The organism is Paenibacillus sp. 1-18 (genome assembly GCF_000520755.1).
Lineage (GTDB): Bacteria > Bacillota > Bacilli > Paenibacillales > Paenibacillaceae > Paenibacillus > Paenibacillus brasilensis.
This window is the reverse complement of record NZ_ASSB01000213.1, coordinates 1-57,671: the sequence shown is the minus strand read 5'-3', so window position 1 is coordinate 57,671 and position 57,671 is coordinate 1. Positions and strand designations below refer to the sequence as shown.

Sequence of the window (57,671 nt, the reverse complement as noted above, 5' to 3'; positions counted from 1 at the left end):
TGCGTGTTACGCTGAACACGTTATATGACCGCTATCAAAAGCCGCTGTTCATCGTGGAAAATGGCTTGGGTGCGTATGATAAGGTGGAAGCAGACGGCTCTGTGCATGACACCTATCGCATTGATTACTTGCGTCAGCATATTGCCCAAATGAAGTGATCTGATCGGTTATACGAGCTGGGGGCCTATCGACCTTGTAAGTATGTCTACTTCCGAGATGTCCAAGCGCTACGGATTTATTTATGTCGATCTGGACGATGACGGTAACGGAACGCTCAAGCGCTCCAAAAAAGACTCCTTTAACTGGTACAAAAATGTAATTGCAACCAATGGTGAAGAACTGTAAATTACATCTCAGAGGTCTTCACAAATTTTTCACTTGTAATAATCTGAAAGTTTTCTGTATAATAAAAAACAATTTCATATGTCTGGTTGATGTTTGCGGGAGATGGAACGAAAGTTCCGACCGAAGGGGCAAAACTCTCAGGTGCTTGGCTGATTACAGCAAGCGGGACCGTAAACGGACAGAACTCTGGAGAGACCCTTAATTGGGCGCCGAAGGTGCACCGCAGAGAACATCTGCTTAAACTCTCAGGCAAAAGGACAGAGACGCGAATAACCTGTGACAGGGAGTGCCCTATTTTTTTATAGCTATTTTAAGCTATGTAGTGGCCCAGAACCTGCACAAAAGGGTTTTATTTCTTCGTGCCTTTAACCTCTCCAGGAGTCGAATCAGCGGATTTGACTCTTTTTTGTTTTTTAATATGCTGGAGGAGCGGGTTGAGATGAATTTGGTACATGTGTTAGAAACGATTAGCAGTTGGATATGGGGGGCGCCTCTCATTATTCTCGTGATGGGAACGGGGTTGTGGCTGACCATACGTTTAAAATTGCTGCAGGTATTTCGCCTGCCTTTGGCGATCAAGCTGATTGGCAAGGCCCCCAATGAAGGCAGCGGGGATGTAAGCAGCTTTGCGGCCCTGAGCACAGCGCTTGCGGCTACAGTTGGCACAGGAAGTATTGTCGGCGTAGCGACTGCTATTAAGCTGGGCGGACCGGGTGCTTTGTTCTGGATGGTCGTTGCTGCCTTTTTCGGGATGGCGACGAAATATGCGGAAGGTGTGCTTGCGGTAAAATACCGGGTGAAGGACCGGAATGGACAATTTTCCGGTGGCCCGATGTATTATATTGAAAATGGTCTGGGACGCCGCTTTAAACCGCTGGCGATGCTGTTTGCCTTTTCGGGTATGCTGGTGGCGTTATTCGGCATTGGAACGTTTCCACAGGTCAAAGCCATTGTATCCTCGACCGAAAACAGCTTTGGCGTTCCGCCAATTGCAACAGCGCTGATTATTGCCACCCTTACAGCACTGGTTACGATTGGAGGGCTCAAAAGCATTGCCAAGGTATCGACCAAGGTCGTTCCCTTTAAAACGGGCCTGTACGTGCTGATTTGTATCATCGTACTGATTCGGTTTGCTGACCAGCTTCCCGCCGCAATCGCGCTTGTACTGCACTCCGCATTTTCGACCACGTCTGCGACGGGGGGATTTGCCGGGGCCACGATTATGCTGGCGATGCGCAGTGGGGTAGCCAGAGGTATTTTTGCCAATGAGGCGGGGCTGGGAAGCGCGCCGATTGCAGCCGCAGCTGCCAAAACCAAATGGCCTGCGGAGCAAGGACTGATCTCTATGACAGGTGTGTTTATTGACACCATGGTTATTTGTCTAATGACCGGGCTGACGCTACTGGTTAGTGGTGTGTGGAGCGGTCCTACCGATGCGGGTCTGATGACTCAGCAGGCATTTTCCAGCGCATTTCCGCTGGGTGCAGAATTGCTTACGATCATTCTGATTATGTTCGCGTTCACGACCATGCTTGGCTGGAATTACTACGGGGAACGCTGTGTTGAATATTTGCTTGGCGTCAAATGGATTAAGCCATACCGATATCTGTTCATCGCACTGGTTGCCGGAGGCGCGTTCATCAAGCTGGATGCCATCTGGCTGCTGGCAGATATCTTTAACGCGATGATGGCCTTTCCGAACCTGATTGCACTGCTTGGCTTGTCAGGCATTGTAGTTGCAGAAACCCGAACCTATATGGACTCCCTGTATCCTAATAAGAAAAAGGGTAATCTTGCAGGTGCCAGTGTAGCGGCTATCCAGGTAGAAGAAACAGGACAAGCGGCTAATTTATAAAAATTGAAAGCCATAACATTCAAATGATATGCTCCCCATATAGTAGACAGGTGAAATAATAAAAACCTGTTACTGTATGGGGAGCATTTTTATGGAACAAAAGAAGTTTACGGCATTCGAGAAATTAACGATTCTTCAAGAAATTAAACAGGGATTTATCGGAGTGAAGGCTGCGGCACGAAAGTTTGGAGTAACCAAAAACTCTATAGGGAAATGGCGGCGACGGTATGAGTTGTATGGTTACGAGGGTCTGGAAGTCCGCACTCATAACCGAACGTATTCTCCAGAGCTTAAACACCAAGCCGTGAAGGATGTTCTTGAGGGAGGATTGTCACAAAACCAAGTCGTCTACAAGTACAGGATTGCAAGCCAAACTCAACTCGCGAATTAAGAAGTATAATGGTCATAGCAACAGCTTTACAGCTGACTCAGGGGGAAGCAAGCCTATGACCAAAGGACGCGCAACGACATGGCAGGAACGGATCGACATTGTGCTGTACTGCCTTGCCAATGGACAAGATTACACAAAGGCAGCGAACCATTTCCGGGTGTCTTACCAACAAGTCTACAGTTGGGTGAAGAAGTACCAGGCAGACGGAGAAGCGGCCCTGCAGGACGGCAGAGGACGCAACAAGGCACCGGAAGAACTCACAGATGCAGATCTCTACAAACTGGCTATGAAGAAGTTGGAGTACGAGAATGAACGACTCCGTGCGGAGAACGCTTTTTTAAAAAAGTTAGAGGAACTCGAAAGGAGGCGACATTAAGTTCGATTCGTCAGGAGAACCTCTACCTGGCTATTCAGGCGGTTCAGAAAGAGGAAGCCTGCTCTATTCAGCTGTTGTGTGATATTACAGGGATTTCGCGGTCCAGTTATTACAAATGGACGAACCGCAACTCCAGTTACCGTGAGACTGAAAACAAGGAGCTCACACAGGCTATGCTCCATTTGTACAAGAAGGTGGAACGCATTTTCGGGTATCGCCAATTGACTCTGCATTTGCGCAGACAGATGAACAAACCCATTAACGCCAAGCGGGTGTACCGTCTGATGAGGCTCCAGGGCATTCAGTCGGTCATCCGCAGGAAGAGAAAGAAGTACGCAGGCTCTACACCTCAACACGTTACAGAGAATGTGCTGAACCGTAACTTTGAGGCAGAAGCTCCAAACCAAAAATGGGTCACGGATGTGACGGAATTCAAATACGGGAGCGGAAAGAAGGCGTATTTAAGCGCCATATTAGACCTGCATGACAAGTCGATTGTATCCTACGTGTTGGGCCATTCCAATAATAACGCACTGGTCTTTGAAACGTTGGAGCTTGCCTTAAAGGCTGCGCCGGAGAGTCACTCCCTGCTCCACAGCGACCGTGGGTTTCAATACACCTCGCTCGATTTTAAGAAGATGCTGGATAAGGCTAAAATGAAACAAAGTATGTCACGAGTAGGCTGCTGTATCGATAACGGACCGATGGAGTCCTTCTGGGGAACATTGAAATGTGAGAAGTATTACCTGCATACTTACCAAACCTTTGAGGAACTCCAAAGGGATATTGATGCGTATATTTATTTTTATAATAATGAACGGTTGCAGGCTAAACTAAACGGCCTCAGTCCCATCGAGTTCAGGACTAAGGCCGCTTAAAACACTTTTATTATTTATACTGTCTACTTGACGGGGTGCAGTTCACTTTTCTTTGAAAGTACCGTCAAAGCATGTCTCATGGATTCAAGTGAATTTAATCCTTGACCGCTCCGGCGGCAAGGTCGGAAATAAACTGGCGGCTGATGAACAGGAAAAGCAAAATAAGCGGCAGTACAGCAAGCAGGGTGCCGGCAATGACCATCGCGTAATCTGTATTGTAAATCCCGTTTAGCTGGGATAGTGCAATCTGAAGCGTGAATTTCCGCTCATCTGTTAATACGATTAACGGCCATAAGTAATCATTCCAGGCTCCAATAAAGGTGAATGCGCCGAGAAAAGCAAACGCAGGACGAAGAATGGGGAGCGCAACATGCCAATACAGCCGAAAAAAGCTGCATCCGTCTATACGCCCAGCATCCAGCAGCTCCTTTGGAATGGATTCTTCTGCATATTGACGAATCCAGAAAATGCCGAAGGCATTGACCATGCCCGGGATAATAAGCGCTTTGAATGTACCTACCCAGCCAAAGGTGGCCATGACAAAGGAGGGTACGAGTGAAAGCTGGGAAGGGACCATCATCGTGCCCAGCAGGAGGATAAACAACCCCTTTTTGCCGGGGAAATCAAACTTGGCGAATGCAAAACCGGCCAGCGAATCGAAAAACAGAACGAGCAGGGTAACGGAACTGGCTACAAAAAGGGTATTCAAAAAGGCTCCGGCAAAATCAATCTGCTGCAACACTCTCATTACATTATTCCAGAATTGGTCCCCGAACCACAGCTGTGGTGGGAAACGATAGATGTCTGAGGTTGTACGGGTCGCCATGACGATAAGCCAGTAAAACGGAAACATCGACAATACCATTCCTGTCAATAGCCCGGCATATAAAATCATGGATTTTACACGTGCCTGCATCATGCTGTAAAACCTCCTTCCCGTCGTTATTTTTTACCTTGAACGAGCTTCCAGTTAAGGATGGAGAAGAGGGAGATGATGAGGAACATGCCCCATCCAACGGCCGCACCATATCCAAAATAGTTGTTAATGAACGACTCGTGGTACAGGTACAGCACAATGGTCATACCGCTTGCTCCGGCACCGCCGTCATTGCCAACCAGTACCTGTGGCTCGGTGAACAGCTGCATACCACCGATGGTGGACGTAATCACCGTAAACAAAATGACCGGGCGCAGCATGGGGATGGTGATACGGAAAAAAGCCTGCGCTCCGGTTGCTCCATCTATTTTGGCGGCCTCATATAGTACATGCGGAATGCTCTGGAGCCCGGCCAGATAAATGATCGCGTTATAGCCCATCCATCCTTCCGCCGTTTGCACTCCCGTCCCAGCCGCATTGGGAAAACTATGTGAATGTGTGGACCAGCGGCAATATCGGGCAGTATTTTTTTAATAGTGCATGGATTACCGTAATATCCGTGGCGCTGACGGTGCTGCTGGCCAGCTTTGTGACGTTTGCCATTACACGTATGCGCTGGAAAGGCAGCCGGGTGGTCCTTGGACTCTTTATGGTCGGACTCATGATTCCGGTCCATGCAACCTTGATTCCGCTGTTCAGTATGTTCCTTAAGCTGCATCTGACAGACACGCCGCTGTCCATCATCCTGTCGTATGTCGCTTTTAACCTGCCCACAACGATGATGATCCTGCTGGGATTCTATTACGCTTTGCCCCGTGAAGTGGAAGAAGCGGCTGTTATGGACGGCTGCACTGTCAACCGGATGTTTTTCCGGATTGTGCTGCCCATGACGACTCCGGTTATGGCGACGACATCCATTATTAACATGATCTATAACTGGAATGAGTTTATTTTCGTCAATACGTTCATCAGCTCGGACGAAAACAAAACATTAACCGTTGGCGTTCAGAACTTTATTGGACAATATACGACCGACTGGGGAGCGATCGGAGCTACGCTGATGATCAGCATTTTGCCCATTTTGCTTGTGTTCCTCATCATGAGTGAGCGGATTGTGGAAGGGATTGCAGCCGGGTCGGTTAAGGGGTAAAGAGCCAAAGTGTAAAGGGTAGACGGTAAAGGCAAAAGGCTATCGGGATACAAATTTACCTGCTGGATTTGAAGAGCACCTCCTAGTGTGACATTGGAACAAACCTCTTGGATTGTCCGATGTATGCTAGGGGGTGCATTTTTATGTGAGTCTATATAAGTTGAACGAAAGAAGATAGCAACAAAGTCGAACGCATAGGCGGTCAATGATAGCATGAGGATGTTTCATGATTTCATCTATAAACTGCCCAACACGCAGACGGATTTCGGCAACGGTGGAATAGAACACATTATTGATAACACTCGATTTAAGCCATTTCCAGAGTCCTTCCACGATGTTCAACTGAGGACTGTACGGCGGCAGAAACACCAGTTCAAGCCGACCTTTCTGTTCTTCCAGAAAAGGTTGCAGCAGCTTCGCATGATGAATTCAGGCGTTGTCTAATACGATGACGATGCTTCCCGCAGGATAAGCAGAAAGAACCTTCTGAAGAAATGTCAAAAAGGTTTCGGCGGTATATTGTTCGTTCGTCTTCCTGCCAAATGATTCGTCCCGTCTCATAGTCAACCGTCGCGAGTAACTTGACCCCGCGATGCTTTCCCGTGGTTGGAATGATTCGTTGCTTCCCGCGAAGAAACCAGGTTTTCTGAATCGCTTGATAGTCCCGAATCATGGATTCATCCTCGAATCAAAGTCCTTGAGTAATTCGATTACCATTTTAGTGTTAATCTAGCTACTAATATTTAGCTTACCTAAAATCCCCTTGCTCTTCGCTAATTGGAGTGCTTGTGGATTGCTTGGTACAGGGACAGCACTCAATTCCAATAGTTCCTGCCTTTTGTACCTCATGCCCCACCCGTTCGTGGCACACTTACTTTCCCAATAAAACTAACTGATGTAGCTTTATAAAACCGCCGCTGTATAACGGGCAGGATAGTAGAATAAACAAAGGAATTTATTCAAAACTTGTTTTGATGATATTGGAGCCACTTGGAGACAAGTCAGGTTAAGTCTCTAGGTATTTATCACGTGAGGAGTGATTTAAGGGATTCAAAATTGCATTTCATCCAAAAGCTATCTATATAAAGCCAAAAGGTTGTATCATGTTTATGATAGAACTTTAAAATAAAGGTAATGGAACGGGGATGCATCATTTATGTATAGAGTGGCTATTTGCGATGATGAGGAAAAACACAGAGAGTTTGTTAAAAGCATTCTAATTACATTGTCGATAAAGACAAATGTTGAATTTGTAATCGAATCATTCGGCTCGGGAGAGCAGTTGGTATCTTATTATGAGCGCCATGAAATTCCATTCCATATTTTAATTTTGGACATTGAAATGGGTGGAATGAACGGAATTCAAACAGCCCGAACAATAAGAGGGTTAAATAACCTGGATGAACAAATTATTTTTCTGACAAGTTACCCAAAATATATGGTGGAAAGTTTTGACGTCATGACATTCCAGTACTTGATAAAACCCATTGCACCTTCGATCTTCGAGGAGAAAATCATCAAGCTACACCAATACTTTCAAGCACTTGATAAAAAATATATGATTATCAAGTCAGGCTATGAAGAATTCGTATTAAAATATGATGAACTCATTAGTATTGAAGCTGCCAAAAGCTTAACCATAAAAAGCAAGCTGCATTTTACGACCACGAATCAAACCTATGAAAGCAAAGGCATCATTTCTGATTATGCTCTGGCCTTAAAGGACTGTAACTTCATACAAATCCATCGTTCCATTATTATTAATCTGCTTCATGTGAAGAAATTTGCTAGCGGAGTGGTTCTCATGTCCAATGGGAAGGAATTGCCTATAGGTCGTTCTAAAATTAAAGAGGTTAAAGATACTTACACCAAATTTATGATTATGAAGGTCGATTGATATGATTCAAAATAATTTGATTGTCTTTTGCATTATACTTCTGATGGGTGTGCAAGTTAATTTTTTCTTCAATTCGGTATTTGATAAATCAGCTAAAAAACAAAACCGATCCATTTACTTCATTATCTTTGGGTTGCTCGATTACCTATATCTAGTTATATCAACCTCTCTTATTTTATCTTCGATGCTATCTCTTCTTGTGATATTTAGTTTTGCGCAATCTTATACAGTAGAATTTAAAACGAAGTTTACTTTTTCTATACTTTACTGTGTTTTAGGATCTCTTTGTAATTTTATATCGCTATATTTATTTTATTCCCTAGATTTAGTAGACTTTAGCGTTAACTCTATAAATGAACAAGATCAAATAGCCAATACGAAAGTTATTTTACTCTGTTCCATGATCATGTTTGCGATCATTCAGATCATACGACTACTTGCAAAACGTAGAAGTTTCTCTTTGGATAATCGTTACTACGCATTATTCTTGGTTATTCCTGTTGTGAGTATATACCAGCTGTGTATTCTAACTTATAAGGACGTTTATTCTTTCATTTCCGTCATTGGATTTCTTTTCTTAAACGTTATAATTTTCTATATTTTTGATAATATCGTTGATAAATTTCAATTTATGCATGAGAATTCGCAATTGAAACATCAAATGGACTATCAAGATGCGAATTACGAAAAAACAGTTCACAGCTTCAAATCGATTAAACGAATCATTCATGATACAAACCAACAGCTTTTGTATATCGAAGAATGTATTAAGCGAAATGAGTTAGAAGCGGCAATGGAACATATCAAGACTACATTAAATAAGGTGGAAGGAGCCTATCATCGCGTTAACTCGGGGAATCTGGTTATAGATGCCCTTGTCACAAATACGCTTAATATTGGACAAGCCAATGGCATAAGAATAGATACGAAGATTAACTTATATTCACAGGAAGTAAATATTGACCGTTATGACTTATGTGTAGCTCTAGGAAATTTGCTAGATAACGCAATTGAAGCTTCTAAACGAGTAAAAATCGCTGAAGATAGGTACATTCTAATCAAAATATATTCTACCGAGTCTACCCTTCTCATTCATATCTTGAATCATATGGAGAATGAAGTTGTCTATTTGCACAGCCAAAAACCTAACGCGGAATTTCATGGTATTGGATTAACAAACATAGCTAGAATCTGTGAAAAGTACGGTGGCCATATGACCATTGAAACGAAACATAAAGAATTTAATAATATGGTCGTACTTCCATATTAAATCAACAATCCTTAGACAACATGTTGTTTAGGGATTGTTTTTTTCGTTTCAGGGTGATTTTTATTCTAGCAGCCTTTTTCCTTGTATGATCATTTCAGCAAGAACAATCCAGCAAGAATTACATGGAGGAATTAATAATGAAGAAGATGGTTTCTGTATTCATGACCGCTATACTTATTGCAATACCGGTCACCCCTGCTTTTGCTCTAACGAATCCTGATACTGTAAAAGAAAAGGCACAAGAGCAGGCTTCGAAGATCGTATCCGATTATGGTGCTAGTGGATTGCAATATGTAATTAGGGATCATGGATCCATTGTCTTATCAGGCAGTGCTGGTGTAAACGATAAAGCGACCAAGAGTCCGATCACCAAAGACACGATGTTTGGAATCGGCTCGGTAAGTAAAACGTACGTGTCTGCTGCAACGATGATGCTGGCTGATTCTAAAAAAATTGATATTGATAAGCCACTAACCACGTATATCAAGGACTTTAAAATGGCAGATAAACGATATAAAAAGATTACGCCACGTATGTTGATGAATCATTCTTCAGGAATTTACGGTAGTCACTATGGGAATAGTTTTTTGTTTGATGATAATGATACGAAAAATCATGATGAATTATTGGTAAGATTACAATCAGAAAACTTAAAGTCAAACCCCGGCGAGTTTTCGGTATATTGCAATAATGGTTTTCAGCTGCTTGAAATATTGATTGAACGAGTAAGCGGTTTAAGTTATAGCGAATTTCTTGAAACCTATATTACCAAGCCTCTACATTTAACCTCTACCAAAACACCACTTCATTCATTTGATAGAGACAGGCTCATAAAAACTTATTTTCCTGGGTTGAATCAAGCTTTACCCGTTGAGAATACCAATGTTATAGGGACAGGAGGCCTTTACTCCACGGCTGAAGAAGTAACTGAATTCGCTGAAGTATTAATCGGGAATCGAACGGATATTTTATCTGAGAAGTCAGCAAAGGCTATGCAAAGTCATGAGTATAGAAAAGGCGTGTGGGTTTCTGAAGAAACAAACTCGGTTAACTATGGTCTTGGTTGGGATGCTGTCCGCTTAGCACCGTTTAGTGATTACGGAATAACAGCATTATTTAAAGGTGGAGATACGATTATGTATCACGCTGCTTTGGTTACCTTACCCGAACATGATATTACGATTGCTGTGCTTTCGTCGGGAGGTAGTGGTTTCTATAATAGTTTAGCTGCATCCAATATTTTATTGGAATATCTAAGAGCCAAAGGCATCATTAAAGAAATTCTACCTGAAAAAACATTTGAACCTCCAGTGAAAGTGGACATGCCATCCGATATGCTTGCATACTCTGGGTTATACGGTAGTGTAGGTAAAACGGTAAAACTGGAGATAAAGAACGGGGAGATTCATTTACCTGATCTAGCATTAGGAGGGTTACCGCCGCAAAAATATGTATATACCGGCAATGGACAGTTCAAAAACAACGATGGGAATGCAACTATAAGCTTTGACCGAGCGAAGAATGGAAAAACCTATTTAAAACTTAACGCTTATATAAATTATCCAGGATTAGGTCAATCGTTTTCGGCATCCTATGAATTTCAAAAGTTAGATTCCAATCCACTAGAACAGTCAATGAAAAAGGTATGGGAACTTAGAAATGGAAAAATCTACTACGCTTTAGACGAAAAGATCACTTCATTGCTGTATCTAAACAAAGCGCTTGTGACCAAAAATATATCCGTTGATATCAGCCATGGATACGCATCAGGCACTAAAATTGTTGACAAGAATAAAGCAGTAAATGTAATTCAGATTCCTATTTCGAATGGAAGAGACGCTTTTGATTTGAATTTCTATAATGAGAACCATAAAGAGTATTTAAAGATCGATGGACAATCCTATATCAGAGAAGATGCTATTCCAACCATTAATGATGGGAAAGGTTCATTATGCATCATACCATCGGATGGTAAGGCTAGATGGTATAAAATCGATGCAAAATCAGCTAACCGAGTCATGAACGTTGAGACTCCGGTAAGCGGCGGATTCGCCGTTTATGACAAGAATGGAATGGTTGTGAACTTTTCAAAGGCAACTAACAATCATTCGGTAGTACTGCCTGAAGGTGGGATGATCGTTTTTGGTGGGAATGTGGGTGATGTATTTAAAATTAATTTGAAGAATAGATAGATTTAAGCATAAAAGTCCGCATACCAGCGGACTTTTTGATTTAAGGTTATAAGTTCTGGTCCAATGCTCGGGATAATCATCCCAAAATTTCCCTTGTTTATAAGGATACCAAACATTCCACTTCTTTTACGAGTCGATAAAGTTGAACGATCGATTTGAGGGGTAAATTAGAAGATAGGATTTCCAAGCAGGGCGTGATTCAAAATACATCTGTTAATAAACAATCGTGTTTTATATGAGCATTTTGCAAAAAACCAATAAGCGACTTCCAATAAACAATATATAGATCGAAATGGTCTAATTCGCCTATATATTGCACTGCACTTTGGAGCGCCTGGAATCGAATTTTGCAAAATCCTTGTATATTAATATTGTCAGCTTCATTAAGCTAACGGGTTCGTTAGTTCAACATAAACAGCGTCAAACAAAGACTTTATTTTAAAGTCTTTGTTTGACGGAAAATTGTCACTATCGTCTTAATCTGCTGATATAACTACTATCAAACACTATTTTTTTCTGATTAAGGTTGCTCACCCTGAAACGGACATAGCTACACGAATACTAGAATGGTTAAAAAACTTTGCTATAGAAAATAGAATTTATCATATTCGCATAGGGATTAATGAAACTGAAGCCGTTCAAACATTTGCTCAAGATCACGAATTTTTACTGTCACAAGAAACAAAAACCTGGAATCTACAACTACAGAAAAAACAATGATAAGTAAGGAATTTTACGGGCAAAATAAATTACAAGTGGATTTGATATTTTTAATGATTAATATCTTAGATTGACCGAAGGTGCTAGCGCAAGCACCCTGGCATTAACCAGATGCAGCATTCCCGATATAGAGGAATAATTAATTTGAGAGGAGGTCTATTGGATGTTCAAAGTGATTTCGAAAAATTCAAACATTTATACTGGTAATATTGCTTCACCAGATCACCAGGTTATTGCTAAGGATTACTATCAAGTTGGGAACATACTTTCTCGTTTCAATGTCATTTACATCTATGGACATGACGAAATGTTTTTGCCTCGCAGCCAGGTAAAAGGTTGGTTTGAAATATAAGAGATTTCATGACGAACTGAAGCTACTTGAGATAATTAATAGAGATGGTCATACATGACTGTCTCTTTGTAGTTTACCAGGAGGATGACTAATCGAATAAAAAGAAAATACAGCACGTGATAAACCTGTGAAGAGCCGAACCTGTCCGGGTATAGTAACTGGAGGGATTAGCTCAGCTTATTGAATTTGGAGGGGCTAAAGGGCTTAGGTAAGGTTTACGCGTGCCTACGACCATGGAAGAAATGGCGATTTGGATACCCCACGGCACATTCAGCCATTGAATCCTGGGTAATCCGGAGAACTGCAAAATGTAATTAAGAAATCCAAAATTGTTGGCAAACAAGGCACCGAAAATGATGGCGACAGCTACAATCGACGTCACATTCGGCAGGAAAAATCCGACTCGCCATAAGGTGCGCATTTTCACAAAAGGAGCATACAGCAGGAAGGCAACGATGAGTGCAAAAAATAGCATCGGAATGGTTGAGTACACCCAGATCACAAAAGTATTGCCTACAGCCTGCCAAAATTCGTTATCTGTCACAAGGTAGCGGAAGTTGCCCCAGCCGTTATAGGTCATGTTTCCGATCCCATCCCATTTATGAAACGCCAGGTATAATGAAAAGCCGATCGGGAACAAGCTGAAAATGCCAAACAGCAGATAAAATGGCGAGATCGCGGCATACACGGCACGGTGCTTCCAGATTTCTCTCAGCATATGGTCCACACGCCTTTTTTTAATTTTGTTTATCGCTGTAATTCCCGTTCGATTCGTTGCATCGTTTCTGTCCATAATGTATTCGGATCAGCATTTTGCTTGGCGAGACGGCGGGTGACAATGCCATGGATAACAGGGTAGCGCTCCCCAAAATAGCTGCTGTTCACGTTACGTGCGGAGGCAGAAAATATCATTCCTGTAGCCTGCCCTCCAAAGAAAGGCTCAGGTGTCTCCATCGCAGGATTATCATAAACGTCGGGGGTAGACGGGAAGAGGCCGATTTTTTGGTAGGCTTCCAGTTGATGCTCCGGCTTTTGCAGCCAGATCAGGACTTCAAAGGCTTCTTTAGGATGCTTGCTGGATTTGAGGATAGAAATGAAAGAGCCACCCAGATTACCGTCCCCTCCAGGAGCACGGGCGACTCTCCATTTGCCTGTATCCGGTGCGGCCTCCGTGAGGACCTGCTTCATCCAGATTGCCCCTACAAAAGAGGCGATTTTACCGTTATTGACTGAAGCGTTCCATTCGGGAGTCCAGCCGTCAGCATTGGCGAGCAGGTGCTTCCTGTGGAAATCCACAGCGGTTTTCCAGCCGAGGCAGATGTCAGGAGATTGATTGCCGATGTAGCTTCCATCTGGCTTGAAGTAAAGGCTTGTATGTTGAGCAAGCACTTAATTGTAAACGTTTACAATATTGTCGGCTAAAACGAGCGGCTTCCAAGCTTCTGCTGAAGCTGTTCCCCGGCCGCCATGTATTCGTCCCACGTACGGATGGAGGCACTGACCTCTTCAGGATCACTAGGCAAGCCGGCCTGTTCAAACAGATCACTGCGATAGAAGAGAGCGGTAGGGCCTGTGTCCATAGGAAATGCAATCATTTTTCCATCAGGCATGATGCCCTGATTCCATTTCCATTCCAAATATTGATCCTTTAAGCGGTCTGCCCCGAGCTCCCTTAAATCATAAAAACGATCCGCACTGGGGAACAGCTCGACCATCCAGTCATTTAGAGCTACAATGTCCGGTTCACCGGAACGAGCTGCGAGCGTTGTCTTCAGCTTCGCTTTGAAGTCACCGCCTATTTTTTGAGTTTTTAATTCAATATTGGGAAACTGCTTTTCGGCCCGGGCGAGTAATTCATCGTCGATAGAACGGTTCCAGTACCACAATGTAAGCGTTATCCTTTTTCTGTTTGACAATTCCTCAGGGGGTTGATTTCCAGAGAACAGGGACCCGCTACAGCCACTAATCATAGTGAGGAAAGCAAGGCATAACACCAGCCATCGTACTGTTTTCACGTTATTTCCCTCCTTGCTGTCTGAGATAATCTGCCTGCTGAACTAATTATAAATGGTTTAGCTCCATCATATGAAGCTATTACCATTTATGTACATTGTCTTAACCAGATAAATCGTCAATGCTGAGCAATATCTTGGAAAAATCTAATGATGAATTCGAAGAACGATTTCTCTATATCGGTGTGCAGTTCCCCAGGAGGATAGGACAGATAGATTGTTCGCATACATCGAGGCTCCCTGATTGAAAGCAGCTTGATGTCTTCGGTCACGACGTTCCTCCACAGGATAGAAGGAATAAAGGAGATGCCAAGTCCGGTTTGAATCAACCCTCTTACCGTAGCCGGATCATCACTTTCAAAGACGATGTTCGGTTCAAAAGGGATATGAGTAAAAAAGCGGTCCGTTGTTTTCCTAAGCGAATTACCAGGTGTAAGGCTGATAAACTTCTCATGCTCCAGATCTTTCAGGAATACGGTGTCCTGAACGCTCAGAGGATGAGATTTTGGTACGCCAATCAAAATTTCCTCCTCCAGCAGGATCGCATGCTCGTTGTCCGCCAACTCTTCGGACGTAATCGCAAAATCGTACGCCAGTCCTTTCTTCATCATCGCAGGGTGCTGGGTCAGATTGAATCTAATTTGCGGATAGAGATCGCGAAACTTACCGACAAGGCTCGGCAATAGCATAGAGCCGACGGCGATGTATAACGTAATGACCTCTACCTTTTCGTTCTTCATTTCTTTGACTTCGGATATGCCTTGCTCTAGCGCTGAGAGCGACTGGTTCACTCTTTTCAGGAACTTCTTGCCATATTCATTCAGCACGATATGTTTTCCTTCGCGGTCGAATAGCTGCACACCCAATTCCGTCTCCAGGTTTCTAATCATTTTACTTAAGGCAGGCTGTGAGATAAACAACTCGTTCGCGGCACGTGTGACATGCTCATACTTCGAGGTCACTTGAAAATACTTAAGCTGCAAATAATCCATAGTGAAGTAATCCCCTTTATAACCATTAGGTTATCAATCATATGTGAATATATATATTTTACAGGTATTTGTTCAGTTCTTACAATTAACAATGTAAAGAAGATGAATCCGCAAAAGGTGGTGAGATTCTGAACATTGTTTTTACATTTCCCGGTCAGGGGTCACAGGTTCCTGGAATGCTCCAAGATGTACCCGAGTATGTGAAAAAGGTAACAAGCATCATCGGAACTGAACTGCGTGACGATGAGGTGGCTATGGGATCAACGGTCTGGATTCAGACAGCACTCTTTGTTAAGGAGACTGCAATAGCCTGCCAGTTGATTGAGCAGGGTATCCGGCCCCAATTTGTGGCAGGGCATTCCATTGGTGCATTTCCTGCGGCGGTCATCGCGGGAGTTCTCTCGTTCGAGGATGCGCTTCGGATCGTATGGCTTCGTGCCCGGTTGATAGAAGAAGCCTTCCCTGAAGGCTATGGAATGGGTGTGATTATGGGGCTTACGAAGGCAGAGGTTCAACAAGCCGTGATTCTCTCCCATAGCGAGGCGACGCCAGTCTACCTCTCGAATATAAACGCAGAGCAGCAAATCATCGTATCCGGATCATTGGCAGGGTTAAATAAAGCATTTATGCATGTGAAAGAGCTTGGGACCGCTAAAACGGCGCTTCTGAAGGTTCCGATTCCTTCACACTCCCTGATGTCAGAGGTAGCCAATAAGCTATTGCTGAAAATACACACTTTTTCTTTGCGGGACGCTCAAATACCCTATTTGGTGAATCATACGGGTAGAAAGACGACAGCCAAGGAAAAAATTGCGGAGGACCTTGCCCTAAACGTAGCATATCCCGTCCGGTGGATGGATATGGCGGCTGTCTGCGTCGAATCGGGAGCTGACTGTTTCATCGAGATGCCGCCGGGTCATACTCTTTCCAGACTTGTCAAGCAAGCCCACAAGGATACCCGGCAAATTGATTGAAGAGATACCCTTTTTGTGAATCTGAACTTACTTACATCAACCGCTGTATTTCATCTTTCAACGTTTCAGACCGAGTACCGAAAATAACCTGCACTACACCGTTGCCAAGCCTGATGATTCCCGACGCTCCAAGCTGCTTGAGGGCTTGGTCGTTTATAGCATGGTCGTCTTTGACTATCAGTCGCAGCCGTGTAATACATGCATCAATGCTTTGGATATTGTCCGAGCCGCCAAGCTGGGCCAGTATTTTCCCTGCATCGTTCGCTTGGCCGTCAGATAGGACTTCTGGCTTTTCAATGGATATGGATTGGTTTGTATCCGAAAGGAGGCTGTTTTCTACGTCGTCTTCACGTCCAGAGGTTTTGAGATTGAATTTGATAATGATAAACCGGAACAGGAAATAATATACGACGGCAAAAGCTAGACCGACTGCAATCATTCGCAGCGGGTGGGTGGATAGCTTCATGTTGACCAAATAGTCGATGAGTCCTGCTGAAAAAGAAAAGCCGAGCTTGACATCCAGCAGGTACATGATCAGGCCACTCAAACCTGTAAGCAGCGCATGGATGCCATAAAGCAACGGTGCAACGAACATAAAGGAAAATTCAAGGGGCTCGGTAATTCCGGTCAAAAAAGATGCGAGCGCAGATCCAATGAAAATAGAAGCGACCGCTTTACGCTTTTCAGGTTTGGCCGTATGGATGAATGCGAGAGCGGCTGCCGGGAGAGCAAACATCATAATAGGGAAGAAGCCGGACATGAATAGGCCAGCTGATTTATCGCCTGCAAAGAAACGGGTCAGGTCACCATGAACAACCTCGCCAGCTGCATTCGTATAGTTACCAATCTGAAACCACGCGATTGAGTTTAGTATATGATGCAGACCGAGCGGGATCAGCAGTCGATTGGCAATCATGAACACCATCGACCCTATTCCGCCGAAGCCAACGATCCAGTTGCCGAAGGTCGCAATCGCATCTTGTATCGGGCTCCAGATCATACCGAGCAGAACAGCTAAAATCATGGTGGTGAAGGCGGTAATCATGGGGACGAAACGTTTGCCGGAGAAGAAGCCGAGCCAATCCGGAAGCTGGATGTTATGGTACTTTTTGAACAGATAAGCGGACCAGCCACCGATAAAAATGCCGCCGAGCACCCCCATATCCAGCTTAACGTCATCGGGGATATACGCGAAAATGCCCGGTACTGCCGCCAAAATACGGGTCAGCACCATATAGGCGATGACTGCAGATAGTGCGGCTACAGCATCCCCTGCCAGACCGATCGCAACACCGATGGCAAAGATTAATGCCAGGTTGCCGAAAATGGCCCCGGCGCCTTCGTTCAAAAAAGGAGTGACATAATGATTCAAAAAGCCACCTACCACAGAGCCAAGCGGAATATCCGTCTCATAGTTGATCAGAGCCAGCCCCTGCAAAATTCCCGCCGCGGGTAGCGTGGCTACCGGAAGCATTAACGACTTTCCGATTTTTTGCAATAATTTCAGCATAACCTTCTTCCCTTCATCATTCAGTTTGGGAACAACATGTTCTCTCTGAAATATGTGCCGACAACAAAAAAGAACCGCTATGCTGCCCATTTTTTTACATCATAAAGTGGAGCATCTGACATGGTCAACGATTATTTTGAACCATATAACAACGTAAATTCGTAGTTGACATCGCTTACATTCTTATATAATATCAAATTTAAGTTAATAATCGTGACGGAGACAAGAGAGCCACGCAGACATCCTATGCTAAAGCACGGGAGCGGTTTGTGATGGCTTTTCTTTTTTTGTTGTGCGCGATGAAAGCGATTAAAATTGGGTGGTCTATTGAGGAGGTAGGTTATATGTCGCCATGCGTAGCCGAATTTATAGGGACGATGATTCTGATTGTTCTGGGTGGCGGAGTGTGCGCAGCGGTATCCCTGAAAAAATCATTTGCCCACGCTTCCGGCTGGATTGTCATCGGAATGGGGTGGGGACTCGCGGTTGCTATTGCAGTGTACGCGGTAGGTCAAATCAGCGGAGCGCATTTGAATCCGGCAGTGACACTGGCGTTGGCATTTCAGGGTGTCTTTCCATGGCAAGACGTTCTCGGGTATATTGTGGCTCAGATTCTTGGTGCCATGGCGGGTGCTGTGGTTGTGGTTTTACATTATTGGCCCCATTGGAAAGAGACAGAGGACGCAGCAACCAAACTCAGTGTATTTGCCACAGGGCCGGCTGTGGATCATCCATTCGCCAACGTGCTGAGTGAACTGATAGGTACTTTCATTTTTGTTCTTGCTTTGCAGGCGCTTGGTGCCAATTCATTTACAGAGGGCCTGAAGCCGCTAATTGTGGGTTTTCTGGTAGTGAGTATTGGTTTATCGCTTGGCGGAACGACGGGTTATGCGATTAATCCGGCGAGGGATTTTGGCCCGCGGCTTGTACATTATTTACTACCGATTCCCGGCAAGGGAGCATCCAATTGGAAATACGCCTGGGTACCAATGGTAGGACCGCTGTTGGGAGGCTCCTTCGGAGGGCTGTTTTACCAGGCAGTGTTTAAAGGATATCTAAGTCCGGCTTTCTGGATTATGTTAGGCATCATTGTGATTGTGCTGCTGGTTACCTTCCGTTTCAGTCGTACTTACAAAAGCCATAAAGTCAACAAGCTTACAGTATAAAATCAATAGATTTACAGGGGAGAGATGAACAATGGGAAAATATATTTTGTCACTGGACCAAGGAACGACAAGCTCAAGAGCGATTTTGTTCAATCGCGAAGGGGATGTGGTGTACTCGGCTCAACGGGAATTTCCACAATATTTTCCCAAACCCGGCTGGGTAGAGCAGAATGCAAATGAAATCTGGAGCTCCATTCTGGGAGTCATTGCCTCCTGTCTTTCCGAATCCGGTGTAAAAGCAAACCAAATTGCCGCCATCGGTATTACCAATCAGCGAGAATCGGTAGCCGTGTGGGATAAAAATACGGGATTACCTGTGTACAACGTGCTCGTATGGCAGTCGCGCCAAACCTCGGACATCTGTGAGGAATTGAAGCAGCAAGGACATGAGGAGCTGTTTCACAGCAAAACGGGGCTATTGATCGATCCGTATTTTTCCGGTACCAAAGTGAAGTGGATACTGGACCATGTGGAGGGTGCGAGAGAAAAGGCGGAGCGGGGCGACTTGTTATTCGGCACGATTGATTCGTGGCTGATCTGGAAGCTTTCCGGTGGAGCGGCACATGTGACGGACTACTCCAATGCAGCTCGGACGCTGATGTACAACATTTATGAGCTAAAGTGGGACGAAGAGCTGCTCGACATTCTCGGTGTGCCCAAAATCATGCTGCCAGAGGTGAGACCTTCCTCTGAGGTATATGCGCACACGGTGGATTATCATTTCTTTGGTCAGAATATACCGATTGCCGGTGTAGCGGGTGACCAGCAGGCAGCCTTGTTCGGCCAGGCTTGTTACGAAAAAGGGATGATCAAAAACACTTACGGCACTGGCTGCTTTATGCTAATGAATACGGGGGATCAGCCTGTGGAATCCAAGCATGGTCTCATTACGACCATCGCATGGGGGCTGGAGGAAGGCAAGGTGCAGTATGCGCTGGAGGGGAGCGTATTTGTAGCAGGCTCTGCGATCCAGTGGCTGCGCGACGGTCTGCGCATGTTCCGGGAAGCGAAGGATAGTGAGCCCTATGCGGCCCGTGTATCATCTACAGAAGGGGTGTATCTTGTACCTGCTTTTGTCGGACTGGGCAGTCCTTACTGGGATAGCGAAGTGCGTGGAGCGATGTTTGGACTGACACGTGGAACTACAAAGGAGCATTTTATCCGTGCTACATTGGAGTCGCTTGCTTATCAGACCAAGGATGTGCTTACAGCAATGGAGATTGATTCCGGTATTTCAGTTAAAATGCTGCGGGTGGATGGAGGAGCTGTGCTGAACAATTTTCTGATGCAATTCCAAAGTGATATTTTGGATGCTACGGTGGAGCGGCCTGTTATTCATGAGACGACGGCACTGGGTGCCGCATGTCTGGCAGGTTTGGCTATTGGGTACTGGAAGAGTATGGATGAGCTTCGCAAGCGTGTAAGGGCAGAGCGTTCATTTATTCCTACTATGGATGAGACAACGCGAGCCAGCCTGTATGAAGGCTGGAAAAAGGCCGTGAGCGCGGCGATGGCCTACAAATAGCTTATCCGACTAAAATACAAAATGCCCCGCAAGATAGATACTTTCAGAAAAAGTGTCCATCTTGCGGGGCACAATTATGTCTGGGGGTTAAGGTGTATACTAGCCCTTAACCATCGTATGGTTCCAATTTTGCCGGGCTCCGCAGGAGCTGCGAATGACCAGCTCGGGTTCTACTTTAATACATTTCGTCTCCATTTGCTTATTCATCAGGTCAAACAGCACCATAGCGGCCAGGCGGCCTATTTTTTGTTTGTCTTGTTTTACAGTGGTCAGTGGAGGATCGGTGTAACGACAGGCCTCTATATCATCACATCCCACCACAGCAATATCCTCGGGCACCCTCAAGCCGCTTTCCTTGAAAGCCCGGATGGCACCAAAAGCAAGCAGGTCAGTAGCCGCGAAAATAGCTTTTGGTAAATCTCCTTGCTGTATCCACGCCTTTGCTATCTGGTATCCATCTTCTGCCGCATAGTCCTTGGCATACAAGATCCATTCGGGTCTGACATCAAGACTAAACCGTTTTAGTGAAGTGATAAAGGCTTCTTCTCGCTCTTTAATCACCAGAGATGGGCGTTCAATGCCTATAAAACCCATATCGCGGTAGCCATTCATGTAAAAATGCTCAACAACCTTCATCGAGATTTTCTGATTGTCGGACATAATGTAGCAGGAGCTGGCTCCGGTTAATTCAATGTCGATACCGATGCAGGGGATGGGGCTGGCATCGAGATCAAAAACGCTTTTTTCCACTTCATCTCCTGCAATAATAATACACCCGTCCACTGAAAAATATTTCGAACGAGCCAAATAGTCCTCTCCATTATCCAGAAATTTTTCATTTGAGAAAAACAGCAGATCGTAACCGAGCAAGCCAATCTGTTTTTTGAAGACATTAATGATATCTACAAAAAAAGGATGACTAAAATCGACATTCAGCTTGCCAGCGAATATAACGCCTACCAAATTTGATTTTTTGGTAGCCAGCGTTTTAGCCGAGGAGGAGGGTCTATAGCCTGTTTCCTCCATTATTTTAAGCACCCTCTGCCGGGTTTCCTCACTGATATCTGTGTAATTGTTTATGATTTTTGAAACGGTTGCTACCGAAACGCCTGCCATACTAGCTATTGTTTTTATATTCATGAAATCCTCCGAGACTAAACCAGTTTAGTTGAATTGACTTTGTATTCTGAATTTAATAATTACTCGTATTCTATGCTACCTTATAGAGGAGAGTCAACACTGCTATTTAAGTTATAGTTTTATATATTTTGGGAAAATAAGGTTAACTTAGTAGCGGTTCATGTTTTTTTGATATTTCATAAATCTCTATTTACAAATACAGGTCATTCGTTACATAATAATAAACGTAAATAACGAAACTGCTTTCGTAATGCGGAAATACATTTATTCTAAGATTATGTGGGGGGGATTCTGCAATGCTAAAAAAGAGTTTTTTATTACTTATTGTAACCGCTTTAATTGTGGTGTTGGCTGCTTGCGGTAAAGGTAACAATGCTGTACAAAACGGGAATAAAAAGGTCACTTTGAAGATTATTCATTGGCAGCAGGAGAATATTAATAACTATATAAAGGAATTTAATAAAAAGTTTGAAGAGAAGTATCCAGATGTTCAGGTGGAGTATACGACGGTACCTGCTGACTCAACGTATGACCAACTGATGCAAACGCGTATGAATGCTGGTTCATCCGGTGATGCAGACATTATTCCTCTGAAATTCAGCTTCGTAGGAGCTCCGCAGGAGTGGTCAAAGGGAGCAGCTGATCCAATGTGGAAGCAATGGATTGACGGAGGACTAATAGCCGATCTGTCGGATCAAGCCTTTATCAAATACTATAATCCTACAGATGTCAAAAATGCCATGACCTATAAAGACAAGGTATACGGAGTAAATATGGGTAAGGTGGCGCTGACAGGTTTGTTCTACAACAAGGAAATTTTTAAAAAATATAATCTTGCTGTACCCACAACTTGGGATGAGCTGGTAAATGTTATGAAGGTACTCAAGGCTAACGGTGTGGAACCGATTGGCTTCGGCGGTAAGGATGTATGGCCTATTAACCTTGCTGTCCAAGGGCTTCAATCCTCTATTCATGATGATCAGCTGGAATATATCAAAGGGCTGTGGACCGGGAAGACGAAGCTGACAGACCCTTCCCAGCTTGAGGTGCTGGAAAAAACACAAATTTTGATGAACAATGCCATTGGTGGATTTATGGGGATTGACTATGGAACCTTGCCAAGTTTGTTTGCTACAGGACGTGTAGCTATGATTGCGGATGGCACCTGGGATGCAACTACGATCCAGACAGCCAATCCAGAGCTGAAATTTGGTTATTTCCCAATTCTGGGCAGCAATGATCCCGCCAAAAATAAAAATCTTGCAGGCAAGTACGATATGACATGGATGGTATTGGAAAAGTCGCCAAACAAGGATTATGCGATCAAATGGCTTGAAATGCTCTCTGAAAAGCAAAACTACACCGATTTCGTGAACGCTGCCGGATTTTTGCCAACACAGCCTGATGTGAAGATAAGTAGTGAATTTGTGAATGAAATCCAGCCTTCGCTGGAAAACTTCAAGCTCTCTTGGGATCAGTTGTTTATCAATCGCAAAAATGTTGGACAGTACATTAAAGATTCCAGCGTACATGCGGAATTTCTCGCGCCTACCGGTCCGTTAAAGACGCCTTTGGAGCTTGCCCAAAAATCGCAGGCGGACTGGGATGCAGCAGCCCCTAAATAAATCAACGGGCTTTACATGAGCTCAGATCGGCATCTGTAAAGTCTTCATAATAATGTAAAAAGGTGTGAGGCCCATGTATCCTTTCGGAAAGGGCGCGGCCCGGTTAATGCCCTATCTTTTGCTGAGTATTCCGGTGCTGCTCTATTTGCTTCTTGGCTTTGGTCCTTCAATGGTAACCGTATTGTTTTCCTTTACAAATGCTTCGGGAGTTCCGGGACAAACATGGAATTTTGTCGGATTTGAGAATTATATGACCTTTTTTACCTCCTCCGATTCAGGAGATCGGATTGCTTCCATGGGTCGTTCCTTATATTTTGCTACAGCGGTGGTTGTGATTCAAAATGCAGTAGGACTGTTCATGGCCATCATTATTAATAAAAAGCTCAAAGGTGATGTGTTTTACCGCGCTGTATTTTTCCTGCCTGTCGTGCTTGGAGTAACGGTATCCGGCCTGATCTGGCAGCTGATTGCCAATCCGCTTGGCGGTCCTGCACAAGCCTTGATGAACTTTTTTGGAACCAGCTCCAACTTCTTTGGCGATTACAATATTGCATTTGAACTGATTATTTTTGTGCAAGTCTGGATGTACATGGGTTACTCGATGACTATTTTCTTGGCCGGACTCCAATCCATTCCCAATGATTTATATGAAGCAGGGTATATGGACGGCGCTTCCGGGTGGAAAGCGTTCAAAAATATTACCTTTCCGATGATTGCGCCGTCCTTCACCGTCAATATGCTGCTGTCCATTATCGGAGCCTTGCAAACCTTTGACATTATTTATGTGCTGACAGGTGGTAAATTCAACACGACGACACTTGCGTTTGATGTGTATGCAACAGCCTTCGGCACGGGGACGTCGGATTACGGCCTTGCTTCTGCAGTAGCCATGATCCAGTTCTTGTTCGTATTTACAGTGTCGATGATTGCTCTGTATTATTTGCGCAGAAGAGAGGTGGAAATGTAATGAGCAGTAATAAAGGAACAAAACTACTGAGCTATATCATCGTACTGCTCATGCTTTCGTTATATTTATTCCCGCTTTTCTACCTCTTTAATGTATCAATGAAGACTCAAAGTGAGTATCTGATTGACCCTGTAGCTATAGCCAAAAGTCTGCGCTTTGAGAATTTCATGGGCGCTTGGGAAAAAGGGAACTTCTCTCAGTACATGTGGAACAGTATTTTGTATACGGGAGTATCTACGTTGTTAACGCTGGTGATATCCGTGTTTGCGGCTTTCCCGCTGGCGCGGGGATATGTTAAGTTCAGCACCTTTTTTTATGTGTTTTTCCTGATATCCATGTATCTTCCGAACCCGCTGATCCCGCAATTTGCTCTCATTAATAGTCTGGGACTTTACAATACGCAGCTTGGTTTTATTTTGCTGAAAACTACGGGTACCGGCATTGCCTTTCTGATGTTTGTGGGATACATCAAGTCTGTATCCCGAGAGCTGGATGAAGCGGCTGCAATGGACGGGTGCGGATATTCACGCTATTTGTTTACGATTCTTGTACCGCTGATGAAACCGGTGCTAGCGACAGGTATCATTTTGACAGCAATTGGGGCGTGGAACGATATTATAGGTCCTACCATTTATTTATCTGATCCCGCGTATCAGCCGGTAACCAAGGGATTGTTCTCTTTCTATGGACAATACATGAATAACTGGCCGCTGCTCGCTTGCGGTATTCTGATTGTTACACTACCGCTGGTTATTTTGTATATTTTCCTCCAGCGCTTTATTGTCGGCGGTGCAATGGCCGGAGCTGTGAAGTCTTGATTTCTGAAAGGATGGTACCGAGTATGAGTGAGAATGCCTTCTTATTTCCAGCCACGTTTATGTGGGGAACCTCGACCTCTTCTTATCAAATCGAAGGTGGTGCAGCTGAGGAAGGAAGAACACCTTCCATTTGGGATACCTTCTGTCAAGTACCCGGGAAGGTGATGGGCGGTGACTGCGGAGATATAGCTTGTGACCATTTTCACCGCTTTAAGGAAGATGTGCAATTAATGAAGCAGCTGGGCTTTGTACATTACCGTTTTTCCGTGGCCTGGCCGCGCATTATTCCCGCACCCGGCATGGTTAACGAACAGGGCCTGCTTTTCTATGAGCGCCTGCTGGATGAGATTGAGGCGGCCGGGCTAATTCCGATGCTGACGCTGTATCATTGGGATCTTCCGCAGTGGATCGAGGACGAGGGTGGATGGACGAATCGCGGGATTATCCAGCATTTTATAACGTATGCGTCTGTAATCATGGATCGGTTTGGACAGCGTATAAGCTGGTGGAATACGATAAATGAGCCGTACTGTGCCTCTATTTTGGGCTATGGTACAGGAGAGCATGCCCCTGGCCATGAGAACTGGAGGGAAGCCTTTACTGCCGCCCATCATATTCTGATGTGCCACGGGATAGCCATGAATTTACACAAGGAAAAGGGGCTGACGGGTCACATTGGTATTACGCTGAACATGGAGCATGTAGATGCAGCTACTGAACACCCTGAGGATATAGCCGCTGCCGTCCGGCGGGATGGATTTATTAATCGTTGGTTTGCCGAGCCGTTGTTTAACGGGAAATATCCTGAGGATATGGTGGAATGGTACGGAGCGCATCTGAATGGAATGGATTTTGTACAGCCTGGTGATATGGAGCTGATCCAGCAGCCGGGGGATTTTGTGGGCATCAACTACTATACACGCAGCGTTATTCGAGCAACTACAGACGCTTCGTTGCTTCAGGCAGAGCAAGTGCGCTTCGAGGAACCGGTAACGGATATGGGATGGGAGATTCATCCCGACTCCTTTTATAAGCTGCTGACCCGGATTGAAAAGGATTTTACCAAGGGTTTGCCCATTTTAATTACGGAAAACGGAGCAGCGATGAAGGATGAACTGAGCCATGGGAAAATTGAGGACACCGGGCGTCAGCGCTACATTGAGGAGCATTTAAAGGCATGTCATCGCTTCATCGCAGAGGGAGGGCAGCTCAAAGGCTATTTTGTCTGGTCTTTCTTTGATAACTTTGAATGGGCTTGGGGCTACAGCAAACGCTTCGGTATTGTACATATCAATTACCAAACACAGGAACGGACACCTAAACAAAGTGCGCTGTGGTTCAAGCAGGTGATGGCGAATAATGGGTTTTAAACAGATGTTCGTAATAAATTAAGCCGTCATGCTGCAATAACAGAGCATGACGGCTTTTAAGACTGCATAAAGACTTGTGTAAGGAGGACTATGCTAAATATCTTGCATATCCAGTATAACAGGGCAGTGGTCACTGCCCGTAATATGGCAATCAATGCTTGCATCTATCAATAGTGGGCGAAGTCTGTCCGAGACGAGAAAGTAATCGATCCGCCAGCCGATGTTCCGTTCTCTCACCTTCGGCATGTAGGACCACCAGGAATAAACATCCGTCCGGTCAGGATAAAAGTATCTGAAGGTGTCTGTAAATCCAGCGTCGAGCAGCTGCGACAGGCGCTCTCGTTCCTCAGGCGTAAAACCGGCATTGCCGTAGTTGGCTTTTGCATTTTTCAAATCAATTTCCTGATGAGCCACATTAAGATCACCACAAATAATGACAGGTTTCAATGCATCCAGCTGTTGCAGATAGCTGCGAAAACGGTCCTCCCATTCCAGTCTGTACGGTAGCCGTGACAGATCTCGTTTGGTATTGGGAGTATATACATTAACCAGATAAAATTTCTCGAATTCCAGAGTAATGGTTCTGCCCTCAGGCTCCTCATTTTCTTCAAGTCCATAGTGCACGGAAAGCGGCTTGATTTTGGTGAAGATAGCCGTACCGGAGTATCCTTTTTTCTCGGCATAATTCCAATACTGTGTGTATTCCTCCATGTTCTCCATGAGGATTTGGCCCTCTTGAAGCTTGGTTTCCTGAACGCAAAAGATATCAGCATTCGTTTCTTTTAGATAAGTATAAAATCCTTTGGTCACACAGGCTCTTAATCCATTAACATTCCAGGATATTAATTTCATTGTTGATCTCCTTATTACTCAGCTCTTCTACATTAAAATAGTTATTGGATCTAAAAAAGAATACTCTCTACCGATCAGACTGTGAAGTTTAGGCTAACGATACGCAGGCCATGACATTCTGTGCCCCAGGAAGATGCTCATACTGTTGCAACAAAAAAAGCTTCCTAATTAGGAAATTAGGAAGCTTCCGCAGTACATACGTCCCAGGAGGGATTCGAACCCCCGACCGACGGCTTAGAAGGCCGTTGCTCTATCCAGCTGAGCTACTGGGACATAAAATTCAAGCGAATATTAATGTATCACATGGATAAGAAAGATTCAAGTCTTTTTTTCATATTATTTGATTGTTTTTGACTTTGTGCAGCATAAATTCAGAGTAGTTGTAGTTTTTTTGCCTTATAAAAGGGTATGTTAGAATACAGGTGAATATGTTGAAGACGAGTGGTTGGACTTAAGCTGCTGTTTCTCATATAATCTACAAATACTTTAGCTTACGGAGGAGAGGGGGTGCCTTTAATAAAGGACTCCAAGGTGACGACAAAAGAAAATAATATTGTATTGTTTCCGAAGACACTGGACTATTATCAAATTCAACTTACTGTGATGCTTGAGAACGAACGTTATGGTGAGGCGATGGCGATGCTGCGTTTTTTAATGCAGTGTCAGGGACAGGAGCAGAAACAATACGATGAATGGGAAGCTCTATTGCAATGGCTGGAAGCTGCCTTTCCACAGTATGCTGACAGTGGGGGAGTAACGAGCGCTGTGGAAGAAGACGAGGTCGATGAAGTGGAATTGGCTCGTCGCCATGCACGCTTTAAGCAAGAGCAGGATGCAGGGTATGGCAATAAGCTGCTGCAGATGGCTATGGATGAACCCTTATCCGAACAGACGATTTTAGCACTTGAGCAGTTGTCCTATCTGGATTTACCGGAAATTGACGCTGCCTTGCTTCGTTGGATAAAGGAGCGGGAAATCCATCCTCTCCTCCAATTCCGTATTTTACAAACACTGCGACGACGCGGAATGGAAGGGACGATAGAAATCAGACGGGGAGATGAAAAAGCGGAGATTGATATTGAGACCGTTCCGCTTCAGCCGGGTGATTTTCCTGAACAGATCATGCGTATCTTGGAACGGGTAGCCGATCAGACCGAGGTACATGAGCCTGCGTTGTTTTATTTTGCGCAGGAGCTATGGTCGCAGTTTGTAATGGCTGTATACGGTACGAATGATTACAGATCGATGCTGGTGGAGGAGGACGGAATGCCGGATATTTGGGCGGCAGCTCTCCATCAGACGGTTTCGGAGAGTTTGAGTGGACACAACAATGAGGAAGAAACGCGTGCTATTTACGGCATTACAGATGCGCTGCGCTTTCGTTTTGAGCAGGCGTATCGATCAATGCGGCTATTTGTAGCTGCGGGAATGAATACTCCTTAATGCCCGGAAACGTTTACCTGTAAAGCATTTCAAAGGGCTGCTCTTGAAAAAGACAGTAATGTTAGATATACTATAATGGTTATTTTGTGTGCGTTGATTGTAATGAAAACTAAGTGAAGATTTTGTTGGAGGGGAAAGCATAAAATGAAAGCAACTTGGGAGAAAATAGAGAAGAACCTTGGGGTTCTTGAAGTTGAGGTTGACGCGGATCGTGTAGCCGCTGCACTCGACAAAGCTTTTAATAAAGTGGTAAAGCAAGTAAGTGTACCAGGATTCCGTAAAGGTAAGGTACCACGTCCTATTTTTGAAAAACGCTACGGAATTGAGAGCTTGTATCAGGATGCAATTGACTTCCTGCTGCCAGAAGCTTATGGCGAAGCTGTAGAGCAAACGGACATCTTCCCGGTTGACAGCCCGGATGTTGAAATTGATCAATTTGCTAAAGGCGAATCTTTCAAATTCAAAGCGAAGGTTACAGTTAAGCCTGAAGTAACTCTGGGTGAGTACAAAGGCGTAGAAGTACCTGTAAGCAAACTTGAAGTTAGCGACGAAGAGTTGGCTCAAGAGCTGGAACGCCTGCAACAACGCCATGCTGAATTGGTTGTCGTTGATGAAGATGCAGCTCAATCCGGCGATACAGCTATTATTGACTTCGACGGTTCCGTAGACGGCGTACAGTTCGAAGGCGGACAAGCTGAGAAGTATTCTCTGGAACTGGGCTCCAATACATTCATCCCTGGCTTTGAAGATCAAGTGATCGGTTTGCACACTGGCGATTCCAAGGACGTTGAAGTAACGTTCCCTGAGAACTACCATTCTGCTGACCTGGCTGGTAAACAAGCCGTATTCAAAGTGAAAGTTCATGAACTGAAACGCAAAGTTCTTCCTGAACTGGACGATGAATTTGCTAAAGATGTAAGTGAATTTGACACATTGGCTGAATTCAAGGAAGACTTGAAAAAGCAATTGCTGGAGCGTAAGGAAAACGAAGCTAAAGCAGCTCGTGAGGGTGCTGTGGTGGAGAAGGTTGCTGAGAATGCAACAATCGACATTCCTGAAGCAATGGTCAAGAGTGAAGTGCAAAACATGGTTCGCGATTTCGACAACCGTCTGCGCAGCCAAGGCATGAACCTTGAAATGTTCCTCGGCTTCTCCGGTCAAAGCAAGGAAGATCTGGAAGAGCAAATGAAAGCTGATGCTGAGAAGCGCGTGCGTAACAACCTCGTGCTGGAGCAAGTGGCTAAAGCAGAAAACATCGAAGTTTCCGAAGCGGAAATTGATGAAGAGCTGAAAAACATGGCTGATGCTTACAAACGTTCTGTTGAAGAAATCCGCAGTATTCTGGAAAGTAACGGCTCGTTCGCAAACTTGAAAGAAGAGATCTCGCTGCGCAAAACAATTGCTTTGCTGGTAGAAAACAGCAAGGAAGTTGAAGCGCCAGCTGCAGCTGCTGAGTAATTCAAACGATAAAATATACGAGGTATGCTCTAACAGGCTGCAACGTAGTAATTAGATAGGGATAAGGCACGTAGTGAAAGTTACGTGCCTTATTTTTACCTTAGGCAACCCAAATTTTAGTCGTTTATGGAAAACGTTGTGAGTGGTGTTTTCTTGTTTTACATAAGTCACTACCGTATATTTGCACATACATACGAAACATGGTTAAATATGAGAAGGTCTTGGCAAAGCATATAACAGCCGCACTACTAGATGAGCGGATGCAAATATGACACAAGACTCTGAACATGTTAAAATATTTTGTAAGGTGTTTCCGTTTCATGCTCGCCGCTTTCGTTTTAATGGGACTTAACAAGCGGATGAATACAGGTGTTCATTTTAATTAAGAAAAGAGGTTGGTCGTGATGAGTCTCGTCCCTATGGTTGTGGAACAAACGAATCGAGGAGAACGATCTTACGATATTTACTCGCGGTTGCTTAAGGATCGCATCATTTTCCTAAGTGGCCCAATTGATGACGATGTCGCCAATCTCGTCATTGCACAGTTATTGTTCCTTTCTGCGGAAGATCCGGAAAAGGACATCAATTTGTATATTAACTCGCCAGGCGGTTCTGTAACTGCGGGCATGGGTATATATGATACAATGCAATTTATTAAGCCGGACGTATCGACGATCTGTGTGGGCATGGCTGCAAGTATGGGCTCTTTGCTGCTCACAGCGGGTGCACCAGGCAAAAGATATGCACTTACCAACAGTGAAGTTATGATCCATCAGCCGCTCGGCGGCATTCAGGGGCAAGCCTCAGATATGCTGATTCATGCGGACTGGATTATCAAAACACGTGCCAAGCTGAATCAAATCTATGTAGAGCGTACAGGTCAGCCCCTCGAAAAAATCGAACGTGATACTGACCGGGATTTCTTCATGGAAGCAGAAGAGGCAAAAGCATATGGTATCATTGACCAGGTGCTGTCTAAACCGATTAATCTGTAAAGGGGTGGCTCTATGTTTAAATTTAATGATGAAAAAGGACAATTGAAATGTTCTTTCTGCGGCAAATCTCAAGATCAGGTTCGCAAGCTTGTTGCCGGACCAGGCGTATATATATGTGACGAATGCATTGAGCTGTGCACGGAGATTGTGGAAGAGGAATTGGGTCATGAGGAAGAAGTAGATCTGAAAGACATTCCGAAACCCATGCAAATCCGTGATATTTTGGACCAATATGTCATTGGTCAGGATCAAGCGAAAAAATCGTTGTCTGTAGCGGTATATAACCACTACAAGCGTATTAATACACAAAACAAAATTGATGATGTAGAATTGCAAAAAAGTAACATTCTGATGCTTGGACCTACAGGTTCGGGTAAAACGTTGCTAGCGCAAACCATGGCTAAAATTTTGAACGTACCTTTTGCTATCGCAGATGCCACCTCCCTCACGGAAGCTGGTTATGTGGGTGAAGACGTTGAAAACATTTTGCTGAAATTGATTCAAGCTGCCGATTATGATGTGGAAAAAGCCGAACGCGGCATCATCTATATTGACGAAATTGATAAAGTAGCCCGTAAATCCGAAAACCCGTCCATTACGCGTGACGTATCGGGTGAAGGTGTACAGCAGGCGCTGCTTAAAATTCTGGAAGGCACGGTTGCTTCTGTACCTCCGCAAGGTGGTCGCAAGCATCCGCACCAAGAGTTCATTCAAATTGACACCACAAATATTCTGTTTATTTGCGGCGGTGCCTTTGACGGTCTGGAGCAAATGATCAAGCGCCGTATCGGTAAAAAGGTCATTGGCTTTAATGCCACTAGCGAACAAAAAGATCTGAAGCCAGGCGAATATACTTCAATGGTATTGCCTGAGGATCTATTGAAATTCGGTCTGATTCCGGAATTCGTGGGACGTTTGCCAGTCATTTCTACGCTGGAGCCGCTTGATGAGAAGACATTGGTTCGTATCTTGTCTGAGCCGAAAAATGCGTTAACCAAGCAATACCAGAAGTTGCTGGAACTGGATAATGTGCAACTGGAGTTTAAGCAGGATGCTCTGGAAGCCATTGCTCGTGAGGCGATCAAGCGTAATACGGGTGCTCGTGGTCTTCGCGCGATCATCGAAGGTATCATGCTCGACGTCATGTATGAAGTTCCTTCCCGTGAGGATGTAACGACTTGCGTTATCAATGAGCAGGTAGTAAAAGACAAAATCGCACCGGAACTCGGTGGTACAGATAAGGATAAAAAACAAGAAGAGAGCGCCTAAGGATTGATACTTCGCGATCTCTACAACATGAGAAGCCGAATCTCCACTTCACTAAACCTTATGAGGTTTTAAGGGGTGGAGGTTTGGTGTTAATGGGAGAGAAAAGTACATGTTCTTAAGACAAGACACACGTCCCGTTAAAGTCGGGAATCTGACGATTGGCGGCAGTAATGAAGTTATCATCCAAAGTATGTGTACAACCAAAACAGCAGATGTGGAAGCTACTGTAGCGGAAATTCTTCGTTTGGAGGAAGCCGGCTGTCAACTGGTGCGGGTTACCGTAAACAATGAGGAAGCAGCCGCAGCCATAAAAGAAATTAAAAAAAGGATTCATATTCCGCTCGTCGCGGATATTCATTTTAATTACAAGCTGGCTCTACTGGCGATTGAAAATGGGATTGACAAGGTACGCATTAACCCAGGTAATATTGGCCGACGTGAAAAAGTGGAGGTTGTCGTTAAAGCGTGTAAGGAAAAAGGGATTCCGATTCGGATTGGTGTCAATGCCGGATCATTGGAGCAGCATTTGCTGGATAAGTACGGTTATCCTACGCCAGAAGCGATGGTGGAAAGCGCGCTGTTTCATATCGGTATTTTGGAGGAACTTGATTTTCACGATATTATCGTGTCTCTGAAAGCATCTGACGTACCGATGGCGATTGCCGCTTATACGAAAGCAGCCGAAATTATCAAGTATCCGCTCCATCTGGGCATCACCGAGGCAGGTACGCTCTTTACCGGAACGGTTAAAAGTGCGGCAGGTATGGGTGCATTGCTGGCATCAGGCATCGGCTCCACGATGCGTATTTCGCTTAGTGCCGATCCGGTGGAGGAAGTGAAGGTTGCACGGGAACTGCTCAAAACGTTTGGACTGATCACCAATGCGGCTACATTGATTTCCTGTCCAACTTGCGGACGTCTGGACATTGATTTGTTCTCTATTGCTAACGAGGTAGAAGACTATATTGCCAAGCTCAAGGTGCCGATTAAAGTCTCGGTGCTGGGCTGTGCAGTAAATGGTCCCGGCGAAGCGAAGGAAGCTGATATCGGTATTGCGGGAGCACGCGGGGAAGGACTTTTGTTCCGTTATGGTAAAATGATCCGCAAAGTACCCGAGGCTGATATGGTTGATGAATTGAAAAAAGAAATTGATATCATCGTCAAAGCTTATGAAGAGACGGGTAAAATCCCTGGACGTGAAGAGCGCCATACAGCTGAGAAAGTATAGACAAAATCAGTTTTTAAACAGAAGTATAATCATACTTTATGGTCATTATATCATCGCCGTGAAAAACAGTTCTGCTGCAGAATTGTTCTTCACGGTGTTTTTGTATTTTCCCTCTGATCTTTTGAAAGACTGCCGTTTAGCTATCGTGGAAAAGGAAATACTGTCTTTCATAGAGCAGCATTTTTGATTTGCTGAGATGAGAAACGGAGGAAATACAATGGACTTGACTATGATTTTGTTGTTGGTACAAATGTTTTTCGGGATTGTCATCGGTCTGTATTTCTGGAATCTCCTGCGGAGCCAGAAAACGAACCGTAGTGCGGTGGACCGAGAGTCCCGGAAGGAGCTGGACAAGCTGCGTAAACTGCGCTCCATTTCACTTACCAAGCCGCTGGCTGAACGTACTCGGCCAGCAACGTTACAGGATATCGTCGGCCAGAAGGACGGACTGCGTGCGCTCAAAGCGGCGCTATGTAGTGCGAATCCCCAGCATGTCATTATTTATGGCCCGCCGGGGGTAGGGAAGACGGCTGCTGCGCGCGTAGTGCTGGAAGAGGCAAAGAAAAACCTGTCCTCTCCATTCAAGGCTGATGCGAAATTCACGGAAATTGACGCCACGACGGCCCGTTTTGATGAGCGCGGGATTGCGGACCCGTTAATTGGATCAGTGCATGATCCCATTTATCAAGGGGCTGGAGCTATGGGGGTAGCGGGTATTCCGCAACCCAAGCCTGGAGCTGTAACAAAGGCGCATGGTGGCATGCTGTTCATTGATGAAATCGGTGAATTGCACCCGACACAGATGAATAAGCTGTTGAAAGTGCTGGAGGACCGCAAGGTATTTTTGGAGAGTGCATATTACAACTCGGAAGATACAAATACTCCTGCCTACATCCACGATATTTTCCAAAATGGTTTGCCGGCGGATTTTCGTTTGGTAGGTGCGACAACCCGTTCGCCGCATGAGCTGCCACCTGCCATCCGCTCCCGGTGTATGGAAATTTATTTCCGTGCCCTTCAGCCGCAGGAAATTGCTCGTATTGCTGAGGATGCTGTCCACAAGCTGGGCTTTGGACCTTGTCCCGAGGCGGTAGAGGTCGTACAGCGTTACGCTACGAACGGTCGTGAGGCCGTCAATATGATCCAGCTTGCTGCTGGTTTGGCACTTACCGAGAAACGGGAGCGTCTTAATGCGTCTGATGTGGAATGGGTTGCGGGAAGCAGTCAAATTCAACCGCGTCCTGATCGAAAAATACCGGGATTACCGCAAATCGGGTTTGTTAACGGGTTAGCTGTATACGGCCCGAATATGGGAATGCTGCTGGAAATTGAGGTTACGGCGGTTCCGGTTCCTGAAGGAAAGGGAAGCTACAATATTACGGGAGTAGTCGATGAAGAGGAAATTGGGGGCGGCTCCCGTACGCTGCGACGCAAGAGTATGGCTAAAGGTTCTGTGGAAAATGTATTGACCGTTTTGCGCACACTCGGACTGTCTCCGTCGAATTACGATCTGCATATCAATTTTCCCGGAGGCACGCCAGTAGATGGTCCGTCGGCAGGAATCGCCATGGCGACAGCTATTGCTTCCGCCATGCGGGGAATTCCGGTGGATCACGAAATTGCGATGACTGGAGAGGTTAGCATCCATGGCCGTGTCAAACCGATTGGCGGCGTATTAGCCAAGGTCGAGGCGGCTCTTCAGGCAGGAGCCAAAAAAGTGATCGTTCCCCAGGAAAACTGGCAAGCTCTTTTTGACAGTATCGAGGGCTTACAGGTTATCCCGGTACAGTCGGTTACCGAAGTATTCCGTCATGTGTTCGGGGAAGAAATGACGTCAGAATCACCTGTGCATGCGCCAATTGAGACTTTTCGCCCATCCCAATCTTCGTTGTTACAGGCTGATGGAACGCATAATGGGGCGATATCTGATACAGGATCTTGCTAATAAGCGACCCTTTCATTGGTTTTTTTATTTAACATTTGATAAAATATGAAAGATAACAACGTGAGGATTGTAAAATCCGGAACCTGAGAATCACTGGAGGTGCGAAAGCGATGGGACCCACCAAGACAAAAGGTCGTCGTTTTCCTTTGCTGCCTTTAAGAGGACTTCTGGTCTACCCGAGCATGGTTCTGCATCTCGATGTGGGCCGGGAAAAATCGGTCAAGGCTTTGGAAAAAGCGATGGTTGAAGACAATTTGATTCTCCTGTGTTCTCAATCAGAGGTAAATATTGAAGAACCCACACAAGAGGATATTTTTCGAGTCGGCACGGTAGCCAAGGTGCGCCAGATGCTCAAGCTTCCTAACGGAACGATTCGGGTGCTGGTGGAAGGGCTGGAACGTGCCGAGATTATTCAATATACGGACAATGAAGAATATTACGAGGTACTGGCCAAGGAACTGCATGAGGCAGAAAATGTGCAGCCTGAGACAGATGCGCTTATGCGTACTGTACTGACCCAGTTCGAGCATTATATTAACCTGTCCAAAAAGGTAACGCCCGAAACACTTGCTGCGGTATCCGATATTGAGGAGCCAGGACGGTTGGCAGATGTAATCACAAGCCATCTGACGCTCAAAATTAAGGAAAAGCAGGATATTCTGGAGACAATCGACGTAACTCAGCGTCTGGAGAAGCTTCTGGATATTTTGAACAACGAGCGCGAGGTTCTGGAGCTGGAGCGTAAAATCAATCAGCGAGTGAAAAAGCAAATGGAAAAGACGCAGAAGGAATATTATCTGCGTGAACAAATGAAGGCGATTCAGAAGGAGCTTGGCGAGAAGGAAGGTCGTGCAGGGGAAGTTGAAGAGCTGCGCAATCAGTTGAGCGAGCTGGAGCTGCCTGTTCCGGTAAAAGAGAAGGTCGAAAAGGAAATCGACCGTCTGGAAAAAATGCCTGCAAGCTCCGCCGAGGGTGGCGTCATCCGCAATTACGTCGATTGGCTGTTAAGCTTGCCGTGGAATACGTTTACCGATGATGATCTGGATATTGCCAAGGCCGAAGAGGTGCTGAATCATGACCACTACGGACTGGATAAACCGAAGGAGCGGGTACTGGAGTACTTGGCTGTGCGCAAGCTGGTGAAGACCATTAAGGGACCGATTCTGTGTCTCGTAGGTCCGCCAGGGGTTGGCAAGACCTCGCTGGCTCGTTCGATTGCCAAATCCATGGGGCGGGAATTTGTCCGCATCTCCCTTGGTGGTGTACGGGATGAAGCAGAAATCCGTGGTCATCGCCGGACCTATGTTGGTGCGATGCCGGGGCGTATCATTCAGGGAATGAAGACGGCAGGCACGTCTAATCCGGTTTTTTTGCTGGATGAGATTGATAAAATGGCTTCCGATTTTCGGGGAGACCCCTCAGCGGCATTGCTGGAAGTGCTTGATCCCGAACAGAACAATACGTTCAGCGACCATTTTGTTGAGCTGCCCTTTGATTTATCGAACGTGATGTTTGTGACAACAGCCAATGCTGCACATAATATCCCGCGTCCGCTCATGGACCGTATGGAAACACTTTATATTCCTGGTTACACCGAACTGGAGAAGCTGGAGATTGCCAATCGGTATCTATTGCCCAAGCAGAAGAGAGAGCATGGCTTGGAAGAGGAGCAGTTGGTTATCGGGGAGGATACGCTGCTGCGTGTCATTCGCGAATATACCCGTGAATCTGGGGTACGGAATCTCGAACAGCAACTGGCTTCCCTATGCCGTAAGGCCGCGAAGTCTGTTGTATCCGGTGGGGAAGGACCAATTCAAGTCACACCGGATAATCTGAAGGATTATTTGGGGATCGCCAAATTCCGTTACGGCGTAGCGGAGCTGGAGGATCAGATCGGTACGGTTACAGGCTTGGCATGGACAGAGGTCGGTGGTGAAACGCTAATGATTGAAGTGACAGTCGTACCCGGCAGCGGTAAACTGATTCTTACGGGTAAGCTTGGAGACGTGATGAAGGAATCCGCACAGGCGGCATTCAGCTATACTCGTTCCAAAGCGATTGAACTGGGTATTGAACCGGACTTTTATGAGAAAAACGATATTCACATTCATATTCCTGAGGGAGCGATTCCGAAGGATGGACCCTCTGCGGGAATCACCATTGCTACGGCATTGATTTCGGCCTTGACCAACCGTCATGTATCGAAGGATGTAGCTATGACGGGCGAAATTACCCTACGCGGTCGTGTGTTGCCAATTGGTGGTTTGAAAGAGAAATCGTTGGCGGCTCACCGGGCAGGCTACAAAAAAATTCTGCTTCCCAAAGATAATGAACGGGATTTAAAGGATATTCCCGACAGTATCCGGCAGGATGTTGAATTTGTTCCCGTTGCCCATATGGATCAGGTACTGAAGCATGCTTTGGTTGAGCAGGCAAGGGTACATTAGAGAGGAATTAAGGACATAATGAAAGTAACAAAAGCAGAATTTATTATTAGTGCGGTTGGTCCCAGTCAGTTTCCTGTAGACGCTTTGCCAGAGATCGCTCTGGCAGGGCGCTCTAATGTCGGAAAGTCTTCACTGATTAACCGGATGATTAACCGCAAAAATTTGGCACGTACCAGTTCTACGCCGGGGAAAACCCAGCAGCTTAATTATTACCGGATTAATGATGATCTCTATTTTGTTGATTTTCCCGGCTACGGTTACGCTAAAGTATCCAAAACGTCCCGCAAAGCCTGGGGGCAGATGATTGAGTCTTATTTGCTGGAGCGGGAGGAGCTCAAGCTGGTGCTTCAAATGGTTGATTTGCGCCATCCACCGTCCAAGGATGATATCATGATGTATGATTGGCTGCGTCATAACGGGCTTCCCGTATGTGTTGTAGGTACAAAGGCAGATAAAATCCCCAAAACACGACGTGAAAAGCATTATAAAGTCATTAAGCAGGAACTCGGAATACTTCCCGGGGGATTGTTCATCCCCTTTTCCTCCGAAGAAGGTATGGGCAAGGAAGAACTGTGGTCTGTCATCTCCGGCTATATAGAGAATGACGACGAAGAGCAGACGGAATTATAAATGTGGGGCGCCCTTGTGGCGTCCTTTTTCGTAGTGTGTAGAATTCAGAGTAATGTATAAATTTCAGACTAATTAAAACCTATTAAGCTGGTGGGAATAATATATATAACAGAGCAATCACGCGGATTTCCAGCAGAAAAGTGAGCATATGGGGGATAATACCACTCGAATGAAGGTATTTTCCGTTTATTTCTCATGAATGACCGATTTTTATGAATTGGTCCGAAAGAAAAGCGCTATTGGTCTGATGTATAATAAATGGTAAAGCTCGAACTATAGGTTCAGGAAAGAATTGAGGAGATTGGTATGGCTCAGCGGTTAGCCACAGAGTATGTAAAAACCACTTTGACCTTGTCGGAAACTCAAATGGATGAATTTTTGCAGGCCGTGGATGATCCCCAAATGCATTACCGAATTAAAGTGCTGGATAACGGGGGACAGGAAATCGTTCTGGAGCATACCGCGGGTGAGGAAGTTCATTTGTTTTTTGAAGCCAGAGAGGGAGAATATGTCTGTGAATTGACCTGCCGCTTAATTCATCCGCAACTAACCTTGTTTATACGCAAACTTTTTGTTCGCTTTAAGGGTGAGGGGATTGTTTACCGGATGTATCAAGGATTCACGATGGTGTATTTTTATAACGAAGGCACTGTTCGTAAAATTATGGAGAAGAATGACGAAGGCTCCAAGCTGGTGTTCGAGTATAAGAATACGGTACATGAACTACAACAGCTTTTTCAGCATCAAAACGTGGAAAATGAAATATCAGCCGTGTATGACCTCATTAATTCGTTACTGGATCAACGGAATCTGGCTCGAACGTCCTCGGAGCTGGAACAGATTGATCAAAGACTTCGGATGAGCTGCTCCAGATTGTTTGCACTGGAAGCTTAAACCGGCTTGGGCATGCTGGAATGAATTGTTATGCAAAGCGGTCCCTTTCGCTATGAGAGGGGCTTTTTTATTCCAAAAAAATGATTGCATTTGCCGTACATAGATGTTATTTTTAATCTCGTTGAAAATGAATATAGGAACCAGGATTCACTCAGGACATTGAATGTTGCGAGAGGTTATCCCTCGGGAAGTGAATGACGTAGGTCCTAGCGGATGAAATTTTTTTCAAACATTTTATTCCTAGGAAGGGGGAACCGAAAGATGGAATTGGAATACTCAACTTTCGGAAGACACGTGGCCGTAGATACTTGGGGTGTTGAGTTTGAATTGCTGAATAATGCACAGTTTTTGGAGACTCAATTAGTTGAGGCTGCTGAAGCTTGCGGAGCAACGGTAATGTCCGTTCAATCCAAGCAATTTGAACCACAGGGAGCTACTGTGCTTGTACTGCTGTCGGAGAGTCATCTCTCTATTCATACGTATCCTGAGAGAGGATTTGCCGCTATTGATTGTTATACCTGCGGTGAAACTGTTGATCCGCAGCTGGCTATCGACTACCTGGTATCCGTCCTAAAACCGGAAAGAACATATGCGAAGAAGCTGATTCGCGGCCTGGGAGAGCTTCAGGTGGAATCACCGGAGAGCAAGCACGCTGAATTGGTGTAATTCGTTTCTTATGGAGCCATTTGCGTGTCCTATATCATAACCATGGAATTTTCCATGGTTATTTGTTTTAAAAGTGGCTCACACTAAATCAAATAATACAGTGCGTGTTGAATGTTCATGTGAGTCATCTAATTTTCATAAACAATTCATAAAACAGTCCAAGGAGATTTGGACTTCTGTGATATAATTAACATAGTTTATGATAACAGCAGCTATTCTTATTACAGTTTAGGCAGGTGAATTTGCAATGCACATCGTCGTTGTTGGGTTGAATTATCGTACGGCGCCTGTGGAAGTCAGAGAGCGTTTTACAATTGCAGAACAAGATTTACCAAAAGCGCTGGAACAACTCAAACTTACTAAAAGTGTGTTGGAGGGCGTAGTTGTCGCAACCTGCAATCGAACTGAAATATATGTGGTGGTAGACCGCCTTCATATGTGCGGTTATTTCATACGCAGTTTTATGGAGCAATGGTTCGGTATTCCGCGTGATCAATTTACACAACATTTATATATATATGAGGACGAGCAGGCGATCCGGCATTTGTTCCGGGTGACTTGTGGTCTTGATTCGATGGTCATTGGGGAAACTCAAATTTTGGGACAGGTGAAGAATGCTTTTCTTCAGGCTCAATCCCAGAAAATTACGGCTACGTGGTTTAATATGTTGTTTAAGCAAGCCGTCACATTGGGCAAGCGTGCCCATTCGGAGACGTCTATTGGAGAAAGTGCCGTATCTGTCAGCTATGCAGCAGTTGAGCTGGGCAAGCGAATTTTTGGTATGTTTACCGATAAGAAAGTGCTGATTCTCGGTGCAGGTAAAATGAGCGAGCTTACCGTTAAGCATCTTTACAGTGGCGGAGCAGCTGAAGTTATTGTGGCGAATCGGACCTTGTCTCGTGCGGAGGATTTGGCCTCCAAGTTTCACGGAACACCGGTTACGATGGAGGAAGGAATTCAACGGTTGGCCGATGTGGACATTGTGATCAGCTCGACAGGTGCCCAAGGATATATACTCGATAGGGATCGGGTTGAAGCCAGCATGAAACGTCGTCAGTCCCGCCCTTTGTTTATGATTGATATCGCGGTTCCGCGCGATCTGGAACCGGCTATTGGGGAATTATCGAACGTTTTTCTATACGATATTGATGATTTGGAAGGTATCGTAGAGAGCAATCTGGAAATGCGCCGTACCGAGGCAACCAAAATCGAGCATATGATCGAAGGCGAGCTTAGTGAATTTTATCAATGGTTGAAAACGATGGGAGTGCGTCCGGTGATTCGTGCTTTACAGGAAAAAGCAGAATCCGTACACCAGGATACACTGGAAAGCTTGTTCAACAAGCTTCCAGAGCTGGATGAACGGCAACGCAAAGTGATTAGCCGCTTGACGAAAAGCATGCTGAACCAGATGATGCATGATCCGATCAATCGGGTGAAGGAATTGGCAGTCCAAAAGCAGGGGAATGAGGCGTTGGAGATGTTCAGCCACATTTTTGCTCTGGAGGATCGTTTGGAGGACGCCGCTCAGAAATTAGATAAAAGCGATGCATCCGCGTTAATGAAACCGGAGGCCGGTGTTCATGAAACATCCGGCCAGGTCCAAGCCTCGCCAGCGTCGTTAGCGCCGGCCGGCCTGTAAGGGTAGGTGAACAGACGTGGCTTCAGGCATGCTGATATATGATTCAATGATTTATGTTTTTGCCCTGAGCCTTCTGTTTGTATTCTCGGATGGGATTCGACGTAATGCGAATGCCAAACGGACAGGTACAGGGCTTCTTGTTGTCGTTCTTTTGCTCCAACTTGTATATATGGGAATAAGAACCTGGAACGAGGGGCACCTTCCTATTTTTGTGACCTACGACTTTTTATTTCTGTTCTCCTTTATTTTAGTGCTGATTTCTTTGATTTTGTCACGTTATCAGCGTTCTGAATTTGCGGTATTGCTGCTTGATATTATTAGCTTCGCAGTGCTTGTGCTCAATAAAATATGGATGGAGCCCACCGACAACCCGCTCGCAAATTGGCATACAGTGCATGGGCTGCTTCTCATTCATATTGCGTTGGCTAATCTCGGATTTGTAGCGATGACAGTAGCGGCTGTATTTTCGGGCTTATATCTGTTTTTGCATCGTAAATTGAAAGTAAAAAAATGGAATGATACGATCAGACGTCTGCCAAGTCTTGAAATGATGGATCGGTATACGCATAAGGCCCTCTTGATCGGCACTCCCTTACTCGGAGTCTCCATTGTCGTTGCAGTCATTTCCATTATTGCCGAGCAGCGCTGGCGTCTTTTGCTGGATACCAAAGTGCTGATGACAGCGATAGCCTTGTGCGTGTACATTGTATTTTTAGTAAGTAAAAGATTGAATCAGCGTTCAGGCCTCGTGATGGCAAAGTGGGCATTAGTGGGCTATACACTATTAATTCTTAACTTTTTGCTGAATTCCTGGTCTGTATTTCATCAGTGGACGGGAGAGTGAATACCGTTTGCAATATTTTGTCCCCATCTCGTTGAATTGTAAAAATAAGATCTGTTGTGTTGTAGGCGGCGGTAGTATAGCGGAACGCAAGGTAAAGGGGCTGATAGAAAGCGGAGCATGCATTACCGTCATCAGCCCGAATATAACGCCGGATTTACAGGTACTGGCCAATCACAAGCAGCTCCACTGGGTAAATCGCGTGTATCGCGAGGGCGACCTCCAGGGAGCCTTTCTTGTATATGCGACGGCGAATCAGAGAGAAGTAAATAACGCGGTTGCGCAGGAGGCCAGACAAAGGGGTATACTGGTAAATGTGGCGGACCGGTTGGAAGAGACGGACTTTATAACGCCAGGCATCCTTCGGCGGGGGAGGCTGACGATCAGTGTTTCCACTGCAGGGGCAGGCCCGGCTGTGACCGCCGATATTACATCAGCTTTAGAACCATTATTCGGCAGTGAATATGAACCATATCTTGATTTTATGTACGAAATGAGACAAATTATCAAACGTACTGTAAGTTCTCCGCGACAGAGGGCCAAACTTCTGAGGCGTTTGGCGAACAGCGGGATTTTGGATCAAATACGACGTCATGAATTTGTTGCTTGGACCGAAAAAGAGATGGACCTATGGATTGCGCAAAATCAGGAGGAATAACATGCGAACAATTGTGGTAGGGAGCAGACAGAGCGCGCTTGCGCTAACGCAGACCGGTCATGTCATTGAGGATTTGAATGCGCTGTGCGCGGAGCATGGATTGGTTTTGCAGTTTGACGTGAAAAAAATACTGACCAAGGGCGATCGAATATTGGATGTAACCTTGTCGAAAGTAGGCGGCAAAGGACTTTTTGTCAAAGAAATTGAGCAGGCCATGCTGGCTGGTGAGATTGATATGGCAGTACATAGTATGAAGGATATGCCGTCCGAATTGCCGGAAGGTCTTGTGAACGGCGCTGTACCGCGCCGAGAGGACCCACGGGATTGCCTCGTTACACTCGGAGCCAAAAGCCTGGAGGATTTGCCTCAAGGAGCAAAAGTAGGCACGAGCAGTTTGCGCCGGGCTAGTCAAATCAAGGCCATGCGACCAGATCTACAATTAGAGCCTGTACGTGGTAATATTGATTCCCGTCTGAAAAAGCTGGAGACGGAAGGATTTGACGCCATTATTTTGGCAGCGGCGGGCTTACACCGGATGGGCTGGAAAGAGCGAATTACAGCCTATATTCCAGAGGAAGCCTGCTTGCCGGCTGTAGGACAGGGAGCGCTTGGTATTGAATGTCGCGCCAACGATGAAGAGCTGCTCTCATTGTTGCGTCTTTACAATGACCGGGATACGTCGGCTACGGTTGCTGCAGAACGAACCTTTCTTGGTGTACTGAATGGGGGATGCCAAGTACCGATCGGGGCTCATGCCGTCTGGGCGGGTCAAGAAATCCGCCTTACGGGTATGGTAGGCTCGCCGGATGGCGAGATTATTTTGAAAGAAACGCTCCAGGGAGAAGATCCGCAAAAGCTGGGGGAAGCGGTAGCGTCCAGTTTGATTGCCAAGGGAGCAGAACAGATTCTGGCACAGGTAAGGGGATGAGGATATGGCGGGGAAGGTATATTTAGTTGGCGCAGGGCCCGGAGACGCAAGATTAATTACGGTCAAGGGATGGGAATGTATTCAACTGGGTGATGTCATTGTGTATGACAGACTGGCAAGCCCGCGCCTCTTGGGGCTGATGAAGCCAGGTGCGCAAAAAATATATGTCGGTAAGCTGCCGGATCGTCACACCATGAAGCAAGAGGAAATCAACCAGTTGCTGGTGGACTTGGCGTTGGAAGGAAAAACGGTTGTTCGGCTCAAGGGGGGAGACCCTACCATCTTTGGTCGGGTTGGAGAGGAAGCCGGGCTGCTGCGTAAACACGGTATTTCTTATGAAATCATACCCGGCATTACTTCAGCAATCAGCGTACCCGCCTATGCGGGCATTCCGGTTACACACCGGGATATGGCCTCATCGCTGTCTATCATTACGGGGCATGAAAGTCCGGATAAACTCGATAAAAGTATTCATTGGGATAAAGTAACGAATGCAACGGGCACACTGATCTTTATGATGGGTGTGGCGAAGATTGGCTACATCAGTGAGCAACTGATGAAGCACGGCAAACCGTCGGATACACCCGTCGCTTTGATTCGTTGGGGAACCCGTGCGGAGCAGGATACACTGGTGGGTACGCTGGCGGATATCGAGGTGAAGGTAAAGGCTGCTAATTTCCAGCCTCCCGCTGTCATCGTTGTTGGAGAAGTGGTCAATCAGCGTGAACAGTTAAAATGGGCTGAGGATATGCCTCTATTCGGCAAGCGGATTCTGGTTACTCGTGCACGCGCCCAGGCCAGCAGTCTGGTTCGCCGGATTGAGGAGCTCGGTGGCGAGCCTTATGAATTCCCTGTCATCCAGACGGTAGTCCCTTCGGACGAGCCGACGAAGCAGCAAATTAAAAAGGCATTTGCCCGACTGCCTGAATACGATTGGGTGTTTTTTACCAGCGTTAACGGAGTGGAATACTTCTTTAATCACTTGGAGGAGCAGAACAAGGATGTACGTGCGCTGTTCAAAGCGCGTATTGCCGCAGTCGGTCCGGCTACAGCAGCCGCACTTCGGACGCATGGAATCGTCGCAGAACAGATCGAAGGTCCGTTTCAGGCAGAGGGCTTGCTTGAAGCGTTTGAACAGGATTTGCAGGCAGGGCAGAACGCATTCCTTCCCAGAGGGGATCTCGCTCGGTCTTGGCTGCCAGAAGAGCTAAGAGAGATGGGGCTTGAGGTGACTGAGGCTAATCTGTATCAGACGGTACTGGCGGCCAACACACAGGATGATGAGCTGCTCAAGCTGCTTGAGGAGCGCGCCATTCACGCCATTACTTTTACCAGTTCCTCAACCGTAACCTTTTTTCTGGAAGCGCTCAGGCAAATGGGGGTAGATGATCCGGTGTCGCTGCTGAAGGGAGTTACGATTGCTGTAATTGGACCCTTGACTGGTGAGACAGCTATCCAGGCCGGTTTGACCGTCAGCTTTATGTCGGAGCAGGCGACTATTGAAAGTTTGGTCCAATCGCTATGTGACTGGAAACAATCGAGTACTACTGTGACATTATAATTTGTGCTTTTACCAAATGAATGTATAAAATATGGAGGTTTGCAATCATGAGTGTACCTTTTACGAGACATCGTCGTTTGCGTCAGTCGGCTGCGATCCGCAGTATGGTGCGTGAGACTGTATTGAATCCGGCTGATTTTATTCAACCGATCTACGTAACATTTGGTGCTGGGGTGAAGCAGGAGATTAGCTCCATGCCTGGCGTATACCGTTTTTCTCTGGATCAGCTGGAGGAGGAACTGAAGGAAATTAGCGAGCTGGGCATTCCTGCTGTGCTCTTGTTTGGCATACCGGAAACCAAAGATAGTTTGGGGACTTCGGCTTTCGTGGAAGATGGGATTGTGCAGGAGGCTACTCGTCTGATCAAGTCCCGCTATCCCGAGCTGCTGGTTGTAGCCGATACTTGTTTGTGTGAATTTACGGATCATGGACACTGCGGCATGGTACACATGCATGAGCATGATGGTGAGGTATGCGGCGAGGTATTGAACGATGAATCGCTGGAGGTGCTGGTACGTACAGCAGTTTCCCAGGCTAAAGCAGGCGCGGATATTATTGCTCCATCCAATATGATGGATGGTTTTGTGCAGGCCATTCGGCATGGACTGGATCAGGAAGGCTTCTCACATATTCCGATTATGTCGTATTCCGTCAAATATGCGTCTGCTTTTTACGGTCCTTTCCGGGAAGCCGCAGATTCTGCGCCACAGTTTGGTGACCGCAAATCCTATCAGATGGACCCTGCCAATGCGCGTGAAGCGTTGCGGGAAGCAGAATCTGACGTGCTTGAGGGTGCGGACATGCTGATGGTAAAGCCTTCTCTTTCTTACCTTGATGTAATGCGCACCATTAAGGACCAATTTGACCTGCCTTTGGTGGCTTACAATGTCAGCGGTGAATATGCAATGGTCAAAGCGGCAGCACTCCAAGGCTGGATTGATGAAAAAGCGATGGTAATGGAGATTTTGACAAGCATGAAGCGTGCAGGTGCGGATATGATTATTACCTATTCTGCCAAGGATGCGGCGAGATGGTTGAAGCAATAAACGTATTTTTCAGACGACAGGAGTGATCAGAATGATCGACGAACAACGAACGGTGCGCAAGGATACGCGCTCCAAAGTAGCCTTTGATGAGGCAAAGCAATATATTCCGGGTGGCGTAAACAGTCCGGTTCGAGCTTTTAAATCCGTGGGCATTACGCCAGTATATATCGACCATGGGGAAGGATCGCGTGTATATGATATCGACGGTCAATCCTACATAGACTATGTATGTTCATGGGGACCGCTTATTATGGGCCATGCACATCCCGAAGTGGTTAAAGCTTTACAGGCTGCTGTTGTAAAAGGAACCAGCTTCGGCGCACCAACGCTGGTGGAGACAGAAATGGCCAAGCTCGTATGTGAACGTGTTCCTTCCATGGATCTCGTTCGTATGGTCAACTCGGGAACCGAGGCAACCATGAGTGCGATCCGCCTCGCACGTGGATTTACGAAACGCAGCAAAATTCTTAAATTTGAAGGCTCTTATCACGGTCATGCGGACAGCCTGCTGATTAAAGCGGGCTCTGGTGTTGCGACATTGGGTTTGCCCGATAGTCCGGGTGTACCGGAAGTCGTGGCCACACATACCATCACCGTTCCTTATAATGATTTGGCTTCAGTGAAGCTGGCTTTTGAGAAATTTGGCGAAGAAATTGCCGCAATTATTGTCGAGCCGGTAGCAGGCAACATGGGTGTTGTACCGCCACAGCCTGGATTTTTGGAAGGTTTGCGTGAGGTAACCCGACAATATGGAAGTCTGCTGATTTTTGATGAAGTGATGACCGGATTCCGGGTGGGGCTTCACTCTGCCCAGGGACGCTTTGGTGTGACACCGGATCTTACGTGTCTGGGCAAAGTAATTGGGGGCGGACTGCCGGTAGGTGCTTACGGCGGACGTCGTGACATTTTGGAGCAAATCGCTCCATCCGGGCCTATCTATCAAGCGGGTACGCTGAGCGGAAATCCATTGGCTATGGCCGCAGGCTATTCGACACTTAAGCTGCTGACGCCAGAAGTATATGATCGGCTGGAAGAGCGGGCAGCACGGCTTCAGGCCGGATTCGAACGTAACGCGCGAGAGCTGGGTATTCCTGTCACAATCAACCGTGTAGGTTCCATGGTGTGTCCATTTTTTACGGACGAGAAGGTTGTCAATTTTGATACGGCTAAAAAGAGTAATCAGGATCACTTCCGCCGCTATTTTACCGAAATGGTGAATGAGGGAGTCAGTGTGGCTCCATCTCAATTCGAGGGCATGTTTGTATCAGGTGTGCATACGGTTGAGGATATTGACGCCACTATTGAAGCGAACTATCGCGCGCTCAAACGTCTATGAGCTGGCAAGGTAGCTGGAAAAGAAGGGGACCTTGGCTGGAAGTCACACCGGGACGAGAAATTACAGCTGGCGAAAATCGGGTTGAGGCTGTAGACGACTGGTTGCTGAACCGTTTGGGTTTACCAGACAAGCTGTGGCGCAGACTACGGCACGAAAAAGGGATTGAACTTACAGGGGACCGGCTACGGCTGGCCCTTTTTCCTGTAATGGACCTTGGCGTCATCCCTCGTTGGTATGATTTGAAGGTACTGTATGAGGACGATTTTTGCCTGGTCGTACACAAACCGGCAGGTATGGCGGTCCATCCAGACGGCGGTGTAAAGGATGGTCCGCTGACGCTGGATCATGCTGTCGCATCCTATTATGAAATCAATGGCATTCATGCAGCGGTACGACATGTGCATCGTTTGGATGTGGATACGACAGGCCCGGTGCTATATGCCAAAAATGAATTCGCGTTGCTCAAGCTGGACGAGCAAATGCGAGCCAAGGATATCGACCGTCGCTATGTCGCTTGGGTAAGGGGGGAAGTGCCTGCATCGCTCCGGACATTGGATTGGCCGATTGGCAAGGACAGGCATCACAAGCAGCGTCGTCGTGTATCTCCGACCGGACAAAAGGCAGTTACCCATGTGGAACTTGGTGAAGTATGGGGGAGTGGTTCAAGCGCAATCAGTCTTGTATATCTGACATTGGATACCGGCCGAACCCATCAGATTCGCGTTCATCTTAGTCATGCTGGTTTCCCGCTGCTCGGGGATGTATTATACGGGGGCCGAGCTGCTGATTTTGGCAGGCAGGCGCTGCATGGAGAGCGCCTTACCTTCGGTCATCCGCTTAGCGGCGACACGATTACCGTGGCGGATGCTTGGCCGGATGATTTGCAAAAGCTGTACAAACAGCTATAAAAGATGGCATGCCTTCTATTTTGGCGCATATACTTGAACCTAGAAACGGTTTGCAATATGGAGTTTCCGTGCGCCTGACAGGAGTCAGAGGATGTGCGGAGGCTGCCCAAAGGAGGATGCCATCCTTGAATAAACAACAGAATGATCAGCCGCAAGGCTTGCGTTTTGATATTTATGAACGCATTCATTTGACGGAGGAAGCTGCCGGGATTGCTGAGTTGGAGGAAATTGAGCTTCTGCCACGCATTCAGGTTGTAACCCACGGCGACCATGCCGCTTTGCGAGGGCATTTGCTGCTGGAGGGCGTGTACCGCACACCTGAAGAGGTAACGAACGAGCTTCGTCATATGATACCTGTGGAAATTACCATTCCGCTGAACCGGGTAGGAAGATTGGAAGATATTTCAGTCGAGATTGAAAATTTTGATGTGGACCTGCTCTCCCTGCGTAGTCTGAATATCACTGGCGTTCTTTCACTGCATGGGGTGGAAAGCTCGCATGCCGAGGAGACGGCGGTTTGGCTGGATGAGGAATTTACCGTGGTGCATGCACCCGAGCATCAGACTCAATCCTTTTCCAATAATGGGGAGTATCGGAAGGAAGAGGACTATTCTACTCAACAGGAGTTTGCTTCCTGGGAACAGCCGTTACTGGACCATGAAGAACAGAAACTGTTATCGGAACAGCAAGCTTATGAACCAGCTGCAGATTCGAATCGATTGAACGAGCCTTGGACGGGTAAAGCTGATGAAGATAGCCCCTCCGAGATAAAGCATGAGCATGCTGCACCGGAAGTATGGGGGTTTCAGCAGGAGGAAGCATGGACGGGAAGTGAGCCGAAGGTATCTGCTGTATCTTCCGATGTGGTGCATGATCCTTTGCAGTCTGAAGATCATTCCTTAGCAGAGCCGGGGGGCTATCTGGAGCCGCAATTGCACACGAGCCAGGTGGATGGTTTTAAGCCTGAAGCGTCAGAGCAGGTGGACCATTCGGTCCATGACACCTCTCCCGACGAGAAACCGGAGATGCGTGTGGCGCTCAACAGCAAAAAGGACGAAGGAGCAGACGAGCCGGACACAGTTGTCTACTCGTCGCTGCTCCAATCCAGCCGTTCGGTGAAGGAAGCGGAATATCAGTCTCAATTGGAGCAACAGCCACAGGATCAGAATCAGAAAGCCGAAGAAGAGCGAGAGGATGCCAAGTGGAAAAACCTGTTTTTCCATACGCAGGATGAAACGCCTTTCCGCAAGGTCCGCTTATGCATCGTGCAACGTGAGGATACACTGGAAACCATAGCTGACCGCTATCAGCTCAGTACGCGGGAGCTTCAATTGTATAACAGATTGGCGGAGCATCATGTGGAAGAAGGCCAGGTATTGTACATCCCTTGATCCAGTAACTGAAAAATGCACAGCGGGTGTTGACTATAGTCAATGGGAAATGTATGATGTGGTATAGCTATTGAAAGACTGAGATCGGGAAGAGTAGGCAGCAAGCCCTTCAGAGAGTGGAATTGCAGCGCTGTGAGGTTCCGCAGGAAGCTACTGGCCGAAGTCACCCGGGAGTCGCCTGTTTGAACGGTTCCTCATGTCATTCCAACGGAAGGTACGAGGTTCACGGTAGAATAAGGCCGGTCCGCAACCGTTATCTGCATAAAGTGTCACACCATGTGTAATGGATCAGTGGATACATACACGAGGGGTGAAACAAAGGTGGTACCGCGAAAGAACAGCCTTTCGTCCTTTGAGGATGAAGGGCTTTTTTTATTTGCCAATTGAAAAAATCATGGGGGTATCCTGATATGTCAGAACAAGACAACAAGACAACCTTGGAAATGCCAACAACGTACGATCCAAAATCAGCAGAGCAAAAATGGTATAAAACGTGGATGGAGAAAGGCTATTTCCGCGCCGGACAACATCCGGAGGCAGAGCCTTTTACAATCGTTATTCCACCACCGAATGTGACGGGGATGCTGCATATCGGACATGCGCTTGATTTTACTTTGCAGGATATTATTATCCGCGCCAAGCGTATGCAGGGCTATGATGCCTTGTGGCTGCCAGGGGCAGACCATGCGGGTATTGCTACGCAAACAAAGGTAGAGCAAAAGCTGCGCGAAGAAGGTCTGACAAGGTATGACTTGGGCCGCGAGAAGTTTTTGGAGAAGGTATGGGAATGGAAAGATCTTTATCTGGATAATATTCATAATCAATGGGAGAAAATGGGTTTTTCCCTCGACTATTCTCGTGAACGCTTTACGCTGGATGAGGGACTGTCCCAAGCAGTACGCGAGGTATTCGTAAAGCTGTACAAAAAAGGCCTGATCTATCGCGGTAAACGCATCATTAACTGGGACCCTGCTGCACGTACGGCATTGTCGGACATTGAAGTAGAGTATAAAGAGGTGAATGGCAATCTGTACCACCTTCAATATCCACTGAAAGACGGTAGCGGATTTATTACAGTAGCCACTACCCGTCCTGAAACGATGCTGGGCGATACAGCTGTCGCTGTACATCCGGAAGATGAACGGTATAAGCAAATGATCGGCAAAACACTGGTGCTTCCGATTATTGGGCGTGAAATTCCGATTATTGCGGACGATTATGTAGATAAAGATTTTGGTAGCGGCGCGGTTAAAATTACACCAGCTCATGATCCGAACGACTTTGAAATGGGGCAACGTCACCAGCTGCCACAAATTACGGTAATGGACGAAACAGGAACGATGAATGCCGAGGCAGGCAAATATCAGGGCCTTGATCGCAGCGATTGCCGTAAGCAAATCGTCGCTGATCTGAAGGAGCAGGGTGTACTTATACGTATTGAAGAGCATGTGCACCAGGTAGGTCACAGCGAGCGTACAGGTGTAGTTGTAGAACCTTATCTGTCTACACAATGGTTCGTGGAAATGAAGCCTCTGGCAGCTAAAGCGATTGAAGTGCAGAAGGCCGGCAACGGCGTAAACTTTGTACCGGATCGCTTCGAGCGGACTTATCTGCACTGGATTGAAAATGTGCGTGACTGGTGTATTTCCCGTCAATTGTGGTGGGGACATCGTATTCCGGCTTGGTACGATGAAGAAACCGGAGAAATTATTGTTTCGGTAGAGGACCCTACAACCTTGCCTGAATATGCTGGCAGAAAGCTGAAACAGGATGAGGACGTGCTGGATACATGGTTCAGCTCTGCTTTGTGGCCGTTTTCGACACTGGGCTGGCCTGAGCAGACCGAGGATCTCCAACGCTATTACCCGACCAATGTCCTGGTTACAGGCTATGACATTATTTATTTCTGGGTGTCGCGGATGATCTTTACCGCACTGGAGTTTACGGAAGAGATTCCGTTCAAGGACGTGCTCATGCATGGCCTGGTTCGTGATGCGGACGGTAGAAAAATGTCCAAATCCCTCGGCAATGGTGTTGATCCGCTCGACGTAATCGACCAATATGGCACGGACGCCATGCGTTATATGATTTCCACCAGCAGTACGCCTGGACAAGATCTTCGTTTCCGTTGGGAACGAGTGGAGCAAGCCCGCAACTTTGCCAATAAAATCTGGAATGCATCCCGCTTTGCACTGATGAATCTGGAGGGTGTTACTGCGGCGGATATCGACATCACCGGTGATTTGAGCACTGCTGATCGTTGGATTCTCCACCGCCTGAACGAAACTTCACGTGACATTACGCGTCTAATAGATGCTTATGAATTTGGCGAGACAGGCCGCCTTCTGTATAACTTTATTTGGGATGATTTGTGCGACTGGTACATTGAGTTTGCGAAGCTTTCCCTATATGGCGACAACGCAGAGGCGAAAAAGAAAACACAGTCTGTACTGGCATATGTACTGGATCGGACATTGCGCATGATTCATCCGTTCATGCCGTTTATCTCCGAGGAAATATGGCAGCATCTTCCGCATGAAGGCGAAACGATTACACTGGCCGCTTGGCCTGTGTATGATCCGGCTTTTGAGGATAAGGATGCGGTAGCTGAAATGAATTTGCTGATCGACGTGATTCGCGCCGTGCGCAATATCCGCGCTGAAGTTAACGTACCGATGAGCAAAAAGGTTGAATTGCTCATAAAACCTGGCGATCAAGCCGTTCTTGATATCATTAACCGCAATGCGGAATATGTACGCCGATTCTGCAATACATCCGAATTCGACGCGGGATTGGAGATCTCCGTTCCAGATAAAGCCATGACATCTGTAGTCAGCGGCGCAGAGCTATACCTGCCATTGGCCGGACTGCTTGATATTGCCCAGGAAATTAGCAGACTTGAAAAAGAGCTTCAGCATTTGAACAGTGAAGTGGAGCGCGTGGAGAAAAAGCTTTCCAACCAAGGTTTCGTGGCTAAGGCACCAGCTAAAGTCATTGAGGAGGAGAAGGCGAAACAAGCTGATTACTCCGATAAGCGCGCCAAAGTTATCGCACGTATTGAAGAACTCAAGGGATAATTTCACTCACTATAAAATGACCTGAAGGTGAAGAGGATGTCAGATACGAACAGGGGCAGCGAAGCTGCTCCTTTACAAAGCTATGATGAAGCAGTGGAATGGATTAACGGATTAATTCCGTTTGGAATCAGACCCGGACTGGAACGAATCGAACAGCTAATGAGTATGTTGGGTGACCCGCAGCATCATTTGAAATTTGTGCATGTTGCGGGTACCAATGGCAAGGGCTCAACCTGTGCTTTTCTGACCTCCGTCCTAATGAAATGCGGTTACGATGTCGGGACTTTTACGTCTCCGTACATCACACGATTTACGAACCGTTTTCAATTCAACGGGACCGACATTCCTGATGAGACACTGGTTTTGCTTGCTAATCGCTTGTACCCTTTGGTCAAGGAAATAGCAGCCAGTGAATTGGGATCTCCCACGATGTTTGAGGTATCGACAGCGTTGGCTATTCTATACTATGCTACGGTGTCTTTTCCAGATGTTGTGGTATGGGAGACAGGTCTCGGGGGAAGGATGGATGTAACTAATATCGTGAGTCCTATCGTCTCGATTATCACGAATGTAGGCTATGACCATACGGATATTCTGGGAGATACGCTTGATCAGATTGCAAGGGAAAAGGCCGGTATTATCAAGCCTGGCGTACCTGTTGTAAGTTGCGTTACCCAGCCCGAGGCTATTCAGGTTATACGCGAAACGGCGGCAAGCCAGGGAGCTACCCTGTATTTGGCAGGAGAACAGTTTACGTATGCACGGCTTAACGGGGACGAATCGGGTCAGATTTTCTCGTTCGCGGGACCCTTCCGGCATATGGAAATCGACATTGCGTTGTTAGGTGAGCATCAGTGTGCTAATGCGGCAGGAGCTATGATGGCACTCGAGGTCCTTCGTCAGTATACGGCTTTTGTGTTGGACGATGCTGAACTGCTGGAGGGCTTTAGACAAACGGCCTGGGCAGGGCGTCTCGAACAGGTCAGCACCTCGCCGAGAATTGTCATTGACGGGGCTCATAATCCAGAAGGGGCACAGACGCTTGCAAAGAGTCTTCCCCAGCTGTATTCGTACCGAAAATTGGTTTTAATGATGGGGATGCTGTCAAACAAGCATCATGAAGCATACTTGCAGCATATACTGCCACTAGTGGATACGCTTATCCTGACCGAGCCCGATTTCCGCCGCAAAATGGATGCCGCTGAATTGGCTCATCTCGTGGAGAAGCTGCGGCCGTCTTATGCCAAAATGGATTTGAAAATTATTGTAGAAGGTGACTGGAAAAAGGCTCTTGCCCTGCTTCAGTCACATACGGAAGCGGAGGATCTGGGGGTGGTGTCCGGCACGCTGTATCTCATTGCGGATGTACGGGCTACCCTTATGTATCAAACCGATTCGGAAAAAGGTTGGTGAAATTTGTTGATTACTTCGGAACATGTTCATTTTATCGGTATCGGCGGCTACGGGATGAGCGCGATTGCTCGGGTCATGCTGGAGATGGGTTATACCGTAACTGGCTCAGATGTGGCATCACAAGAGCTGACAGAAAAATTAGCGGCAAAAGGCGCAAAAATATATATCGGACACACCCCTGAACATATTGCAGGTGCGGATATCGTCGTCTACTCAACGGCATTGTCTCGTGACAACGTAGAGCGGGTGGCAGCAGAAGAACTGAATATTCCAACTCTGCACCGTTCACAGATGCTGGCTCGCTTGCTTAACGAACGTAAGGGAGTGGCTGTTGCAGGGGCGCACGGTAAAACGACAACCTCCTCGATGATTGCCTTGGTTATGGAGAGATGTAATGTCGATCCAACGTATATCATTGGCGGTGAAATCACGAATTTGGGTACGAATGCCAAAGCGGGTAAAAGCGAGTTTGTTGTTGCTGAGGCGGATGAGAGCGATGGCTCTTTTCTGCAATATCATCCATGGCAAGGTATCGTAACCAACATCGAAGCAGATCATTTGGAAAATTACGATGGCGACTTTAATCGTTTGAAAAGTGCCTATGTACAGTTTTTAAGTCAAATACGGCCAGATGGTGCGGCCATTGTATGTGCAGATGATCAGAACATCCGCGAGATGATACCGCAGCTTCAAACTCGGGTCATTACCTACGGAGTGGAGCATGAGTCAGATTATATGGCGACAGATATCCAATTAGGCGACCGTCGATTAAGCTTTACCATGAGCCGTAAAGGGACAGCGCTCGGAACGATCGAATTGTCTGTACCAGGCAGACACAACATGTACAACGCGATGGCTACTGTAATTTCGTGCTTGGAAGCAGGGATTCCATTCGATCAAATCGCTGCTTCCATTCTGGAATTTCACGGAGCCAAGCGCCGTTTTCAAGTGCTGGGTGAAAGCAATGACATTCTGGTTATTGATGACTATGCGCATCATCCAACAGAGATTGAGGCTACGATTAGTGCAGCGAGAGCGACAGGCAAGCGTATTATTGCTGTGTTCCAGCCGCAACGCTACAGCCGTACCTTTTTCCTGCTAGATGCGTTCAGCCGTGCGTTTAGTGAAGCGAATGAAGTCATTATTACCGACATTTATTCACCAGCGGGAGAAAAACAGATTGAAGGCGTGCATTCTTCCAAGCTGGTGGATTTGATCGTCCAAAACAGCAATGCCAATGCGATCTACTTGCCGACCAAAGAAGCTGTGATCGAGGAGTTGAAAGATCGGCTACAGCCTGGTGATCTTGTGCTGACGATGGGTGCAGGAGACATCTGGAAAGCAGGCGACGCGTTAGCGCGCCATCTTCGTGGACCTCAAGCGTAATAAGTACAACATGTTAAGCTATGCCGATGAATGACAATTATACAAAGGTATTCCGAACATTGAATATGTTCCGGGATACCTTTTTTTGTATTGCTGGAGGCATATTTTCTTAGCTTGACTCATACAACAAACTATGAGGAAGTATGGGACAAGGAGGGAGTGCATCCGTGAACAAGGCCAAGATGACATTCCGGTTCGATCAACAGCTACCTGAGACAAAGCGGGAGGAAAAGCTACAGGTGCTTCCGTACAAAAACGGGCTAATTGCAAGCGAACGGAGTGAAACGATTAGAGATACGGGATTACATCAAAATGAAAAGCAGTTTCAAAGCGTTAACCTGCATGAAAGCACGAAACGGATTAGCGGGATGGGAGAAAATATTGAACATACGCAAAAAGAGAAACTTGATGAACCTGTGAGTGTGAATAAAAATGCTACAACCCGACGTTTTGCTTCGCCGTTGAGGGTACAGGAGGGATGGGACGACCCCTTTGGCCGTTCGGCAGCTTCCTGGTCGGATGCAGACGTTCTGCCAGATGGCTGGGAAGAGGGTAGAGATGGGGAAACTTATCATTCCGGTCAAGAGTACCGGAAACGCCCGCCCCACCCCTCCAGATGGAAGTTGATCGGCTCAGTAGCCAGCGCACTGGTGACTGGAGGGATGTTTGGATATATCATGTTGCTGCTGTTTAACGGAGGCGGAATCGTCCCGGGATCAGAATCCTCAGCAGAGCAGGCCTTGCCAGTCTTTAATGAATCTGTTAACACAGATACACCGTCCGCAAAAGAGAATACTAACCCCGTCAATGTCGTAACGGCTCAAGTGCCTCCCCAAACCTATTACTTGCTGCAGTACGGGGTTTTCAGCACTCCAGAACGGGCCTTGCAAGCCAAAGAAGAACTGTTGAAGGCAGGCATTGCTGCCGGAGGGGATGCCGAGGATCAAAATCGGGTTTATGCAGGAATATCACCGGACAGGGAGCAGGCCAAGCTGCTCAGCAATCAATTGAAGACGCAAGGCGTCGAACTGTATGTTCGTGAGCTTCGATTGCCTGGATTGGAAAAAGCCGCCTATACAGGCGAAGGTGAAAAGCTCACAGCCTTTTTTCAGTTAAGCGGCACATTAGTAAGCAAGCTGAGCGGACTTAGCTCATCTCTGCTCGGAGATGGCGGTCCAACTGCGGTATCAGTCTCTGAAATGAAGGGGCTGAATGATCTTCATCAGCAGTGGACGCAAAATATCGCTGCACTTCC

General features: G+C 46.3%; 45 protein-coding genes, 1 tRNA gene, 5 pseudogenes, 1 riboswitch and 1 other annotated feature (1 of these 53 running past the window's edge). Of the genes and pseudogenes, 40 read left to right on the top strand and 11 right to left on the bottom strand.

All coding sequences use genetic code 11. From position 1 onward, the window contains the following. The 5 genes and pseudogenes from L693_RS0113645 to L693_RS29985 all read left to right on the top strand — a co-directional run. Positions 1–345: pseudogene (locus L693_RS0113645) on the top strand (family 1 glycosylhydrolase); its annotated part reaches 349 nt to the left of the window's first position; the annotation flags it as partial. Positions 346–521: 176 nt separating this feature from the next. Next, positions 522–616: riboswitch (glycine riboswitch) on the top strand. Positions 617–784: 168 nt separating this feature from the next. Continuing rightward, on the top strand, positions 785–2,200 hold the full coding sequence (locus L693_RS0113635) for an alanine/glycine:cation symporter family protein (protein WP_025717738.1): 1,416 nt from the start codon (positions 785–787) through the stop codon (positions 2,198–2,200). A 91-nt stretch (positions 2,201–2,291) separates the two neighbouring features. Further along, a complete protein-coding gene (locus tag L693_RS29995; protein ID WP_197029931.1) occupies positions 2,292–2,591 on the top strand; it encodes a transposase in 300 nt (99 codons plus the stop codon). Positions 2,592–2,646: 55 nt separating this feature from the next. Further along, a complete protein-coding gene (locus L693_RS29990; protein ID WP_197029929.1) occupies positions 2,647–2,967 on the top strand; it encodes a helix-turn-helix domain-containing protein in 321 nt (106 codons plus the stop codon). 5 nt (positions 2,968–2,972) lie between these two features. Then, the gene (locus tag L693_RS29985) at positions 2,973–3,845 is read left to right on the top strand and encodes an IS3 family transposase (RefSeq protein WP_155983820.1); all 873 of its coding nucleotides are present in this window, start codon (positions 2,973–2,975) and stop codon (positions 3,843–3,845) included. Positions 3,846–3,939: 94 nt separating this feature from the next. Here the strand turns inward: L693_RS29985 and L693_RS0113620 are convergent, their stop codons facing one another. Both L693_RS0113620 and L693_RS0113615 read right to left on the bottom strand, forming a co-directional pair. After that, the gene (locus L693_RS0113620; protein ID WP_025717736.1) at positions 3,940–4,764 is read right to left on the bottom strand and encodes a carbohydrate ABC transporter permease; all 825 of its coding nucleotides are present in this window, start codon (positions 4,762–4,764) and stop codon (positions 3,940–3,942) included. A gap of 23 nt (positions 4,765–4,787) precedes the next feature. Then, positions 4,788–5,165 (bottom strand): annotated as a pseudogene (locus L693_RS0113615) (carbohydrate ABC transporter permease); the annotation flags it as partial. Between the two features lie 2 nt (positions 5,166–5,167). Between L693_RS0113615 and L693_RS0113610 the strand changes: the two are divergent. Further along, a pseudogene (locus tag L693_RS0113610) lies at positions 5,168–5,872 on the top strand (carbohydrate ABC transporter permease); the annotation flags it as partial. A 141-nt stretch (positions 5,873–6,013) separates the two neighbouring features. On the opposite strand, the pseudogene L693_RS29255 reads toward L693_RS0113610, so the two are convergent. Next, a pseudogene (locus L693_RS29255) lies at positions 6,014–6,560 on the bottom strand (IS630 family transposase); the annotation flags it as partial. Positions 6,561–7,028: 468 nt separating this feature from the next. On the opposite strand from L693_RS29255, the gene L693_RS0113600 reads away from it, so the two are divergent. From L693_RS0113600 to L693_RS0113585, 4 genes are all read left to right on the top strand, one after another. Next, positions 7,029–7,769 carry a LytR/AlgR family response regulator transcription factor gene (locus L693_RS0113600; protein WP_025717732.1) on the top strand — a complete coding sequence of 247 codons (741 nt, stop codon included), beginning with the start codon at positions 7,029–7,031 and terminating at the stop codon, positions 7,767–7,769. Between the two features lies 1 nt (position 7,770). Continuing rightward, positions 7,771–9,039 (top strand): ATP-binding protein, encoded by a 1,269-nt coding sequence (locus L693_RS0113595; RefSeq protein WP_025717731.1) that lies wholly within the window; start codon positions 7,771–7,773, stop codon positions 9,037–9,039. Between the two features lie 137 nt (positions 9,040–9,176). Continuing rightward, entirely contained in the window at positions 9,177–11,231 is a 2,055-nt protein-coding gene (locus tag L693_RS0113590; RefSeq protein WP_025717730.1) for a serine hydrolase domain-containing protein, read from the top strand. Between the two features lie 883 nt (positions 11,232–12,114). After that, positions 12,115–12,303 (top strand): hypothetical protein, encoded by a 189-nt coding sequence (locus L693_RS0113585; protein WP_025717729.1) that lies wholly within the window; start codon positions 12,115–12,117, stop codon positions 12,301–12,303. A 226-nt stretch (positions 12,304–12,529) separates the two neighbouring features. Here L693_RS0113585 and L693_RS0113580 read toward each other — a convergent pair. The 4 genes and pseudogenes from L693_RS0113580 to L693_RS0113570 all read right to left on the bottom strand — a co-directional run. Continuing rightward, positions 12,530–13,021, bottom strand: a pseudogene (locus L693_RS0113580) (carbohydrate ABC transporter permease); the annotation flags it as partial. 29 nt (positions 13,022–13,050) lie between these two features. Beyond that, positions 13,051–13,692, bottom strand: coding sequence for an extracellular solute-binding protein (locus tag L693_RS31975; protein WP_269320846.1), 642 nt, complete (start codon positions 13,690–13,692; stop codon positions 13,051–13,053). Between the two features lie 29 nt (positions 13,693–13,721). After that, complete coding sequence (locus L693_RS31970; RefSeq protein WP_269320845.1) at positions 13,722–14,318, bottom strand: ABC transporter substrate-binding protein; 597 nt, start codon at positions 14,316–14,318, stop codon at positions 13,722–13,724. A gap of 116 nt (positions 14,319–14,434) precedes the next feature. After that, a complete protein-coding gene (locus L693_RS0113570) occupies positions 14,435–15,307 on the bottom strand; it encodes a LysR family transcriptional regulator (RefSeq protein WP_025717727.1) in 873 nt (290 codons plus the stop codon). Between the two features lie 176 nt (positions 15,308–15,483). Here L693_RS0113570 and L693_RS0113565 point away from each other — a divergent pair, with 176 nt between their 5' ends. Beyond that, positions 15,484–16,281: an ACP S-malonyltransferase gene (locus L693_RS0113565; RefSeq protein WP_231503644.1), complete on the top strand. Its 798-nt coding sequence runs from the start codon at positions 15,484–15,486 to the stop codon at positions 16,279–16,281. A gap of 31 nt (positions 16,282–16,312) precedes the next feature. Here the strand turns inward: L693_RS0113565 and L693_RS0113560 are convergent, their stop codons facing one another. Next, positions 16,313–17,791 (bottom strand): PTS transporter subunit EIIC, encoded by a 1,479-nt coding sequence (locus tag L693_RS0113560; RefSeq protein ID WP_025717725.1) that lies wholly within the window; start codon positions 17,789–17,791, stop codon positions 16,313–16,315. A 344-nt stretch (positions 17,792–18,135) separates the two neighbouring features. Here L693_RS0113560 and L693_RS0113555 point away from each other — a divergent pair, with 344 nt between their 5' ends. Continuing rightward, complete coding sequence (locus L693_RS0113555; protein ID WP_025717724.1) at positions 18,136–18,957, top strand: MIP/aquaporin family protein; 822 nt, start codon at positions 18,136–18,138, stop codon at positions 18,955–18,957. A 31-nt stretch (positions 18,958–18,988) separates the two neighbouring features. Then, entirely contained in the window at positions 18,989–20,482 is a 1,494-nt protein-coding gene (glpK, locus tag L693_RS0113550; RefSeq protein ID WP_025717723.1) for a glycerol kinase GlpK, read from the top strand. A 99-nt stretch (positions 20,483–20,581) separates the two neighbouring features. On the opposite strand, the gene L693_RS0113545 is transcribed toward glpK, so the two are convergent. Next, positions 20,582–21,622, bottom strand: a complete 1,041-nt coding sequence (locus L693_RS0113545) for a LacI family DNA-binding transcriptional regulator (protein ID WP_025717722.1) — start codon at positions 21,620–21,622, stop codon at positions 20,582–20,584. A gap of 296 nt (positions 21,623–21,918) precedes the next feature. Between L693_RS0113545 and L693_RS0113540 the strand changes: the two genes are divergently transcribed. The 4 genes from L693_RS0113540 to L693_RS0113525 all read left to right on the top strand — a co-directional run bounded on the left by L693_RS0113540 (position 21,919) and on the right by L693_RS0113525 (position 26,402). Next, positions 21,919–23,247, top strand: a complete 1,329-nt coding sequence (locus L693_RS0113540) for an ABC transporter substrate-binding protein (protein WP_025717721.1) — start codon at positions 21,919–21,921, stop codon at positions 23,245–23,247. A 73-nt stretch (positions 23,248–23,320) separates the two neighbouring features. Further along, on the top strand, positions 23,321–24,214 hold the full coding sequence (locus L693_RS0113535) for a carbohydrate ABC transporter permease (RefSeq protein WP_025717720.1): 894 nt from the start codon (positions 23,321–23,323) through the stop codon (positions 24,212–24,214). Further along, a complete protein-coding gene (locus tag L693_RS0113530; protein ID WP_025717719.1) occupies positions 24,214–25,032 on the top strand; it encodes a carbohydrate ABC transporter permease in 819 nt (272 codons plus the stop codon). The genes L693_RS0113535 and L693_RS0113530 overlap by 1 nt, the downstream gene beginning before the upstream one ends. 23 nt (positions 25,033–25,055) lie before the next feature. Further along, the gene (locus tag L693_RS0113525; protein WP_025717718.1) at positions 25,056–26,402 is read left to right on the top strand and encodes a GH1 family beta-glucosidase; all 1,347 of its coding nucleotides are present in this window, start codon (positions 25,056–25,058) and stop codon (positions 26,400–26,402) included. Between the two features lie 93 nt (positions 26,403–26,495). Here L693_RS0113525 and L693_RS0113520 read toward each other — a convergent pair whose 3' ends face one another. Both L693_RS0113520 and L693_RS0113515 read right to left on the bottom strand, forming a co-directional pair. Then, the gene (locus tag L693_RS0113520; protein ID WP_025717717.1) at positions 26,496–27,254 is read right to left on the bottom strand and encodes an exodeoxyribonuclease III; all 759 of its coding nucleotides are present in this window, start codon (positions 27,252–27,254) and stop codon (positions 26,496–26,498) included. Positions 27,255–27,453: 199 nt separating this feature from the next. Further along, positions 27,454–27,527: transfer RNA gene (locus tag L693_RS0113515), tRNA-Arg, on the bottom strand. A gap of 234 nt (positions 27,528–27,761) precedes the next feature. Between L693_RS0113515 and L693_RS0113510 the strand changes: the two genes are divergently transcribed. The 23 genes from L693_RS0113510 to L693_RS0113400 form a co-directional block, all read left to right on the top strand. After that, complete coding sequence (locus tag L693_RS0113510) at positions 27,762–28,697, top strand: hypothetical protein (protein WP_025717716.1); 936 nt, start codon at positions 27,762–27,764, stop codon at positions 28,695–28,697. Positions 28,698–28,841: 144 nt separating this feature from the next. Continuing rightward, the gene (gene tig / locus L693_RS0113505) at positions 28,842–30,155 is read left to right on the top strand and encodes a trigger factor (protein WP_025717715.1); all 1,314 of its coding nucleotides are present in this window, start codon (positions 28,842–28,844) and stop codon (positions 30,153–30,155) included. Positions 30,156–30,559: 404 nt separating this feature from the next. Continuing rightward, on the top strand, positions 30,560–31,150 hold the full coding sequence (gene clpP / locus L693_RS0113500; protein ID WP_016324659.1) for an ATP-dependent Clp endopeptidase proteolytic subunit ClpP: 591 nt from the start codon (positions 30,560–30,562) through the stop codon (positions 31,148–31,150). A gap of 12 nt (positions 31,151–31,162) precedes the next feature. After that, positions 31,163–32,419: an ATP-dependent protease ATP-binding subunit ClpX gene (gene clpX / locus L693_RS0113495; RefSeq protein WP_025717714.1), complete on the top strand. Its 1,257-nt coding sequence runs from the start codon at positions 31,163–31,165 to the stop codon at positions 32,417–32,419. A 109-nt stretch (positions 32,420–32,528) separates the two neighbouring features. Further along, entirely contained in the window at positions 32,529–33,647 is a 1,119-nt protein-coding gene (gene ispG, locus L693_RS0113490) for a flavodoxin-dependent (E)-4-hydroxy-3-methylbut-2-enyl-diphosphate synthase (RefSeq protein WP_025717713.1), read from the top strand. Positions 33,648–33,864: 217 nt separating this feature from the next. Beyond that, positions 33,865–35,592, top strand: a complete 1,728-nt coding sequence (lonB, locus tag L693_RS0113485; protein ID WP_025717712.1) for an ATP-dependent protease LonB — start codon at positions 33,865–33,867, stop codon at positions 35,590–35,592. Between the two features lie 110 nt (positions 35,593–35,702). Then, entirely contained in the window at positions 35,703–38,039 is a 2,337-nt protein-coding gene (gene lon, locus L693_RS0113480; protein WP_025717711.1) for an endopeptidase La, read from the top strand. 18 nt (positions 38,040–38,057) lie between these two features. Then, a complete protein-coding gene (yihA, locus tag L693_RS0113475; protein ID WP_025717710.1) occupies positions 38,058–38,669 on the top strand; it encodes a ribosome biogenesis GTP-binding protein YihA/YsxC in 612 nt (203 codons plus the stop codon). Between the two features lie 306 nt (positions 38,670–38,975). After that, the gene (locus tag L693_RS0113470; protein WP_025717709.1) at positions 38,976–39,563 is read left to right on the top strand and encodes a hypothetical protein; all 588 of its coding nucleotides are present in this window, start codon (positions 38,976–38,978) and stop codon (positions 39,561–39,563) included. A gap of 267 nt (positions 39,564–39,830) precedes the next feature. Further along, positions 39,831–40,229 carry an adenosylmethionine decarboxylase gene (gene speD, locus L693_RS0113465; protein WP_025717708.1) on the top strand — a complete coding sequence of 133 codons (399 nt, stop codon included), beginning with the start codon at positions 39,831–39,833 and terminating at the stop codon, positions 40,227–40,229. Between the two features lie 247 nt (positions 40,230–40,476). Next, positions 40,477–41,871 (top strand): glutamyl-tRNA reductase, encoded by a 1,395-nt coding sequence (gene hemA / locus L693_RS0113460; protein WP_025717707.1) that lies wholly within the window; start codon positions 40,477–40,479, stop codon positions 41,869–41,871. Positions 41,872–41,887: 16 nt separating this feature from the next. Then, positions 41,888–42,715 (top strand): cytochrome c biogenesis protein CcsA, encoded by an 828-nt coding sequence (gene ccsA, locus L693_RS0113455; protein WP_025717706.1) that lies wholly within the window; start codon positions 41,888–41,890, stop codon positions 42,713–42,715. Positions 42,716–42,722: 7 nt separating this feature from the next. After that, positions 42,723–43,370: a precorrin-2 dehydrogenase/sirohydrochlorin ferrochelatase family protein gene (locus tag L693_RS0113450; RefSeq protein ID WP_025717705.1), complete on the top strand. Its 648-nt coding sequence runs from the start codon at positions 42,723–42,725 to the stop codon at positions 43,368–43,370. A gap of 1 nt (position 43,371) precedes the next feature. After that, positions 43,372–44,298 (top strand): hydroxymethylbilane synthase, encoded by a 927-nt coding sequence (gene hemC / locus L693_RS0113445; RefSeq protein WP_025717704.1) that lies wholly within the window; start codon positions 43,372–43,374, stop codon positions 44,296–44,298. A 4-nt stretch (positions 44,299–44,302) separates the two neighbouring features. Beyond that, entirely contained in the window at positions 44,303–45,859 is a 1,557-nt protein-coding gene (gene cobA / locus L693_RS0113440) for a uroporphyrinogen-III C-methyltransferase (protein WP_025717703.1), read from the top strand. A gap of 47 nt (positions 45,860–45,906) precedes the next feature. Continuing rightward, a complete protein-coding gene (hemB, locus tag L693_RS0113435; RefSeq protein WP_025717702.1) occupies positions 45,907–46,905 on the top strand; it encodes a porphobilinogen synthase in 999 nt (332 codons plus the stop codon). A gap of 31 nt (positions 46,906–46,936) precedes the next feature. Further along, positions 46,937–48,241, top strand: coding sequence for a glutamate-1-semialdehyde 2,1-aminomutase (gene hemL / locus L693_RS0113430; protein WP_025717701.1), 1,305 nt, complete (start codon positions 46,937–46,939; stop codon positions 48,239–48,241). Then, positions 48,238–49,149, top strand: a complete 912-nt coding sequence (locus L693_RS0113425; RefSeq protein ID WP_025717700.1) for an RluA family pseudouridine synthase — start codon at positions 48,238–48,240, stop codon at positions 49,147–49,149. Before hemL ends, L693_RS0113425 begins: the two co-directional genes overlap by 4 nt. A gap of 125 nt (positions 49,150–49,274) precedes the next feature. After that, a complete protein-coding gene (locus tag L693_RS0113420; protein WP_025717699.1) occupies positions 49,275–50,540 on the top strand; it encodes a LysM peptidoglycan-binding domain-containing protein in 1,266 nt (421 codons plus the stop codon). 71 nt (positions 50,541–50,611) lie between these two features. Next, positions 50,612–50,896 (top strand) — a binding site (T-box leader). A gap of 54 nt (positions 50,897–50,950) precedes the next feature. Then, positions 50,951–53,617, top strand: coding sequence for a valine--tRNA ligase (locus L693_RS0113415; protein ID WP_025717698.1), 2,667 nt, complete (start codon positions 50,951–50,953; stop codon positions 53,615–53,617). Between the two features lie 36 nt (positions 53,618–53,653). Next, positions 53,654–55,030 carry a bifunctional folylpolyglutamate synthase/dihydrofolate synthase gene (locus L693_RS0113410; protein WP_025717697.1) on the top strand — a complete coding sequence of 459 codons (1,377 nt, stop codon included), beginning with the start codon at positions 53,654–53,656 and terminating at the stop codon, positions 55,028–55,030. A gap of 6 nt (positions 55,031–55,036) precedes the next feature. Further along, positions 55,037–56,416 carry a UDP-N-acetylmuramate--L-alanine ligase gene (gene murC / locus L693_RS0113405; RefSeq protein WP_025717696.1) on the top strand — a complete coding sequence of 460 codons (1,380 nt, stop codon included), beginning with the start codon at positions 55,037–55,039 and terminating at the stop codon, positions 56,414–56,416. 167 nt (positions 56,417–56,583) lie between these two features. Further along, positions 56,584–57,671 (top strand): SPOR domain-containing protein (locus tag L693_RS0113400; RefSeq protein WP_025717695.1); only part of this gene is annotated, 1,088 nt, incomplete at its 3' end.

Coding starts and splice junctions, on each gene's coding strand:
- L693_RS0113635 (WP_025717738.1), top strand. CDS start 785: ATGAATTTGGTACATGTGTTAGAAACGATTAGCAGTTGGATATGGGGG.
- L693_RS29995 (WP_197029931.1), top strand. CDS start 2,292: ATGGAACAAAAGAAGTTTACGGCATTCGAGAAATTAACGATTCTTCAA.
- L693_RS29990 (WP_197029929.1), top strand. CDS start 2,647: ATGACCAAAGGACGCGCAACGACATGGCAGGAACGGATCGACATTGTG.
- L693_RS0113620 (WP_025717736.1), bottom strand. CDS start 4,764: ATGATGCAGGCACGTGTAAAATCCATGATTTTATATGCCGGGCTATTG.
- L693_RS0113600 (WP_025717732.1), top strand. CDS start 7,029: ATGTATAGAGTGGCTATTTGCGATGATGAGGAAAAACACAGAGAGTTT.
- L693_RS0113595 (WP_025717731.1), top strand. CDS start 7,771: ATGATTCAAAATAATTTGATTGTCTTTTGCATTATACTTCTGATGGGT.
- L693_RS0113590 (WP_025717730.1), top strand. CDS start 9,177: ATGAAGAAGATGGTTTCTGTATTCATGACCGCTATACTTATTGCAATA.
- L693_RS0113585 (WP_025717729.1), top strand. CDS start 12,115: ATGTTCAAAGTGATTTCGAAAAATTCAAACATTTATACTGGTAATATT.
- L693_RS0113570 (WP_025717727.1), bottom strand. CDS start 15,307: ATGGATTATTTGCAGCTTAAGTATTTTCAAGTGACCTCGAAGTATGAG.
- L693_RS0113565 (WP_231503644.1), top strand. CDS start 15,484: ATGCTCCAAGATGTACCCGAGTATGTGAAAAAGGTAACAAGCATCATC.
- L693_RS0113560 (WP_025717725.1), bottom strand. CDS start 17,791: ATGCTGAAATTATTGCAAAAAATCGGAAAGTCGTTAATGCTTCCGGTA.
- L693_RS0113555 (WP_025717724.1), top strand. CDS start 18,136: ATGTCGCCATGCGTAGCCGAATTTATAGGGACGATGATTCTGATTGTT.
- glpK (WP_025717723.1), top strand. CDS start 18,989: ATGGGAAAATATATTTTGTCACTGGACCAAGGAACGACAAGCTCAAGA.
- L693_RS0113545 (WP_025717722.1), bottom strand. CDS start 21,622: ATGAATATAAAAACAATAGCTAGTATGGCAGGCGTTTCGGTAGCAACC.
- L693_RS0113540 (WP_025717721.1), top strand. CDS start 21,919: ATGCTAAAAAAGAGTTTTTTATTACTTATTGTAACCGCTTTAATTGTG.
- L693_RS0113535 (WP_025717720.1), top strand. CDS start 23,321: ATGTATCCTTTCGGAAAGGGCGCGGCCCGGTTAATGCCCTATCTTTTG.
- L693_RS0113530 (WP_025717719.1), top strand. CDS start 24,214: ATGAGCAGTAATAAAGGAACAAAACTACTGAGCTATATCATCGTACTG.
- L693_RS0113525 (WP_025717718.1), top strand. CDS start 25,056: ATGAGTGAGAATGCCTTCTTATTTCCAGCCACGTTTATGTGGGGAACC.
- L693_RS0113520 (WP_025717717.1), bottom strand. CDS start 27,254: ATGAAATTAATATCCTGGAATGTTAATGGATTAAGAGCCTGTGTGACC.
- tig (WP_025717715.1), top strand. CDS start 28,842: ATGAAAGCAACTTGGGAGAAAATAGAGAAGAACCTTGGGGTTCTTGAA.
- clpP (WP_016324659.1), top strand. CDS start 30,560: ATGAGTCTCGTCCCTATGGTTGTGGAACAAACGAATCGAGGAGAACGA.
- clpX (WP_025717714.1), top strand. CDS start 31,163: ATGTTTAAATTTAATGATGAAAAAGGACAATTGAAATGTTCTTTCTGC.
- ispG (WP_025717713.1), top strand. CDS start 32,529: ATGTTCTTAAGACAAGACACACGTCCCGTTAAAGTCGGGAATCTGACG.
- lonB (WP_025717712.1), top strand. CDS start 33,865: ATGGACTTGACTATGATTTTGTTGTTGGTACAAATGTTTTTCGGGATT.
- lon (WP_025717711.1), top strand. CDS start 35,703: ATGGGACCCACCAAGACAAAAGGTCGTCGTTTTCCTTTGCTGCCTTTA.
- yihA (WP_025717710.1), top strand. CDS start 38,058: ATGAAAGTAACAAAAGCAGAATTTATTATTAGTGCGGTTGGTCCCAGT.
- L693_RS0113470 (WP_025717709.1), top strand. CDS start 38,976: ATGGCTCAGCGGTTAGCCACAGAGTATGTAAAAACCACTTTGACCTTG.
- hemA (WP_025717707.1), top strand. CDS start 40,477: ATGCACATCGTCGTTGTTGGGTTGAATTATCGTACGGCGCCTGTGGAA.
- hemC (WP_025717704.1), top strand. CDS start 43,372: ATGCGAACAATTGTGGTAGGGAGCAGACAGAGCGCGCTTGCGCTAACG.
- cobA (WP_025717703.1), top strand. CDS start 44,303: ATGGCGGGGAAGGTATATTTAGTTGGCGCAGGGCCCGGAGACGCAAGA.
- hemB (WP_025717702.1), top strand. CDS start 45,907: ATGAGTGTACCTTTTACGAGACATCGTCGTTTGCGTCAGTCGGCTGCG.
- hemL (WP_025717701.1), top strand. CDS start 46,937: ATGATCGACGAACAACGAACGGTGCGCAAGGATACGCGCTCCAAAGTA.
- L693_RS0113425 (WP_025717700.1), top strand. CDS start 48,238: ATGAGCTGGCAAGGTAGCTGGAAAAGAAGGGGACCTTGGCTGGAAGTC.
- L693_RS0113415 (WP_025717698.1), top strand. CDS start 50,951: ATGTCAGAACAAGACAACAAGACAACCTTGGAAATGCCAACAACGTAC.
- L693_RS0113410 (WP_025717697.1), top strand. CDS start 53,654: ATGTCAGATACGAACAGGGGCAGCGAAGCTGCTCCTTTACAAAGCTAT.